A 57,671-nucleotide genomic window follows, 5' to 3' on the forward strand; every position below is an offset into this window, starting at 1 on the left:
AGCCAGGCGGCTAATAACGCCAGACCAAAAAACCACAGGAAAGAGGCACTGATCGTCCCGAGCGCAAACCAGCGTTTTGGTTCTACATCAAGCTGTCCGCCCAGGCTGCCTAATACCACAAAGGTATCCAGGTAAACATGTGGATTCAGCCAGGTCACCGCCAGCATGGTGGCGATAATTTTCCATCTGCCTTGCTTCATGACTTCAGCACTGACCAGCTCAATATTGCTGCTCATCGCCGTTTTAAAAGCACCAAAGCCATACCACAGCAAGAAGGCCACACCGCCCCAGGTCACCAGCGCCAGCAACCACGGTGACTGCATCAATAACGCGCTACCACCAAAAATCCCGGCACAAATCAGGACCAAATCGCTTATCGCGCAGAGCAAAGCAATCATAATGTGGTACTGACGACGAATGCCCTGATTCATCACAAAAGCATTTTGCGGGCCAAGCGGCAGAATCATAGCAGCACCAAGTGCAAGACCTTGAAAATAATAAGAAAACACGTTGAATATTCCGAACTGATTATCTGATAAAGAGACTATAGCGCGGGATTGTTATTAGATAAAATTTATAATGCTAATAGCATATAAATAATTTTAATAAAAAAATAAATAATTCTATTCGGTAACTGATTTTAGGATAAAGATCTCATCATTCCCCCATAACATAAACGGCGTTATGGCTCTCTTTCCTGCTAGCGTTGTAAAGGACTAACACTATGCAAGCCTATGATCTCACTCTTCTCCCCTACCCTATCTACGAAAATATACCGCGCCAACAAGGTTGGTGCTTTGGCCTACCGCCAGGCATAACGCCCGAACAGTGGCCGCTGGATCCAAATAATGGTTTCCCATTGAATCATGGATTTACCCTGCTGTTGCCGGAAGATTATCGGATTTATGGGCCAGAGATTGTCGCGTTATCTTTCTTTGCTGTTGCGCCCGAGCACAACGATGGCGGAACACCATGTACAGAAGAAATATTGGATGTGTTTGAGAATTTTGAATCCTGCCCCCCACCTGAAGATCCAGATCTTTATGTTTTCTGGCAGGCAGAAAAGCAACGACATCCACGGCTATTTCGGATGGAAGATATATTAGGCTGTTCTTATGCGGTGATTTTACTCACCCAGCACGAGTTCAACGGCCCATTTTGTGAGCCGCCTGAACTTATACCTAACCACTATCGCGACCAGCAAGATACGCCAGAATGGCTGACTATTGGCAGTGCGTTTAGTTATTTTCAGGCTAACGTCAGGCCAAAAGATACGCCTGAAAGCAATTTTGTATACCGTAAAATGGGCACCATTCCTGAGCAGTCGCTGGCTTTCAATCTGGCGATTTCATGCGAGCCGCGCGCTTTTGATCCTAATGCGGGAATTAGCCCCACAGAAAGAAATAATACGGAATATCAGTCCATTCGATATTTTTCTAAAGATGCAGAGGGAAAAAGTAAATGTGAAACTCACCAGTGGCATAGTGCACATCTGCCCAATCATCTCGGTGGTTCAATGGCGCTCGTGCAGTCTATACCAAACGGAATGTCGCCTTATTATATTGAGTTTGAAGAGTATTTCGGTGGGTATAATTTCGGTGCAGGTAATGCCTGGCTGGACTTTAAAAATATGAAATTTGATTTTAGTTGTTAAAAAACGAGGGCTTATCACCTTGATAAGCCCTCATTACATAATTAACTATTGCTCTCTTTCACCCGCTTGAAGTTCACATCCATTTGCGGATACGGGAAGCTGATGCCAGCAGCATCAAATTCACGTTTAATACGTTCCAGCACATCCCAGTACACGTTTTGCAGATCGCCACTGTTGCTCCAGGCACGAACGATGAAATTAATCGACGATGCGCCCAGTTCGTTCAGGCGTACTGTAATTTCACGATCTTTTAAAATACGATCTTCGGACTGAATAATATCGGTCAGGATCTGCTTAACCTGATCGATATCAGAATCATACGCTACGCCAATAATAAATTCGTTACGGCGCGCCGGCTCACGAGAGAAGTTAATAATATTACCGGCAATAATTTTACCGTTCGGAATAACAATCATTTTACCGTCTGCGGTACGCATGGTGGTGGAGAAAATCTGCACACTCTGAACAGTACCGGCAACGCCGCCGAGGTCAACATATTCTCCTGCACGGAACGGGCGGAACATAACCAGCAAAACGCCAGCAGCCAGGTTAGATAGTGACCCCTGCAAGGCCAGACCTACAGCTAAACCTGCGGCACCGAGTACGGCAATGACCGATGCGGTTTGTACGCCCACGCGGCCCAGTGCTGCAATTAACGTAAAGGCGATAATTGCGTAACGGATTAATGCAGAAAGAAAATCAGCAACGGTGGCATCGATTTTACGGGAGATCATCAGGCGATTCACCGCGTTGGAAATCATCCGCGCGATAATCAAACCAACGATGATGATCGCGAGTGCCGCCACGATGTTTACAGCATAACTCAGCAACAGCGCCTGGTTGTTTACCAACCAGGATCCTGCGCCGTTTATGCTATCGACAACTTTCAAATCTTCCATTCAATATTCCTTTTCAACTGACTTAAATTGGAGAAACATACTCCGCCGCCTCACGACGGGCAGTCTGACAAGGGTAAACAATAAAGCATAATTTTGCCAAATAGATCACAGATTTCTTAAGTACATCACCTTGCTTTTGGCGAAAAAAAGGCCCGCAGAGCGGGCCTCAGACAGATGACAACGTGCGCTTTGTCATGCCGGATGCGGCGTGAACGCCTTATCCGACCTACAAAAACCTGCAAATTCAATATATTGCAGGACACTTGTAGGCCTGATAAGCGTAGCGCATCAGGCAATTTTGCTTTTGGCGAAAAAAAGACCCGCAGAGCGGGCCTCAGACAGATGACAAAGAGCGCTTTGTCATGCCGGATGCGGCGTGAACGCCTTATCCGACCTACAAAAACCTGCAAATTCAATATATTGCAGGATACGTGTGGGCCTGATAAGCGTAGCGCATCAGGCAATTTTGCTTTTGGCGAAAAAAAGACCCGCAGAGCGGGCCTTGAGATAAGCAGAGAGGAATATCTTACAGAACGTCGATCGCGTTCAGTTCCTGGAATGCTTTTTCCAGACGAGCGATCATCGAAGTCTGACCGGCACGCAGCCATACGCGCGGATCGTAGTATTTCTTGTTCGGCTGATCTTCGCCTTTAGGGTTGCCCAGCTGGCCCTGCAGGTAAGCTTCGTTCGCTTTGTAGTAGTTCAGTACACCTTCCCAGGTCGCCCATTGGGTGTCGGTATCGATGTTCATTTTAACTACACCGTAGCTTACGGAGTCTTTGATTTCCTGAGCAGTAGAACCGGAACCGCCGTGGAATACGAAGTTCAGGCTGTTGTGCGGCAGGTTGTGTTTCTTAGAAACATATTCCTGAGAGTCGCGCAGGATGGTCGGAGTCAGAACAACGTTACCCGGCTTGTAAACACCGTGTACGTTACCGAAGGAAGCTGCGATGGTGAAGCGCGGGCTGATTTTGCTCAGCTCGGTGTATGCGTAATCAACGTCTTCCGGCTGGGTGTACAGTGCAGAAGCGTCCATGTGGCTGTTGTCCACGCCGTCTTCTTCACCACCGGTGCAACCCAGTTCGATTTCCAGAGTCATGCCGATTTTGGACATGCGCTCCAGGTATTTAGAGCAGATTTCGATGTTCTCTTGCAGAGATTCTTCAGACAGGTCGATCATGTGAGAAGAGAACAGCGGCTTACCGGTAGCAGCGAAGTGTTTTTCACCCGCGTCCAGCAGACCGTCGATCCACGGCAGCAGTTTCTTCGCGCAGTGGTCGGTATGCAGGATAACCGGAACACCATAGTGTTCAGCCATCTGATGAACGTGATGCGCACCAGAGATCGCACCCAGGATAGCAGCGCCCTGCGGAACGTCAGATTTCACGCCTTTACCAGCGATAAAGGAAGCACCACCGTTGGAGAACTGAACGATAACCGGCGCTTTAACTTTAGCAGCGGTTTCCAGTACGGCGTTGATGGAGTCAGTACCGACGCAGTTTACTGCTGGCAGTGCGAAGTTGTTTTCTTTTGCTACCTGGAAAACTTTCTGTACGTCATCACCAGTGATTACGCCAGGTTTTACGAAATCAAAAATCTTAGACATGTCTCTTGTCCTGTATCGTCGGGCCTTATACTCGCCATACCTCAAGTTGCTGTGCTGCAACTCGAATTATTTAGAGTATGAAAAAGTGCGTGCTTTAAAAGCGCGCTGCAACAAGGGCAGGTTTCCCTGCCCTGTGATTTTTTACTTCTTAGCGCGCTCTTCGAGCATCGCTACTGCAGGCAGTACTTTACCTTCCACGAATTCGAGGAATGCGCCGCCGCCAGTGGAGATGTAGGAGATTTTGTCAGCAATGCCGAACAGGTCGATTGCTGCCAGAGTGTCGCCGCCGCCAGCGATGGAGAACGCTTCGCTGTCTGCGATAGCGTTAGCCACGATTTCAGTACCTTTGCGGAAGTTCGGGAATTCGAACACGCCAACCGGACCGTTCCACAGAATGGTTTTCGCATTCTTCAGGATTTCAGCCAGTTCCTGAGCGGAAGCATCACCGATATCCAGGATCTGCTCGTCAGCTTTCACATCGTTAACAGATTTCAGAGTAGCCGGAGCGGTTTCAGAGAACTCAGTCGCTACGCGAACATCGGACGGAACCGGGATGTTGCAGGTGGTCAGCAGACGTTTTGCTTCGTCAACCAGGTCAGCTTCGTACAGAGATTTACCCACATCGTGGCCTTGTGCCGCGATAAAGGTGTTAGCGATACCACCACCAACAATCAGCTGGTCAGCGATTTTAGACAGGGAGTCCAGAACGGTCAGTTTGGTAGATACTTTAGAACCACCAACGATAGCCACCATCGGGCGAGCAGGTTCTTTCAGTGCTTTACCCAGCGCGTCCAGTTCAGCTGCCAGCAGCGGGCCTGCGCACGCAACGTCAGCGAATTTACCGATACCGTGAGTAGAAGCCTGCGCGCGGTGAGCAGTACCGAATGCGTCCATTACGAACACGTCACACAGTGCAGCGTATTTTTTGGACAGGGTTTCGTCGTCTTTCTTCTCACCTTTGTTGAAGCGAACGTTTTCCAGAACAACCAGTTCACCTTCAGCAACGTCAACGCCGTCGAGGTAATCTTTAACCAGACGAACCGGGTTAGCCAGTTTGTCTTTCAGGTAGTTAACAACCGGCAGCAGAGAGAATTCTTCGTTGTACTCGCCTTCGGTAGGACGACCCAGGTGGGAAGTTACCATCACTTTCGCGCCTTGTTTCAGGGCCAGTTCGATGGTCGGCAGAGAAGCACGGATACGCGCGTCGCTGGTTACTTTCCCGTCTTTTACTGGTACGTTCAGATCCGCACGGATAAATACACGTTTCCCAGCAAGATCCAGATCGGTCATCTTAATTACAGACATGGTGAATCCTCTCGTTGATTCTAAAAGTTTTGCAGACGCTGCTTGCGTCTTACCTGAAAGCAACAGTAGCCATAGCTAACGTCGTGTCGAGCATTCGGTTAGCAAAGCCCCATTCGTTATCGCACCAGACCAACGTTTTGATCAGGTGTGCGCCACTGACCCGGGTTTGGGTGCCATCGACAATGGCACTGTGCGGATCGTGGTTAAAATCTACAGAGACCAACGGTAATTCCGTATAGTCAACTATACCATGAAATGCATCTTGTGCTGCTTTTTGCAGCAACAGGTTGACTTCATTGGCTTTTACAGGTTTCTTCACCGTCACGCTTAAATCGATTGCCGTCACATTTATGGTTGGCACACGTACCGCAATCGCTTCAAAGCGATCGTTAAATTGCGGAAAAAATCGTGTGATACCGGCGGCCAGTTTGGTATCGACCGGAATGATCGACTGGCTGGCTGCCCGGGTGCGGCGCAGGTCAGGATGGTATGCATCAATAACCTGTTGATCGTGCATGGCGGAGTGAATTGTAGTCACAGTGCCGGACTCAATACCGTACGCATCATCCAACAATTTGATGACAGGAATTATGCAATTCGTGGTACAGGAAGCGTTAGAAACGATGCGGTGTTCCGCACGAAGTTGATCCTGATTGACGCCGTAAACAACGGTCGCGTCGAGATCGTTACTGCCAGGATGTGAAAAGAGCACTTTTTTGGCCCCGGCGGCAATGTGCGCTTCGCCATGCTCGCGGGTGCCATATACGCCGGTGCAGTCGAGAACCACATCAACGCCTAGTTCACGCCAGGGAAGCGATTGCAGTGAACGTTCATGCAATACGCGGATGACATCATCACCAACAAAAAGTTGATCACGTTCCTCACGGACTTCCCATGCAAAACGGCCATGACTGGTGTCATATTTCAACAAATGCGCCATGCCCGCAGCATCCGCCAGTTCGTTGATTGCCACCACGGTAATTTCCGCCCGGCGTCCTGATTCATACAAAGCACGAACCACATTACGCCCGATGCGACCGAAGCCATTTATCGCTACGCGTACGGTCATAGATCTCCTGCAAGGCTTTCCCTGAGCAAATTTGCCAGACAGAGTAATCCAGCAAATCGTTCGGGGAAACCTTACCTGTCGCAAACTGCGACTGATTGGTTAATTGTCGAACATTTAATCGACTGAAACGCTTCAGCTAGGATAAGCGAAACATGGAATAAAAGGAATGATTGTCCAGTCAAAGAAGACAATTATCTGACTTGCGTCACGTTTTCCGGCCTGATGCGTTGGAATTTATTCCACTTTGCAGAATCACGAATAAGCGTAGCAAAATCTTTTCGTTGTGCCGTCATAAACCCTGACTTATATCAGAATATGACTGATGCAGCGTCGATATTCACCCGTAGCCGTCATCATTAAGGTCAAATTTGCAGGCAGACTCTCTTCAAGCACCCGGCGAACATTCGGACCGTCGGTACGTTCATAAAAGGCTTCTGCGTCTGCCAGCGATAACCCCCCCGCCAGCTTGCGCCCCACCAGCCGTTCACGCAATGCAGCTGCGGGCGCGTTGATAAAGATCGAAAAATCACAAAATTGCGCAAGCTGGCGCCACTTCTCATCATCCAGCAACAACCAGTTTCCTTCGACGATGATTATTGGTGCGGTAACGTGCAACGCATCTTCTACCGGATCATGTTTTTGTCGATCGTACTGCGGCCACGTACAATCCCCTTCCACGACCTGGCACAGATTTTCCGCCAGTTTCGCAACGTCGAATGTCTCTGGTGCACCTTTGAAGGGGCGTAATTGATGCGCATCCAGCCAGCTATTGTAATGGTGAAAACCATCCATCGGGAACGTCTGGATAGTGGGTAATTCAGGGTCTTGTTGCGCGAGATATTCCCAGAAGGTAGTTAATGTAGATTTACCCGTCCCCGGCGGAGCGCAAAGAAAAACCACCGTACGTCGCTGCGGATTTACCGCCTGTAAGGCCGCCAGCATACGCAGTAGCGGTTTATGTACATTCTCAATTTCATCATCAGAGTACTGCGCCTGTACCTTTAGTCCATTCACCGTCAGTTCGATTTTCACGGCGTTAATTCCTTTAAAGTTGTCGTTACTGCCAGCGTCAGCGCCGTTTTGACCATCCCGCTAAAACGCGCCTCTGACCAGACGGCGAAATCGGCGAACTTCATCGCTTTTAACGCATCGTAGAGCGTCGCATTGCGGGTTATGCTATTGACGTTGCTGATAAAATCCCAGGTTATATCATCGGTAAATCCGGGCGTTTCATCCTGTTCGTTCAGGTAATGCCAGAACTGGGAAAAGTGCGTGATATCGGCATACAGCCATTTATCCATTTTCCCCAGCGCATAAATCAAACGCAGCGCAACATCAATATCGTCAAGCGGGCCGCTTTGGGCGAGTAACGGCTTCACTGCATATTCGACGATCTCTTCATCGTTATCGACAAACAGCGACGGCAGAAACTGGCGTATCCCCAGGAGCAAAATAGAATGCGCAGTTTTCATAAATGACAATAAATTGTCCTGTGCGTCCAGTTGCTCAAGCACATCATCTTCTGTCAGCGTAGCCATTCGTCTTCCGATAGATCACCATCAATGCAGGGAGTCTATTATATTACACGTTTGGTCCGCGCCGCCGATCAGTAATGTCTGCGTCCGCACCCCATTCGCCGTCTGTTGGATACCGTTCACCAGCTCGCCGCTCGTCACGCCCGTAGCGCTAAAGAGGATATCGTTCCCCCTCACCAGTTCGTCGAGTGAGTACACACGGTTGACTTCAACACCCATCTCCTTACAACGCTTACGCTCCTGTTCTGCGATTTGCCGATTTTCGGTGTAGTCACCTTTGGCCTGGCAAAAATCGATTAATTCCGCCTGCATATCCCCACCCAACGCTTTAACAGCACAGGCAGAAATAACGCCTTCCGGTGCGCCACCGATGGTGTACATCACATCGTAAGGATTATCCTGCCAGCAGGTCAGCACGCTGGCGGCGACATCGCCATCCGGCAGGGCAAAAACCTTCACGCCCAGCTGTGTTGCTTCCTCAATTGCGGCTCTCAGGCGCGGTTTATCCAGCGTAACCATGCGCAGCTTGTCCAGCGGTTTGCCTAACGCTTTCGCCACGTTGCGCAGGTTGTCCGCCAGGGGCAAAGACAGATCAATCACCCCGGCAGCCAGTCGATTAACAACCAGCTTTTTCATATACATATCGGGCGCATGTAACAGGCTATCTCGAGGGGCGAAAGCCATGACCGCCAGCGCATTGCTCTGCCCCATCGCCACCATCCGCGTGCCTTCAATGGGATCAACCGCGATATCGACTTCTGGCCCATCGCCTTTGCCCACCTCTTCGCCAATCCACAGCATCGGCGCATGGTCAATTTCTCCCTCGTCGATAACCACTCGCCCACGAAAAGCGACGTCGTTCAACGCCTGGCGCATCGCGGTGACCGCCAGGCCATCAATTTTATTTTTGTCGCCACAGCCGGTTTGCGGCCAGGCAGCCAACGCTGCCTGTTCCGTAACGCGAAATAATGGCCACGCCAGGGACATCATTGCGCGGCCTCCCCAATATCAACGCCAAATTGCGCCAGCAGATATTTCTCGGCCTGTTCATTCCAGATGCCGTGCGTTTCCTCAACCAGCCGCGCCAGCTCTTTAAACAGCGGATCGGTTTTGCCTTTTTCGGCAAAATCGGCAATGGCAGTGAGCGGCATGGTCACGCCGTTATAAATGAGTTTTTTGCCGCCGGGGATATCCGGCAGATTGAGCACGGTTTCTGGCACCGCATCCAGGCCACCGATATGGGTCACCATAAACGACGGCTGCAACTGCCCCGTGGCGCTAAGGGCAATCGCCTCTTTCATGTCGTCCGTTGAACCACCGGATGTACCGACGACGTGAGTGCTGTTGTAATGGACGTTGTAGAAATTAAACGGCACTTTGAAGTTTTTATCCGTCGGACCGGCAAAGAAGTTCAGGCAGCCATCTTCCGCCAGTAATTCATCCGCCATTTCAACAACAGCAGGCACCGCCGCATAAACAAAAATGTCATCGAACCCGGCATCATCCGTCAGCGCCCGTAGCATCTGGACAGGATCGCTCATCCCTTTGGTATTCACATACACCAGCTCAATGCCTTTACTGGCCGCCAGCTCCACTGGCAGCAACTTCTGCACCTGCGCCAGACGTTTGTCGTCGATATCGACCACCACCACCCGCGACGGTTGTATGCCGCCGTTAATGGCATAATCGATAGCGCCAATTCCCATCGGACCTGCACACGCCAGCAGTGCAATATTGCCGCCAGGTTTGACGCCCATGCGATGCTCATAAACATATTGCGTGGTGTGATAATTGGCATGATAAGCGCCAATAATGCAGCACATAGGCTCTGCCAGCGACGCCGCAGCAAAATAAGAGCCGTGATACGGTAATACGCAGCCCAAATTAATGGCTACCTCTGGAATAATCATATAGGTGGCGTTACCGCCAAAATATTCGTAGCTGTAGCCCGCTGAATATCCGCTTGGTAACCCCATCGCCGGTTGCAATACAAAACGCTGACCTTTTTTATATTTGTCGGTGAGATTTTTACCCACTTCGACAATAACCCCGGCACATTCATGCCCGGTAATGACCGGATGATTTTCTAAATCGTCGGGTACGCGTTTATGTTCACTACCGAGTAACGCCGCTTTCCAGGTCGATAAACAGACGCTGTCAGAAATTACACTCACCAAAAATTCATTATCGGTAATTTCTGGCAATTCAAATTCGCGCAGACGGACATCCCGCTTGCCATAAATAGCAGCAACTTTGGTTTTCATTTTTACCTCTGCAATCAGTTTTTATGTTCGGCGGTTAATTGATTAAATAAAGTGTCGAGTTTTGGATCGCCAATATAGTTATTAATCAATATCAGCGTTTTATCCGTCACACGTTTCACGCGCCCTTCCAGACTGGCATGAGTAACGACGATATCCGCATCCGCAGGCACGTTTTCTATGGCGTAATGTTTTACTTCAATTGCCAGCCCTGCTTTTTCCAGGCGTTTACGGAAGGTGGTTGCGCCCATCGCGCTGGAGCCCATCCCTGCATCGCAAACAAAGGCAATACGCTTAACACGGCTTAACGAGAATGCGCCTTCCTGCTTCATTGCTTTAACCGCATTGGCTGACTCGGTAAATTCATCTTCGCTCTCAGTCTCCACTGTTTTTTCCATCTTCAGTATCAGGGAAGTGATGACAAAGGACACCAGCGTGCCTACCGTAACTCCGGCAATTGTCGCCAGGAACGAGCCTTTCGGCGTCAGCGCCAGGTAAGCAAAGATAGAACCTGGGCTTGGGCCTGCAACCAGACCACCGTCCAGCAAATTAAACATCCAGGTGCCAGACATACCGCCCGCAATCATGGCGATAATGGTCAACGGCTTCATCAGCACATACGGGAAATACAGTTCGTGGATCCCACCGAGGAAGTGAATAATCATCGCACCAGGTGCAGAGCGCTTACTCATCCCTTTACCAAACAGAGTGAATGCCAGCAGCAGCCCTAAGCCAGGCCCAGGGTTGGATGCCACCATAAAGAAGATGGATTTGCCATTAACTGATGCCTGTTGCATCCCCAGCGGATAATAGACGCCCTGATCTATCGCGTTATTGAGGAAAAGCACTTTCGCCGGTTCATTGATGACTGACAGCAAAGGCAGATAGCCTGCATGTACCAGTGCTTCAATACACTCTTTGACGAAAGTATTGGCAATTAACACCGCCGGGCCGATGACTTCAAAACCCAGCAAACAGAGAATCATCCCAGCGATACCTAATGAGAAGTTATTGATAACCATCTCAAAACCAGCAGGTATGCGTTTTTCCAGTGCCTTATCGACATATTTTATGACCAGCCCACCTAAGGGTCCCATGATCATCGAGCCAAGGAACATCGGAATTTCAGCACCGACAATAACGCCAATCGTCCCTATTCCGCCCATGACCGCACCGCGTTTACCGCCAACCAGATGACCACCGGTAGAACCAATCATCACGGGCAATAAATAGGTAATCATGGGGCCGACAATTTTGGCGAAGTGTTCGTTAGGCATCCAACCCGTAGGAATAAATAATGCAGTAATAAAACCCCAGGCTATAAAAGCGCCAATATTGGGGATGACCATTGCAGTCAAAAAGCCCCCAAAAGCCTGGACCTTTGCACGAGCAGACTTGTTTTCCATAATATTATCCTGTAGAGGAGAGAGTAATTATCCGCGGTTGATTATGTCCGCTAATTGTTTTTCTGATGTTGCTGTTAAGAGTTGTTCGAGTATTTCTTCTTCGCACAGTAATTCACTTAACGCCTGAATAGCGCCAATGTGCGAATCAGCATCGGCAGCCGAAAGCCCGATGAGTAATTTAATCGGTTCGTCATTCCCCGGGAAATACACTGGTCGTTCGAGTAATGTCAGTGACATCCCGGTTTTAAGCGCCCCACATTCCGGTCGCGCATGAGGCATCGCCACGCCTGGTGCGAGAATATAATAAGGACCATTGCTAATGGTGGAATCTTTAATAGCCTGAATGTAATTCTCGCTGATATAGTTTTTATCCAGCAATGATGCCATCGAGAAATCGATAGCTTCCTGCCAGTCTTTTGCTGAATGTATAACTGAGATTGATGACTCTGGAAAATAATCAATAAGCCGCATAAATCATCCTTATTTTATTTTTACGGTACCGTCCGGCGGTAAAAATAAAATACTCGTGCGGTTTAATGAAAGCAATTGGGTACGCGAGAAGAAAAACCCCATAAACCAAAATAATAAAACCTTAAATAACAACAATATGAAATTGATATTTTTAAAGTCAACTTTGTATTTGTTATGTTTGTCACAAAATCAATATTTTGTTTGTTATTGTATTTGTGATGCATATCTCTATTTGTTTATTGAATGTTCGAAAACATACTTTTCTAATGCAATGTTTTTTCGCTATACCCCTTTATAGATTCTGAATTCTCACCTGTCGGCTGTTTTCTCCTCCCCTCATGTGACATATTCCCACACTTTACTCAAGGAAGATTGTCATGAAAGCACCTGTTTCAATAACCTCATTCCGCCCACAAAAATCTATTGCTATCGCCATTGGCGTGCTTGCCGTGGTTGTGCTGCCATTTCTCTCGTATTACACCGTTAATGAAGGTGAACGCGGCATTTTGCTGCGCTACGGAAAAATCGTAAAAGTTGCCGAGCCGGGTCTGGGTTTTAAGATCCCTTTTATGGAAAGCGTGGAGAAAATTTCCACGCGTAATCAGGCTGTGGTCTATCAGGGATTACAGGCCTACAGCCGCGACCAGCAACCGGCACAAATGACAGTATCAGTCAGCTTCCACATAAAACCTTCAGAAGCAGGCGCGGTTTATACCACCTACAACACCATTGAAGCATTAAAAGATCGTCTGATTGTCCGTCAGTTGCCAACTCAACTGGAGAACGTTTTCGGCCAATATACCGCCATCAGCGCCGTACAGGATCGTACAAAACTGGTTCAGGATCTGCAAAATGCCATGCGCAAAGCCGTTGTTGGGCCAGTGGTAATTGACGGGGTCCAGATTGAAAACATCGATTTTTCTGACGCTTATGAAAAGTCGATTGAAGACCGAATGAAAGCAGAAGTCGCCATTGCCACGCGTAAGCAAAATCTGGAAACAGAGAAAATCCAGGCGCAAATTGCGGTAACTCAGGCCCAGGCAGAAGCAGACAGTAAACTGGCGGCAGCCAAAGCAGAAGCAGAGACTATTCGCGTAAGAGGCGCGGCCGAAGCTGAAACTATTCGTTTAAAAAGTGCGGCTGAAGCAGAAGCTATCCGCCTGCGCGGGGAAGCCCTGCGAGATAATCCCGGACTTGTTGCCCTCACCACTGCTGAGCGCTGGGACGGTAAGCTGCCCGATACCATGATTCCAGGTAGCACAGTTCCGTTTATCTCTACTAAGTAAAAAAAGGGCCGCTTTCGCGGCCCTTGAGAATGATGGCAAAGGCAAAACTGCCTGATGCGCTACGCTTATCAGGCCTACATACTTCCTGCAATATATTGAATTTGCACGATCTTGTAGGTCGGATAAGGCGTTCACGCCGCATCCGACATGAACAACGCGCACTTTGCCAATAATCTGAAGGGCCGCTTTCGCGGCCCTTCTCACAAAGCATCTTACCGATTACAGCAACGCTTTTGCTTTCGCAACAACGTTGTCAACGGTGAAGCCGAACTCTTCAAACAGCAGTTCAGCCGGAGCAGATTCACCGAAGGTGGTCATACCGACGATAGCGCCATTCAGGCCAACATACTTGTACCAGTAGTCAGCAATGCCTGCTTCTACTGCAACACGAGCAGTAACCGCTTTCGGCAGTACAGATTCACGGTAAGCCGCATCCTGTTTGTCGAATGCATCAGTAGACGGCATGGAAACCACGCGCGCTTTCACGCCTTCGGCAGTCAGTTTTTCGTAGGCAGCAACCGCCAGTTCAACTTCAGAACCGGTGGCGATGAAGATCAGTTCCGGCTGACCGGCACAGTCTTTCAGCACATAACCACCGCGCGCGATGTTTGCCAGCTGCTCTTCAGTACGTTCCTGCTGCGCCAGGTTCTGACGGGAGAGGATAAGCGCAGTCGGGCCGTCCTGACGCTCAACGCCGTATTTCCACGCGACCGCGGATTCAACCTGGTCACACGGACGCCATGTAGACATGTTCGGGGTCACGCGCAGAGAAGCGACCTGCTCTACCGGCTGGTGAGTCGGGCCATCTTCGCCCAGACCGATGGAGTCGTGGGTGTAAACCATCACCTGGCGCTGTTTCATCAGCGCAGCCATACGTACGGCATTACGTGCGTATTCCACGAACATCAGGAAGGTGGAGGTGTACGGCAGGAAACCACCGTGCAGGGAGATACCGTTAGCAATCGCGGTCATACCGAACTCGCGAACACCGTAGTGGATGTAGTTACCCGCAGCATCTTCGTTGATTGCTTTAGAACCAGACCACAGGGTCAGGTTAGACGGTGCCAGGTCAGCGGAGCCGCCGAGGAATTCCGGCAACAGCGGACCGAACGCTTCGATAGCATTCTGAGACGCTTTACGGCTGGCGATTTTCGCCGGATTAGCCTGCAGTTTAGCGATGAATTCTTTCGCTTTGGCGTCGAAGTCAGACGGCATCTCGCCTTTCATACGACGGGTAAATTCAGCGGCTTCCTGCGGATAAGCTTTGGCGTAAGCAGCGAATTTCTCATTCCATGCGGATTCTTTCGCCTGGCCTGCTTCTTTCGCATCCCACTGAGCATAGATTTCAGACGGGATTTCGAACGGCGCATATTTCCAGCCCAGTTGTTCGCGGGTCAGGGCAATTTCAGCGTCGCCCAGCGGCGCACCGTGGGAGTCGTGCGTACCGGCTTTGTTCGGGGAACCGAAACCGATGATGGTTTTGCACATCAGCAGGGACGGTTTGTCGGTCACTGCGCGCGCTTCTTCTACTGCGCGTTTGATGGATGCCGCGTCATGACCGTCGATGTCGCGAATAACGTGCCAGCCGTAGGCTTCGAAACGCATTGCGGTGTCGTCGGTGAACCAGCCTTCAACGTGACCATCGATAGAAATACCGTTGTCATCGTAGAACGCAATCAGTTTACCCAGCTTCAGCGTACCCGCCAGAGAGCAAACTTCGTGGGAGATGCCTTCCATCATGCAGCCGTCACCCATGAAGGCGTAGGTGTAGTGGTCGACAATGTCGTGACCCGGACGGTTAAACTGCGCCGCCAGCGTTTTTTCTGCAATCGCCATACCGACTGCGTTGGCAATACCCTGACCCAGCGGACCGGTGGTGGTTTCCACACCAGCGGTGTAACCCACTTCCGGGTGACCCGGAGTTTTGGAGTGCAGCTGACGGAAGTTTTTCAGTTCTTCCATCGGCAGATCGTAACCGGTGAGGTGCAGCAAGCTGTAGATCAGCATGGAGCCGTGGCCGTTGGACAGCACGAAGCGGTCACGGTCAGCCCAGGACGGATTCTGCGGGTTGTGTTTCAGGAAATCACGCCACAGGACTTCGGCAATGTCAGCCATACCCATCGGGGCGCCCGGGTGACCGGATTTGGCTTTCTGTACTGCGTCCATGCTCAGCGCACGAATAGCATTGGCAAGCTCTTTACGTGAGGACATTTTGACTCCAGATCGGATGATGAAGGGCACGCCCTTAACGACTTGACGACAGCGCGTTTTGGGCTACGCCGGAAAATTTGCCAACAATTTACCGCAAGCCGCGCGTCATGTACATGGAACATCCTTTTGCCGTTTCAGAAATCTCTGGATCATGCTCGCATGTTGCGCAATCTGCTCGCCCGTCCGCTGCGCTTTTTCTTATACTTAGGACGAGCGTCGATTCACCTGCAAACGGCGCATTTTTAGAATAATCCTGACCTTGTGCGGAAGAGAAAACATGAAAATTCGCGCCTTATTGGTAGCAATGAGCATGGCAACGGTACTGACTGGTTGCCAGAATATGGACTCCAGTGGACTGCTCTCATCAGGAGCGGAAGCTTTTCAGGCTTACAGTTTGAGCGATGCGCAGGTAAAAGCCCTGAGCGATCAGGCGTGCCAGGAGATGGACAGCAAGGCGACGATTGCGCCAGACGGTAGCGAATACGCTAAACGTCTGACCACTATTGCTAATGCGCTGGGAAATAACATCAACGGCCAGCCGGTAAATTACAAAGTGTATATGGCGAAGGATGTGAATGCCTTTGCGATGGCAAACGGCTGTATCCGCGTCTATAGCGGGCTGATGGATATGATGACCGATAACGAAGTTGAAGCGGTGATCGGCCATGAAATGGGCCATGTGGCGTTAGGCCATGTGAAGAAAGGGATGCAGGTAGCGCTTGGTACAAATGCCGTGCGAGTAGCTGCGGCCTCTGCGGGCGGGATTGTCGGCAGTTTATCGCAATCACAACTCGGTGACTTGGGCGAAAAATTAGTCAATTCGCAATTCTCCCAGCGCCAGGAAGCAGAGGCGGATGATTATTCCTACGATTTGCTGCGTCAACGCGGCATCAGCCCGGCAGGCCTTGCCACCAGCTTTGAAAAACTGGCGAAACTGGAAGAAGGCCGCCAAAGCTCAATGTTTGACGACCATCCGGCATCCGCCGAACGCGCCCAGCATATTCGCGATCGTATGAGCGCAGATGGAGTTAAGTAAAGCCTGGTGGTGCCGAACGTAGGTCGGATAAGGCGTTCACGCCGCATCCGACATTAATGGCACATTTGCTACCTCGTGCGCATTGCCGGATGCGATGCTGGCGCATCTTATCCGGCCTACGGGCGCCGAACCCAGGTCGGATAAGGCGTTCACGCCGCATCCGACATTAATGGCACATTTGTTACCCCGTGCGCATTACCGGATAAGATGCTGGCGCATCTTATCCGGCCTACGGGTGCCGAACGTAGGTCAGATAAGGCGTTCACGCCGCATCTGACATTAATGGCACATTTGCTACCCCGTGCGCATTGCCGGATGCGATGCCTGGCGCATCTTATCCGGCCTACGGGTGCCGAACGTAGGTCAGATAAAGCGTTTACGCCGCATCTGACATTAATGGCACATTTGCTACCCCGTGCGCTTACTCGCCCTTTTTCGCCGCCTGAATATACAGCATCTCCAGCGCCAGCGTCGCCGCAGCCAGAGCGGTGATTTCAGACTGATCGTATGCCGGAGCCACTTCCACTACGTCCATCCCAACGATGTTGAGATCTTTCAGGCCGCGTACCAGTTTAATGGCGCGATCGGAGGTCAGGCCGCCAATTACCGGCGTACCGGTTCCCGGCGCGAAAGCAGGATCCAGGCAGTCGATATCAAAGGTCAGGTAAACCGGCATATCACCCACAATCTGTTTCACCTGGGCGATAACGTCATCCACGCTGCGATCGTTCACCTGGCAGGCGTCCAGCACGGTAAAGCCGTTGTCTTTATCAAACTCGGTACGAATACCAATCTGCACGGAATGATTCGGGTCGATCAGACCTTCTTTCGGCGCAGTATAGAACATGGTGCCGTGGTCAAATTCACAACCATTCGCGTAGGTATCGGTGTGGGCATCAAAGTGTACCAGCGCCATTTTGCCGAAATGCTTCGCATGAGCACGCAGCAGCGGCAGCGTAACAAAGTGGTCACCACCAAAGGAGAGCATACGCTTACCAGCAGCCAGCAGTTTCTCGGCGTGCGCCTGCAGCTTCTCGCTCATCTCACGGGCATCGCCAAAGGCATATACCAGATCACCGCAGTCCACCACGTTCAGACGCTCACGCATGTCGAAATTCCACGGGAAGCGGTTGTGTTCCCAGGCCAGATTTGTCGAAACCTGACGGATAGCTGCCGGACCGTGGCGCCCCCCCGCACGACCAGAAGTGGCCATATCAAACGGCACGCCAGTAATCACCCAGTCAGCATCGCTGTCATACGGCTGGAAGTTCATCGGCAGGCGTAAAAAACCAAAGGCGTTGGAAACCAGTGAGTTATCGTATTGATGACCTAAGGTGCTCATGGATGGACTCCTATTACAAAGTCGATATAAAAAAACCCTTCCGCGTCGTTAGGCCCGACGAGGAAGGGTTGGATTTGCGAAACACAAGTTTGTGCTAATTATCGCCTTAAATGGGCGAGGCATCAAGCGAGGTTGCTATTTCCGACACGGCGGCGGCGCATAGCCATTGTTATCTGCCGGAAACGCTTGTCCAGAGCACGGCGGCAGCGCGTTTTGCGCCGGGCCTTGTAATTCAAAGGCGGCAAAGCCGATTACACCGGTATTACGCACATCGCCTTGCGCCGAATTGGCTGCGTAGGAATCAGCAACGTTGGCGAACTGAAAAGCCGCTTCGGTATGTTTATCTTTGCGGAATCCTTTAATCGCTAACGAATCTCCGGCATTCACAATATAACCGTTGTTATTCAGCGAACCTTGTTTACCGTTCAGAACATCCAGGCCATCAACCGTAGCAACGATCTCGTAGTTGATGTTACGACTGTAATTGCGGACATATAATTGATAATTCATTCCTACTCTGGCATGGACAATATAGCGTGGTTCATTATTTGATGAATCATAAACCCGCGTAATAGGTAGTGAATTAAAATTAGCATCGCGAATAGCATATTCCAGTTCGTTAATACGAATGCTATAAACGCGGTCGTAGCCGGAAGGAACATTAGCTGAATAACTAATAACGATCATCTCCGCCGGATCGCGCCAGGCTCGCTCAGCAGATACGCCCTGAACCGTTGAGTGCACATCCCCACCCCAGGCGGTGCCGACATTGCCAGATGCACTGCTATTATACTGCGCGTTACTGGAACAACCTGCCAACAACACGACTAATGCGACCAGTGCGCCACGTACTTTCCATTTTTTCATAACCGTTCCCTCTTCATTTAATTAATGCAGCGATTGTAGGGAGATTATTTAAGAATAAAAGCAGCCAATTTATTTTTAAGAATATATAAAAATAAAGCGGACCGATTCGCCAAAACAAATCGCCCCGCCAGTGGAATAATCTTAATTATTCATCTTCAGGATAGGTATAACCGTACAAACCTGCCTCGAATTCTTCCTGGAACTGTTGTTGCAGTTCAGCGCAGCCATCCGGGAAAAAGCTTCTCCAGCGCAAAAGTAGGGCACGGGCTGTCGATATCCAAAGTCAGATAGCTCGGCATATCACCAACAATCTATTTCACCTGGACGATAATATCATCCACACAGTGATCGTTCACCTGGCAGACATCCAGTACGGTAAAGTTGTCGTCTCCATCGCACTCAATACGAATAGTTCAAGTCGTTCAGATCTTCTTACAATGCGGCAGTGGCCAAACTCACAACTATAGGTATCGATATGGGCATCAAAGTGTGCCTGCGCTATTTTGCTGACAACCAAAGTAGTTTGTAGACAGTGAGCTACCATATTGATGACCTAATGTGCTCATAGATGGGCTGTTTTTACAAAGTCGATATAAAAGCCTTCTTCGTCAGGCCCGACGAAGAAGGGTTGGATTTGGTAGAAGTGAATTAAGAAGAATTATCGCTGGTAGTCTGCACAAATCAGGTCAATCAGAGCAAAGGCAATAGCCGTTACACTTCCTATGTTTGACTATGTTTGAGGTCTCACTAAAAATAAATTTACGGCTATGGTCGGGCCGCTGTACCGTCAGGAGTACGCGCTAATGTCCAGCCAGGAATACCGCCATTAATTGGCCATGCTTTTGCTTTATTTTCATCCATTTCAATACCCAGTCCTGGTTTATCACTCACATATGCAAAACCGTCCTTAACCTGGATGCAGCCTGTAAAAACATCTTGCAGCGCCTCATTGACTGGCGTGTATTCCTGAATACCAAAATTACTCGAACTTACAGACAAATGCATGTTAGCGGCTACCCCCACAGGAGAAATGTCTCCTGGTCCATGCCATGCTGTTCTAACTCCAAACATTTCACTCAAAATCGCCAGTTTTCTTGCTGGTGTGATCCCGCCAATTGAACTGACATGGCAGCGAATAAAGTCAATCTGTTGATTAATAATTAATGGTTTATATTCATTAATATTCGTGAATAACTCCCCCATAGCAATAGGAGTTGACGATTGTTGACGAAGTACTTTCAACCACTCCAGGTTTTCCGGGGCCACAGGATCTTCAAGATAAAAAAGTGAGTAAGGTTCAAGTGATTTTGCTAATTGGATTGCGTTAATGGGGCTTATGCGTTCATGAACGTCGTGGATAAATTCAATGCCAAAACCAAACTTATTACGCAAATGATCGAACAAACGAGGAACGCTTCTGGCATACGCTTCCGGATCAAAATAGATGCCAGCAGTTTTGTTGGCTGGCGAGCGTTTCGGTTGAATGTTTTTTGCTCTGGCTAATTTACTGGCAATAAGTTTCAGATCATCGGTTCCAGCCCCACCATACATCCCCATCTGACAGCGAACGTACTGATACCCCTCTGCTATAGCGCTGTGGATATTATCTTCAACTTCAATCTCATCAGCCCCGTCAGTATGGCGGTATAATGGCACGCCATCACGGCATTTCCCCCCCAGCAATTCATAAACAGGGAGTCCGGCGACTTTTCCCTTTAGATCCCACAAAGCCATATCGATCCCTGACAAGGCATTATTCATAATTGGGCCACTACGCCAGTAACCGCTTACACATGCTGATTGCCAGATATCTTCTATACGGGCAGGATTTTTCCCAATCAAGAAAGGCTTCATATACTCATTTACAGCCTTTTCCACTGCCACTATCCGCTGAGTAAACGTAGCGCATCCAAGCCCATATAAGCCAGGTTCATTCGTTTCAATTTTTACAACGGCCAGATCGATCCCACCGGGTGCAGTAAGGATCGTTCTGACATCTGTTATTTTCAGATTCTGCATATTCATTTCCACTGTAGTTAGCCGATTCGCGCAACCTGTCAGTTGTCCTACATGTGGTATGGAGCAGTATGAGCTGGATTATTTTCTCAGGCAACTATTTTTTTTCATTAAGCGTCTGGATAACTTTGAGATTGCTCGCCATATGCGTATCAAGAATTTCGGCGGCAGCTTTTGGATCGCGGTTTTTTATTGCCAGATAAATATTCAAGTGTGCATCAATGCTTTCAATAGTGATGCCAAGGGTCCGATTCAACTCTTCAAGATATTGATAATATATGTCTTTTATTGCATGCATGGCTGCAGTAAAAACCGTGTTCTTTGCCGCATTAACAATACCAAGATGGAATTCGTAGTCTGCTTTACTGTACTTTTTATAGTCGTTTTTATTGATTAACATTTGTCCAAGCAGACGTTCGAGAATCGCGATATCTTCATCATCTGCGTGCTGTGCAGCAAGTTCAATGCATTTAAATTCCACGGTTTGCCTGAAAACCAGCATATCACGAAACGCAGCTTCACTAAGATGCATAGCAGGCTTCGCCAGCAAATCATCAATACCATATTTATCTATATTATCAGTTACATATGTCCCTTTACCCTGGTACGTAATCACAGCCCCCATATCACGCAATTTTTGAACTGCACTTCGAACGCTAACTCTGCTTACGCCAAATTGAGCAGCGAGTTGGGCTTCTGAAGGAAGTTTGTAACCCGCTTTCCAGCGACCATCTTGCAGATAGCCTTTCATAGCCTCAAACAAAACAGACACAACATTATGATTTTTAACGGCTTTATTTGAATTCATCTTTCTACAGACTTTATAAAATAAAAATGAGTATAACATGTCCTACAAGTTCAATTTTCTGTTTTTTGTGATTATCAACACATTTTGAAAGCGCTTTTATTGAACAAGTTTTTTAATACTGTATCGTTTTTTACGCAACTTGTCAGACGTCCTACCTTTCAAAAAACTTTCCATGATAAGGGAAACAAAATGCATCATTTATTTGATCTGACAGGTAAAACAGCTCTGATTACAGGCTCCGCCCGCGGTCTGGGATTCGCATATGCAGAAGGATTAGCCAGCGCTGGTGCGCATGTCATTCTAAATGACCTGAATGACGCCGTGTTGCAAGAAGCTGTTGAACAACTCCAGAGCAGAGGCTTGTCTGCACAAGGAATTGCATTCAACGTGGCAGATGAAAAGGCTGTGGAACAAGCATTTCAACAAATAGATGAACAAGATATCGCTATCGATATTCTTATTAATAACGCTGGTATCCAGTACCGTCAGTCGATTGTGGATCTTGCTTTAGCTGACTGGCAAAAAGTTATTGATGTAAATCTCACCAGTGTTTTTCTGGTTTCAAAGGCAGCAGCCTCTCGCATGATAGCTCGCAATACAGGTGGCAAAATTATCAATATTGCCTCTTTAACAAGTGAAGCAGCTCGCCCAACCGTTTCACCTTATACCGCGGCAAAAGGCGGGGTGAAAATGCTTACCCGCTCTATGGCTGCTGAATGGGCAAAATTTAATATTCAGGCAAATGCTATTGGTCCTGGCTATATATTAACGGATATGAATACTGCGCTTATTAATAACGCAGAATTTGATAAATGGGTTAAAAATAGTAATCCAGCAGAACGATGGGGAAAACCAGAGGAGCTAGTAGGAACTGCCATATTCCTGTCCTCTACAGCTTCTGACTATATCAATGGACAAGTTATTTATGTCGATGGTGGTTGGTTGGCAGTATTATAACAATTTATAAGCCAGATTATTAACACCATAAATAACAAGACAAATACAAATCATATTATTTTATTTAATAAAGGATATTTATATGAAAGCAAAGGAATTTACTTCTGCCGTTCAAAGTCTAAGCCTGGGGATATTATTAGTAAGTTGTAGCTTTTTTTCAACAACCCTTAATGCAGAAGTCAAAGCAGTAAAGCTAGGTCATTCATTTTCAGATGCACATCCAAGAGCCATTGCTATGAAAAAATTTGCGGCAGATGTTGAAAATGCAACTGATGGTGAAATTAAGATTACTGTTTACGGAAATGCTGTTCTCGGATCTGAACAGCAAATGTTGCAAGCAACACGAAGTAATGTTCAGCAACTCTATATGGGCGCCGTTTCTCCGCTTGCAGGTTTTCAGAAACAATTTCAAATATTCGACTTCCCATTTTTATTTTCCTCTAATGACGAAGCTGCAAAAATACTTGATAGTGAATTTGGCGATAAATTATTAACAGATCTTGATAGCATTAACCTGAAAGGATTGACATGGGCAGGTGGCGCTTTTCGTAATGTGGCAAATATAAAACGAGAAGTCACCACGCTTGAAGGTTTTAAAGGCTTAAAAATTCGTGTAATGCCAACACAGGTTGCTATAGACAGTTTTAAAAGTTTAGGTATAAATCCTTCACCTATGGCTTATTCAGAGGTATTTACAGCACTTGAAACTGGCGCTCTTGATGGTCATGAACACCCTTCTGTCGATATCTTACAGAATAAAATGTATGAAGTTGAAAAATATATGACACTGACAGGGCATGTTTATACACCTGTTGCGTTGATCGTGTCTAAAAAGTGGTTTGATTCGCTGACTGAGAAACAAAGAGAAGTGATCCAGAAAGTTGCCAACAACAATAAAACGTTTCAACGCCAGCAAGAAATTGAACAGGAAAAAGGCGCCATTGACGAACTCAGGAAAAATGGCATGGTAGTTTCCTCCTTACAAGAAGGAGAATTGTCAAAAATCCAGCAAGCCGTTCAACCTGTTATAGAAAAACATAAAAAAACCGTCGGTGAAGATACCATCAAGCATTTTTATGATGTAAAGAAAAAACTCGCTGAATAATACTATCAAGATAGCGGGTAATACTATATCCCCGCTATTCTCAATAAAGGTTCCCATAATGAAAATTTATGAAAAAGCCACAAGGTTTTTCATAGGTAGCCTTGAAGCCATCATGGTGATATGTATCAGCATTATGTTTCTTCTTGTGCTTATCAATGTATTGATGCGTTTTATCTTTAACAGTGGAATAGACATAGCTGAAGAGTTACCTCGATTTTTATTCGTATGGATGATATTTATTGGTGCTGTGGTAGCAATCAAAGATCAGAGCCATATTCGCGTAGACCTTTTCATTAAAAAAATGCCATTATTGGGTCAACAGATTTGCCAATTAGCTTCACAGGTACTTATGTTGGTATGTAGTATAACGCTAATTTACGGTACCTGGATTGAATCTGATATTCTGTCAACGACATATTCACCGGTTTTAGATGTTAATATGTTGCTTATTTTCGGAATTTCATGGCTGACCGGCATTTGTATTTTTATCAGTGCATTGATAAACATCATATCTGTTTTTACAAAAAATTCTCTCTTCCGGGCTAAAACGCTTTCTTCCATATCTTCCAGGGAGGGTAAGTAATGGCATTATTAATATTTGCGGGTTCACTTCTGTTATCGATGTTCATCGGTTTACCTATCGCCTTCTCACTAATTATTTGCGCTCTTTCATTAATGTATTTTTTGGATATGACAGATATCCAAATTATTACTCAAAATATGTGGAATGGAGCTAATAACTTCCCGTTACTGGCAGTACCTTTTTTCATGCTGGCGGGAGAGTTTATGAATGCCGGAGGTATGACCAAACGGATTATTGGTATTGCCATGACCTGGGTTGGTCATGTGCGAGGAGGAATGGGATACGTCGCCGTTTTTGCCGCCATTATTATGGCTTCGCTCTCCGGTTCTGCTGCAGCTGATACTGCTGCATTGGCGGCGATTCTCTTACCGATGATGCGTGAAGCTGGGTATAAATTAAATCGGACTGGCGGTTTAATCGGAGCCGGAGGAATAATCGCGCCAGTAATTCCACCATCAGTAGCAATGATTTTGTATGGTGTTACAGGCCAAATTTCCATTACCAAATTGTTTCTTGCGGGTATCGTACCTGGCATAATTATGGGAATGGGATTACTCCTGACCTGGCGACTACTGGCTAAATCAGAAAATGTACAAACAAGTCCGAAGAGCACATTACGAGACAGGCTGAAAAAGACTCGTGAAGGGTTTTGGGCGTTGTTGCTACCTGTTATTATCGTGGGTGGATTAAGGATTGGTATATTTACCCCAACAGAAGCGGCAGTGATAGCAGCTGCTTATTCATTATTTGTCGGCGTATTTATTTATCGTGGCATTAACTTAGGATCGCTTTATGGATTAATGCTCAATGCCGCTAAGACAACAGCTGTTATTATGTTCCTGGTTGCTGCTGCATCGGTTTCTGCATGGCTTATAGCAGCAGCAGATATTCCAGCACAATTAACGGAACTGCTGGCGCCGGTTATGCATAGCCAAACTTTGTTAATATTAACATTAATGTTGCTGATATTTATCATCGGTACAGCAATGGATTTAACACCCACTATTTTAGTTATGACACCTGTACTTGTACCTTTGATTAAACAGGCAGGAATAGACCCGGTATATTTCGGTGTTCTTTTTGTAATAAATACGTCCATTGGTTTGATAACACCACCAGTAGGCACAGTATTAAATGTAATTTGTGGTATTGGAAAGATAAGTATGGATGAACTGGTCAAAGGTATATGGCCGTTCTTACTCACATGCGTGGCAATCCTTATTTTACTGGTGCTCTTCCCGCAATTAGTGCTCTTTCCATTAGCCCTTATGACCTGAGAAAAGGTTGGGTGTTGTATAAAAACACCCAACCATCGGTTTAATTATTCATCTTCAAGATAGGTATAACCGTATAAACCTGCCTCGAACTCTTCCAGGAACTGTTGTTGCAGTTCAGCATCAAGATCGGTTTTCTTCACTTGATCACGGAACTGAGTTAACAGCGTTTTCGGATCGAGCTGTACATATTGCAGCATGTCCGCCACGGTATCGCCTTCGTCAGACAGTTCCACTTCTACGCTGCCGTCAGGGAAGACGAACACGTCAACCGCTTCGGTATCACCGAACAGGTTGTGCATGTTGCCGAGGATCTCCTGATATGCGCCGACCATAAAGAAACCGAGCATCGGTGGATTCTCCGGATCGTACTCCGGCATTGGCATTGTCGTGGCAATACCGTCACCATCAATATAGTGGTCGATAGCACCGTCAGAGTCACAGGTAATATCCAGCAGCACAGCGCGGCGTTCCGGCACTTGATCCAGCCCTTCCAGCGGCAGAACCGGGAACAACTGGTCGATCCCCCATGCGTCCGGCATCGACTGGAACAGCGAGAAGTTGACGTACATTTTGTCCGCCATACGTTCCTGCAATTCATCGATAATCGGACGATGAGCACGGTTTTGCGGGTCCAGTTGCTTCTGCACTTCATGGCACATGCTCAAATAAAGCTGCTCAGCCCATGCGCGTTCTTGCAGGCTAAAGGTGCCAGAAGAGTAGCCGATATGAATATCGTGCAGATCCATCTGGCTGTCGTGCAACCATTCACGCAGAGAACGGCGAGTTCCCGGTTCGTGCATCTCCTGCCAGGTTTCCCACATGCTTTGCAGTGCGCGCGGCGCATCTTCTGCGGGCGCGGTCGGCACCGTGTATTCGTTACGTTCCACGCCGATGATATTAGACACCAGCACGGTGTGATGCGCAGTCACCGCACGACCCGATTCGGTGATTACCGTCGGATGCGGCAGACCATTTTCTTCACACGCATCACCAATCGCCCAGATGATGTTGTTGGCGTATTCATTGAGGCCGTAGTTTACGGAGCAGTCAGACTGCGAACGGGTACCTTCATAGTCCACGCCCAGACCGCCGCCGACGTCGAAGCACTGAATATTGACGCCCAGCTTGTGCAGTTCCACATAGAAACGTGCGGATTCACGAACGCCCGTGGCGATATCGCGAATATTCGCCATCTGCGAACCAAGGTGGAAGTGCAGCAATTGCAGGCTGTCGAGACGCCCGGCTTCACGCAGCGTTTCAACCAATTGCAGTACCTGAGTCGCTGCCAGGCCGAACTTCGATTTTTCCCCGCCGGAAGATTGCCATTTACCCGAGCCCTGTGAGGCCAGACGTGCACGCACGCCCAGACGAGGAACGACATTCAGACGTTCTGCTTCATCCAGCACAATGGCGATTTCTGACATCTTCTCAATGACCAGATAGACCTTGTGGCCCATCTTCTCGCCAATTAATGCCAGGCGGATATATTCGCGGTCTTTATAACCGTTGCAGACGATGACGCTGCGGGTCATGCCAGCATGCGCCAGAACGGCCATCAACTCTGCTTTCGAGCCTGCTTCCAGTCCCAACGGTTCGCCAGAATGAATCAGGGACTCAATCACGCGGCGATGCTGGTTAACTTTGATCGGATAAACGAGGAAGTAGTCACCGTTATAACCGTAGGATTCACGCGCACGTTTAAACGCGGCGTTTATGGAACGCAAACGGTGCTGCAGGATCTGCGGGAAACAGAACAGTGCAGGCAGACGCTGGCCCTGTGCTTCGCGGGTTTTCACCAACTGCGCGAGATCGACGCGAGCTTCCGGTACGTCCGGGTCCGGGCACACGCTGATGTGGCCCAGCTCGTTAACGTCGTAGTAGTTATTGCCCCACCAGGCAATATTGTAAGTACGCAGCATCTTGCTGGCTTCCTGGGAGCTCATTGCAACCTCCTGCATGGAGCGTAGTACACCGTGTTCGCCCGCTGACGAAGGCAAACTCATAGACATGTCGTCAGACATAGCGAACCTCAAATTATTTTATTAAGTGTAAAACAGTTAACCACTATCGCAGCCTGAAACTGCGATAACAACCCATAAGCACATGGATTTTCCAGCAGTGTATGCTGACGCTCCGACTGCGCAATCGGTTTCTTTTTCATAAAATTATTAAGCACATAACCGAACGTAAGTGTGACAGTTCGGCGAAACCACGAGAAAACTCTTGTTTTTACAAGAGCGCCCTTGTTCAGTCCTCAGTAACTGTAACCAGCTCTTGAATCCTGAGAAGCGCCGAGATGGGTATAACATCGGCAGGTATGCAAAGCAGAGATGCAGAGTGCGGGGAACGAATCTTCACCAGAACGGTGAGACAGGTTAAGCAGCAGACAACGGTTCATTATTTCGTATCACCTCCACGGTCGCCCGTTAAGACGAACCCACAAGCCAAAACTCTGATTTCAACCCGGCTGGAAGTGGCAACACGAAAGAAACGTCGTGTGCTTTTTATTTAAGCCGCGCGTCGCGTTTTATACCCCACAATGGCAGAAAATTGCAAAAGATAAATACAAAGAATGCCAGCATTGTCAGGAAAAATTTCCAGCCACGTTTTTAACAGAATGAGACACGATTCAAAAAAAAGTGGAAATCGGGTGAAGGATTGACCTAAAATAGCCATCCAGATGTTAATCCATCCATACTGATTAACACTCAGACTGCCAGTGTTTTTAACCTGTCGAGTCGTGGTAGGATCCGCTACCACAGAAAATCCACACAACAGTTTGAGCTAACCAAATTCTCTTTAGGTGATATTAAATATGGCAAAACACCTTTTTACGTCCGAGTCCGTCTCTGAAGGGCATCCTGACAAAATTGCTGACCAAATCTCTGATGCCGTTTTAGACGCGATCCTCGAACAGGATCCGAAAGCACGCGTTGCTTGCGAAACCTACGTAAAAACCGGCATGGTTTTAGTTGGCGGTGAAATCACCACCAGCGCCTGGGTAGACATCGAAGAGATTACCCGTAACACCGTTCGCGAAATTGGCTATGTGCATTCCGACATGGGCTTTGACGCTAACTCCTGTGCGGTCCTGAGCGCCATCGGCAAACAATCTCCTGACATCAACCAGGGCGTTGACCGTGCCGATCCGCTGGAACAGGGCGCGGGCGACCAGGGTCTGATGTTTGGCTACGCAACCAACGAAACCGACGTGCTGATGCCAGCACCTATCACCTATGCACACCGTCTGGTACAGCGTCAGGCTGAAGTGCGTAAAAACGGCACTCTGCCGTGGCTGCGCCCGGACGCGAAAAGCCAGGTGACTTTCCAGTATGACGACGGCAAAATCGTTGGCATCGATGCTGTTGTGCTTTCCACTCAGCACTCTGAAGATATCGACCAGAAATCGCTGCAAGAAGCGGTAATGGAAGAGATCATCAAGCCGATTCTGCCGGCTGAATGGCTGACTTCCGCAACCAAATTCTTCATCAACCCGACCGGACGTTTTGTTATCGGCGGCCCGATGGGTGACTGCGGTCTGACTGGTCGTAAAATTATCGTAGATACCTACGGCGGCATGGCACGTCACGGTGGCGGCGCGTTCTCTGGTAAAGATCCGTCAAAAGTGGACCGTTCTGCAGCGTACGCAGCACGTTATGTCGCGAAAAACATCGTTGCTGCTGGCCTGGCCGATCGTTGTGAAATTCAGGTTTCCTACGCAATCGGCGTGGCTGAACCGACATCCATCATGGTAGAAACTTTCGGTACTGAGAAAGTGCCTTCTGAACAACTGACTCTGCTGGTACGTGAGTTCTTCGACCTGCGTCCATACGGTCTGATTCAGATGCTGGATCTGCTGCACCCGATCTACAAAGAAACCGCAGCATACGGTCACTTTGGTCGCGAACATTTCCCGTGGGAAAAAACCGACAAAGCGCAACTGCTGCGTGAAGCTGCCGGTCTGAAGTAATCTTTCTTCACCTGCTTTCAAAGGCCAGCCTCGCGCTGGCCTTTTCTTTTACCTCACCGCGGTGGATAGGCGTTCACGCCGCATCCGGCAAAAAGCCGCCCGCGCAATGACATCATTCTTCCTGAACACGTTTTACCCGCAAATCATCATCACGATTGAAACCGATTACACCAGCAACACAGAGCAAATGTTCACAATATTTTCATCGTATGATTCATTTTTTATAATCGTTACATTTCTTTTCAGTTAAGTCTTAAATGCAGATAACTGTGTTTAACCTATGATTATATAACTCAATTATTTTCATACACTTAAATTATAATCATAATGAATGTTAGTGTAAGCGATTACACTGATGTGATTTGCTTCACATCTTTTTACGTCGTACTCACCTATCTTAATTCACAATAAAAAATAACCATATTGGAGGGCATCATGCCTGACGCTAAAAAACAGGGGCGGTCAAACAAGGCAATGACGTTTTTCGTCTGCTTCCTTGCCGCTCTGGCGGGATTACTCTTTGGCCTGGATATCGGTGTAATTGCTGGCGCACTGCCGTTTATTGCAGATGAATTCCAGATTACTTCGCACACGCAAGAATGGGTCGTAAGCTCCATGATGTTCGGTGCGGCAGTCGGTGCGGTGGGCAGCGGCTGGCTCTCCTTTAAACTCGGGCGCAAAAAGAGCCTGATGATCGGCGCAATCCTGTTTGTTGCCGGTTCACTGTTCTCTGCTGCTGCACCGAACGTTGAAGTGCTGATTCTTTCCCGCGTGCTGCTGGGACTGGCGGTAGGTGTGGCCTCCTATACCGCGCCGCTGTACCTCTCTGAAATTGCGCCAGAGAAAATTCGCGGCAGTATGATCTCGATGTATCAGTTGATGATCACTATCGGGATCCTCGGTGCTTATCTTTCTGATACCGCCTTCAGCTACACCGGCGCATGGCGCTGGATGCTGGGTGTGATTATCATCCCGGCAATTCTGCTACTGATTGGCGTCTTCTTCCTGCCAGACAGCCCACGTTGGTTTGCCGCTAAACGCCGCTTTGTTGATGCCGAACGCGTGCTACTGCGCCTGCGCGACACCAGCGCGGAAGCGAAACGTGAACTGGATGAAATCCGTGAAAGTTTGCAGGTTAAACAGAGCGGTTGGGCGCTGTTTAAAGAGAACAGTAACTTCCGTCGCGCGGTGTTCCTGGGTGTACTGTTGCAGGTGATGCAGCAATTCACCGGGATGAACGTCATCATGTATTACGCGCCAAAAATCTTCGAACTGGCGGGATATACCAACACGACGGAACAAATGTGGGGGACCGTGATTGTCGGCCTGACCAACGTACTTGCCACCTTTATCGCAATCGGTCTTGTTGACCGTTGGGGACGTAAACCAACGTTGACGCTGGGCTTCATGGTGATGGCTGTGGGCATGGGCGTACTGGGTACAATGATGCACATCGGTATTCACTCACCGTCGGCGCAGTATTTCGCCATCGCCATGCTGCTGATGTTTATTGTCGGTTTTGCCATGAGCGCGGGTCCGTTGATTTGGGTACTGTGTTCTGAAATCCAGCCGCTGAAAGGCCGCGACTTCGGTATCACCTGCTCCACCGCCACCAACTGGATTGCCAACATGATTGTCGGCGCAACCTTCCTGACTATGCTCAACACGCTGGGCAACGCCAATACCTTCTGGGTTTACGCAGGTCTGAACGTGCTGTTTATCCTGCTGACACTGTGGCTGGTGCCGGAAACCAAACACGTTTCGCTGGAACACATTGAACGTAATCTGATGAAAGGTCGTAAACTGCGCGAAATCGGCGCTCACGATTAATCTCCTCAGGCTTCCTCCCGTCGCGGAGGAAGCCACCTCTTGCAGTCATCTTTTCTTCGCTCTATCCTCTGCCGCTATGAAAACATCCCGTCTCCCTATCGCCATCCAACAGGCTATTATGCGTCGCCTGCGGGAAAAACTCGCCCAGGCCAACCTGAAGCTGGGGCGTAACTATCCGGAGCCAAAACTCTCTTATACCCAGCGTGGCACATCCGCCGGAACGGCCTGGCTGGAAAGCTATGAAATTCGCCTCAATCCGGTGTTGCTGATGGAAAACAGCGAGGCTTTTATAGAAGAAGTGGTGCCACACGAACTGGCGCATTTGCTGGTATGGAAACACTTTGGTCGCGTAGCGCCACATGGCAAAGAGTGGAAGTGGATGATGGAAAGCGTGCTGGGCGTTCCCGCCCGCCGTACGCATCAGTTTGAACTGCAATCCGTGCGCCGTAACACTTTCCCCTACCGTTGCAAATGCCAGGAGCATCAGCTTACCGTACGTCGTCATAACCGCGTGGTACGAGGCGAAGCCGTCTATCGCTGTGTTCACTGCGGCGAACAACTGGTTGCTCAATAACCAGCAGAACTATCAGGAATTTTACTGATCTGGCTGATTGCATACCAAAACAACTTTCGCTACGTTGCTCGCTCGTTTTAACACGGAGTAAGTGATGTACCGTAATTTGTCTGTGGCTGCGGTGGTACTGAGCGCAGCATTATCCGGCACGGCGTTAGCCGAAGGCATCAATAGTTTTTCCCAGGCGAAAACAGCAGCGGTAAAAGTCTACGCTGATGTGCCGGGAACATTTTACTGCGGATGTAAAATCAACTGGCAGGGTAAAAAAGGCATCGTGGATCTGGAGTCGTGCGGGTATCAGGTGCGCAAAAATGAAAACCGCGCCAGCCGCGTAGAGTGGGAACATGTTGTTCCCGCCTGGCAGTTCGGCCACCAGCGTCAGTGCTGGCAGGAAGGCGGTCGTAAAAACTGCGCTAAAGATCCGGTTTATCGCCAAATGGAAAGCGATATGCATAACCTGCAGCCCGCGATAGGTGAAGTGAACGGCGATCGCGGCAACTTTATGTACAGCCAGTGGAATGGCGGCGAGGGCCAGTATGGGCAGTGCGCCATGAAGATTGATTTCAAAGAAAAAGTTGCTGAACCGCCAGCTCATGCCCGTGGTTCCATTGCGAGGATTTACTTCTACATGCGTGACCAGTACAACCTGACACTCTCACGCCAGCAAACGCAGCTGTTTAACGCCTGGAACAAAATGTATCCGGTCACCGACTGGGAGTGTGAGCGTGACGAACGCATCGCGAAGGTGCAAGGCAATCACAACCCGTATGTGCAACGCGCTTGCCAGGCGCGAAAGAGCTAACCTACACTAGCGAAATTCTTTTTGTTAACCCTGCCCCACGCGCGCAACCGCGTGGGGAGACGACGCGGATATTTAACCATGCGTATCCCCCGCATTTATCATCCTGAACCACTCACCAGCAATTCGCAGATCGCGCTTTGTGAAGATGCCGCTAACCATATCGGGCGCGTCCTGCGTATGGGGCCAGGTCAGGCATTACAGTTATTTGACGGCAGCAACCAGGTCTTTGACGCAGAAATCACCAGCGCCAGCAAAAAAAGCGTGGAAGTTAAAGTGCTGGAAGGCCAGGTAGACGATCGTGAATCTCCCTTGCATATTCACCTCGGTCAGGTGATGTCGCGCGGAGAAAAAATGGAATTCACTATCCAGAAATCGATAGAACTTGGCGTAAGCCTCATTACGCCACTTTTTTCTGAACGCTGCGGCGTTAAACTGGATAGTGAACGTCTGAACAAGAAGCTCCAGCAGTGGCAGAAAATTGCAATTGCCGCCTGCGAGCAGTGTGGTCGTAATCGGGTACCAGAAATCCGTCCGGCGATGGATCTGGAAGCCTGGTGTGCAGAGCAAGATGAAGGCTTGAAACTCAATCTTCACCCGCGCGCCAGTAACAGCATCAACACGCTGCCGTTACCAGTCGAACGCGTCCGCCTGCTGATTGGCCCGGAAGGCGGTTTGTCGGCAGATGAAATTGCCATGACTGCCCGCTATCAATTTACTGATATCCTGTTGGGACCTCGCGTTCTGCGTACTGAGACAACTGCGCTCACCGCCATTACCGCGCTACAAGTGCGTTTTGGCGATCTGGGCTAACGGAGAAGAATAATGATCAAGCTCGGCATCGTGATGGACCCCATCGCAAGCATCAACATCAAGAAAGATTCCAGTTTCGCTATGTTGCTGGAAGCACAGCGTCGTGGTTACGAACTTCACTATATGGAGATGGCCGATCTCTATTTGATCAATGGTGAGGCTCGCGCTCGTACCCGTACTTTGAGCGTCGAACAGAACTACGATAAATGGTACGAGTTCACGGGTGAGCAGGATCTGCAACTGGCCGATCTCGACGTGATTCTGATGCGTAAAGATCCGCCGTTTGATACCGAGTTTATCTACGCGACCTATATTCTGGAACGCGCCGAAGAGAAAGGAACACTGATTGTTAACAAGCCGCAGAGCCTGCGCGACTGTAACGAGAAACTGTTTACCGCATGGTTCTCTGACTTAACGCCAGAAACGCTGGTCACGCGCAATAAAGCGCAGTTGAAAGCGTTCTGGGAAAAACACAGCGACATCATTCTTAAGCCGCTGGACGGTATGGGTGGCGCGTCGATTTTCCGCGTGAAAGAAGGCGATCCGAACCTTGGTGTGATTGCCGAAACCTTGACTGAGCACGGCACTCGCTACTGCATGGCACAAAATTATCTGCCAGCGATTAAAGATGGTGACAAGCGCGTGCTGGTGGTGGATGGCGAACCAGTACCGTACTGTCTGGCGCGTATTCCACAGGGAGGCGAAACCCGTGGCAATCTGGCTGCCGGTGGTCGTGGCGAACCTCGTCCGCTAACGGAAAGCGACTGGAAAATCGCCCGTCAGGTAGGACCGACGCTGAAAGAAAAAGGGCTGATTTTTGTTGGTCTGGATATTATCGGTGACCGCCTGACTGAAATTAATGTCACCAGTCCAACCTGTATTCGTGAGATTGAAGCAGAGTTTCCGGTGTCTATCACCGGAATGTTAATGGATGCTATTGAAGCACGATTACAGCAGCAGTAACCCTGTTTAGCGAGAGGGATCTCGTTGAGACTATGAGTGACAGCGCCATACTTTCCACGCATACTGGGCGCTGTTGCTTTTTTGAACCAGGAAACAGAACCTCTGACAATGAATTTACAGCATCACTTTCTTATTGCCATGCCTGCTCTCCAGGATCCGATTTTCCGTCGTTCCGTGGTCTACATTTGCGAACATAATACCAATGGAGCAATGGGGATCATCATTAACAAGCCACTGGAAAATCTCAAAATTGAAGGGATTCTGGAAAAGCTGAAGATCACGCCGGAGCCGCGTGATGAATCTGTCCGTCTGGACAAACCGGTTATGCTTGGCGGTCCGCTGGCTGAAGATCGCGGGTTTATTTTGCATACCCCTCCATCCAATTTTGCGTCCAGCATTCGCATTTCAGATAACACGGTGATGACCACTTCCCGCGATGTGCTGGAAACACTCGGCACCGATAAACAACCTGCTGACGTGATGGTAGCCCTTGGTTACTCCTCCTGGGATAAAGGCCAACTGGAACAAGAAATTCTCGATAACGCGTGGTTAACCGCCCCGGCAGATCTGAATATTCTGTTCAAAACACCGATAGCCGACCGCTGGCGCGATGCGGCAAGGCTGATTGGTGTTGATATTCTCACCATGCCTGGTGTGGCAGGGCATGCCTGATGAGCGGAACATTACTCGCCTTCGACTTCGGCACCAAAAGCATTGGCGTAGCGGTCGGCCAACGCATTACTGGCACCGCTCGCCCGCTGCCCGCAATTAAAGCACAGGACGGTACGCCGGACTGGAACCTTATCGAGCGTTTACTGAAAGAGTGGCAACCAGACGAAATCATCGTCGGTTTGCCGCTGAATATGGACGGCACCGAGCAACCATTGACTGCCAGAGCGCGTAAATTTGCCAACCGTATTCATGGCCGTTTCGGTGTTGAAGTAAAGCTCCATGACGAGCGTCTTAGCACCGTGGAAGCGCGTTCCGGTCTGTTTGAACAGGGCGGCTATCGGGCGCTCAACAAAGGCAAAGTCGACTCTGCCTCTGCGGTTATTATTCTCGAAAGTTATTTCGAGCAAGGATATTAAGGCGATTTAAAAGCCTGGCGGATAGTCGTTACCGTCATCCCGCCATCTTGCCGGATGCGGCGTGAACGCCTTATCCAGCCCACATGTGGCAGCGGTCGTAGGTCTGATAAGACGCATCAGCGTCGCATCAGACGTTCATTGCCGGACGCGGCGTGAATGACTACGTTTGTAGGCCCGATAAGCTTGCGCATCGGGCATGTTTACAATTCGTATCAGGCACAGCAACGTCATAAACGCCCTTCCCCCACCCGCTGTTGATAACTCTGCTGAAACGTTATCATCCCCACCTGCTGCCCGGTTTGAATAACATGCGGTAACTGGTGGGTTTTCCCTTCGCGAATCAAATTCCCCACCGCAGGTGTGTTAATCAGTAATTCAAACAGCGCCACGCGTCCTTCCTGTTTATCCACTTCCAGCTTTTGTGACAACACCGCCCGTAAACTACCTGCCAGTTGATTACGCACGGGATCTTTTTCCTGCGCCGGAAACGAATCCACCAGTCGCTCAACTGCCTGCGCTGCGCCGTGAGTGTGTAATGTCGCCAGCACCAGGTGCCCGGTTTCTGCCGCCGTTAGCGCCAGACGGATTGTCTCGCTGTCACGCAGCTCTCCGAGCAAAATCACATCAGGATCCTCCCGCAATGCGGCCCGCAATCCCGATGCAAACGTCATACAGTGCAAACCAATTTCCCGCTGCTGGATCAAACATCGCTGGCTGGCATAGAGATATTCCACAGGATCTTCCAGCGTCAGAATATGCGCATCGGCATGTTGATTGAGATAGCCAACCATTGCCGCCAGCGTGGTGGATTTACCACTCCCCGTCGCCCCCGTCACCAGAATCAGTCCATTCTCGCTCTTGAGTAATTCCGGCAATACCGGTGGTGCGCCAAGCTGTTCGAGCTGCGGGCAGTGCGAAGGTAACAGCCGTAACGCCAGAGATATGCCTTGCCGCTGCGCGAACGCACTGCCGCGCAATCGCTGGTTTTCCGCCAGCGACACGGCAAAATCCAGCTGACCATTCTCCAGCAATATTGCCCGCTGATCGTCATCCAGCCACTCCCGCAGTAGCTCTTCGACGTCCGGCGCATCAAACGGCGCAGCTTCCATTCTGCCGCGAATGCGCCATCGTGCGGGCCAGGCGCTGCACAGGTGTAGATCAGAGACGTTATGCTTTACACTAAGGGCCACAATTTCTTCCATATTCATACTAAGATCCTCGGAAAATGAACGATATTGCGCATAACCTGGCACAGGTCCGGGACAAAATCTCAGCGGCTGCAACGCGTTGCGGCCGTTCTCCAGAAGAAATTACGCTGCTTGCAGTCAGTAAAACAAAACCTGCGAGCGCCATCGCAGAAGCCATTGATGCCGGGCAGCGTCAATTTGGTGAAAACTACGTTCAGGAAGGGGTAGATAAAATTCGCCACTTTCAGGAGCTGGGCGTAACAGGATTAGAATGGCATTTTATTGGCCCGTTGCAGTCTAATAAAAGCCGCCTGGTGGCAGAGCATTTCGACTGGTGTCATACCATCGACCGTTTGCGTATCGCCACACGCCTGAACGACCAGCGACCGGCAGAACTTTCCCCTCTTAACGTACTGATTCAAATTAATATTAGTGATGAAAACAGCAAGTCAGGGATTCAACTGGCGGAACTGGACGAGCTGGCAGCGGCGGTCGCTGAACTACCGCGTTTACGTCTACGCGGGCTGATGGCAATCCCGGCGCCTGAGTCAGAATATGTAAGGCAGTTTGAAGTTGCACGCCAAATGGCTGTAGCATTTGCCGGACTGAAAACGCGCTACCCGCATATCGACACGCTCTCTCTGGGAATGTCGGACGATATGGAAGCCGCCATTGCGGCAGGTAGCACGATGGTTCGTATCGGCACTGCCATCTTTGGTGCACGTGATTACTCTAAAAAATAAGGAATCTTAAGAACGCCATGAATACGTTGACTTTCCTGCTTTCAACGGTCATTGAGCTGTATACCATGGTGCTGTTATTACGCATCTGGATGCAGTGGGCTCATTGTGATTTTTATAACCCTTTCTCACAGTTTGTGGTGAAGGTGACACAACCGATTATCGGGCCACTGCGCCGCGTTATTCCGGCAATGGGGCCAATTGATAGCGCCTCGCTGCTGGTTGCCTATATTCTCAGTTTCATCAAAGCCATCGTGCTGTTTAAAGTGGTGACCTTCCTGCCGATCATCTGGATTGCCGGTTTATTGATTCTGCTGAAAACCATCGGCCTGCTGATTTTCTGGGTCCTGCTGGTGATGGCGATTATGAGCTGGGTAAGCCAGGGTCGTAGCCCAATTGAATATGTGCTGATTCAACTTGCCGATCCACTGCTGCGTCCGATTCGCCGCCTGCTACCGGCAATGGGTGGGATTGATTTTTCGCCGATGATCCTCGTTCTGCTACTGTATGTCATTAATATGGGTGTCGCAGAAGTGCTGCAGGCGACCGGAAACATGCTGCTGCCGGGGCTGTGGATGGCGTTATGAGTGCCGTAACAGTTAATGATGACGGTCTGGTTTTACGGCTCTATATTCAGCCGAAAGCCAGCCGTGATTCTATTGTCGGTTTACATGGCGACGAGGTAAAAGTCGCCATTACCGCGCCGCCAGTTGACGGTCAGGCCAACAGCCATCTGGTGAAGTTTCTCGGTAAGCAATTCCGGGTTGCCAAAAGCCAGGTGGTGATTGAGAAAGGCGAACTTGGCCGCCACAAACAAATTAAAATCATTAATCCGCAACAAATCCCGCCAGAAATCGCGGCGTTAATTAATTAGGTATCCTATGCAAAAAGTTGTCCTCGCAACCGGCAATGCCGGTAAAGTGCGTGAGCTGGCGTCGCTGCTTAGCGACTTCGGTCTTGATATCGTGGCCCAAACAGACCTCGGCGTAGATTCCGCTGAAGAAACCGGCCTGACATTTATCGAAAACGCGATTCTGAAAGCGCGCCATGCGGCAAAAGTGACCGGTTTACCGGCAATTGCCGACGACTCCGGTCTGGCGGTAGATGCGCTGGGTGGCGCGCCGGGTATTTACTCCGCGCGTTATTCCGGTGAAGACGCGACCGATCAAAAGAATCTGCAAAAACTGCTGGAAACACTGAAAGACGTACCGGACGACCAACGTCAGGCGCGTTTCCACTGCGTGCTGGTATATCTGCGTCACGCGGAAGATCCCACTCCGCTGGTGTGCCACGGCAGCTGGCCGGGCGTGATTACTCGTGAACCAGCGGGTACTGGCGGCTTTGGTTATGATCCAATTTTCTTCGTACCTTCCGAAGGGAAAACCGCTGCCGAACTGACCCGCGAAGAAAAGAGCGCCATTTCTCACCGTGGTCGGGCGTTGAAACTGCTGCTGGACGCTTTACGTAATGGTTAAATTACCGCCGCTGAGTCTCTACATTCACATCCCGTGGTGCGTGCAGAAATGCCCGTACTGCGATTTCAACTCTCACGCGTTGAAAGGGGAAGTGCCGCACGACGATTACGTTCAGCATCTGCTTTGCGATCTGGACAATGATGTGGCTTACGCACAGGACCGTGAAGTAAAGACAATCTTTATTGGCGGCGGTACGCCGAGCCTGCTTTCCGGCCCGGCGATGCAAACGCTGCTGGACGGCGTGCGTGCGCGTTTGCCGCTGGCAGCGGATGCAGAAATTACTATGGAAGCGAACCCTGGTACGGTTGAAGCCGATCGCTTTGTTGATTATCAGCGTGCTGGTGTGAACCGCATCTCTATTGGCGTACAGAGTTTTAGCGAAGAAAAGCTGAAACGACTTGGACGCATTCATGGCCCGCAAGAAGCGAAACGTGCAGCAAAACTGGCAAGCGGACTGGGGCTGCGTAGCTTTAACCTCGATTTGATGCACGGGCTGCCGGATCAATCACTGGAAGAGGCGCTAGGCGATCTGCGCCAGGCCATTGAACTGAATCCGCCGCATCTTTCCTGGTATCAACTGACCATCGAACCCAATACGCTGTTTGGCTCGCGCCCTCCCGTACTGCCGGACGATGATGCGTTATGGGATATTTTCGAACAGGGGCATCAGTTGTTAACCGCGGCAGGTTATCAGCAATATGAAACTTCCGCTTACGCCAAGCCCGGTTATCAGTGCCAGCACAATCTCAACTACTGGCGATTTGGCGACTACATCGGTATTGGCTGCGGCGCGCACGGCAAAGTGACCTTCCCGGATGGGCGCATTCTGCGTACCACCAAAACGCGGCATCCGCGCGGTTTTATGCAGGGGCGGTATCTGGAAAGCCAGCGTGATGTCGAAGCCGCAGATAAGCCGTTTGAGTTCTTTATGAATCGCTTCCGTCTGCTGGAGGCCGCGCCGCGCGTGGAGTTTAGCCAGTATACTGGCCTTTCAGAAGAGGTTATTCGCCCTCAGTTAGACGAGGCTATCGCTCAGGGCTATCTCACAGAATGTGCGGATTACTGGCAGATAACGGAACATGGGAAGTTGTTTTTAAATTCGCTGCTGGAGCTTTTTCTGGCTGAGTAAATTTGTATTGCCGGATGCGGCGTGTACGCAACATCCGGCTACAACTCATGCGTCATCGCAACAATTACTTAATCACCCCATTGCGCCGCAATTGTTCGGTATCTTTTTTCCAGCGTTCATTAGCCTGGTTGATATCGTCAATTTTCATCAAAATCGCGACTTTTTTACTGTTTATTTCTGAAATTTTCATCGTTAACGGATATTGCCCTTTTTCGAGCGTTATCCAGTCATCCTGCAATTTACGGCTAAGTTTTTGTGATTGCAGAAAAGTCTGTCGCCGTTGTTCGTTGATATCGAAATCTCGTTTCTGCTGAATCGGCACTTCATAACACTCTTCACTCTGTTTATGACATGCCGCAATCGCCGGTTGATAAACCTCTTTGTCATATTTAACCGCGAACGCCTCGCTATCATTCTGTTTATTAAACTCATCACGCTGTTGGTGAATTTTTTTAAAGGCATCTTCGCGGGTCATTTGCTTGCCGTTTGCATCTTTTCCCCAATAGGCATCTGCTGCTTTCTGCGCCGCCACCATTTGCTTATCAAGCTCTTTTGCATCCTTTTCCAGCGCAGGAATCGAGTTCTTCTGGGTATTCAACGCTGATTCAAGCTGACTAAAGCGATAATTGAAATCTTCGCTATTTACAATCAGATATTTATTATTCGTTTTAATATCGTCGACCACCCGCCCACTATCGCTGGCTGCCGCCTGAAAAGAGTAAAAGTTCACCGTCCAGCCAGACGCGGGTGTTCCTTTACTGGTTAACATCGCCGAGAATTTTACTGGTTTATCTTTCGTCCAGGTCTGTTCGAGCAGTTCGTAATCTGCCAACTGACCGACCCAGGTATAGAGATCGTCATTGGAAGAGACATCGCCTTCCGCTGACCAGGTGGCCTGATTACCCTTGGCATCAAGATTTTTTAAGGTGATGGCATCAAGCTTGAGAATGCCGTGATACTGCTTTTTGAATTGATCTTTTAAGATATTTTCAGTTGGCGGTTCGCCATCGGCCCAGCTGTAACCTGACGTCAACACGAACAATGCCGTGCCTACAATCCATTGCTTTTTCACCGGAACACCCTCTCGCGGAATAATTTATTTCAGTGATTATCATCAGGGTAATAATAATTGGCAATGGACGTGAGTCTGAAGTGAATAAGCCCCGGCGCGATACCGGGGCGAAGTGATTAGTACTGATTGAAAATCTGCTGGATTTGCTGCGGATCTTTGGTTTGCGTCAGAGCCAGTTGCAGCAGAACGCGCGCTTTTTGCGGGTTCAGCGTGCCGGAGGCAACGAAACCATATTTCGCATCATCCACTTCGGCATCCTGAGTGGTAGCGCCCGTCGGTACGCGGGAAGAACGCACTACCGCAGTGCCGTTTTTCGCGGCGGTTGCCAGAGTGTCAAACACGGATTTATACAGGTTGCCGTTACCCACACCAGCGCTCACGATGCCATCATAGCCCGCATCTACCAGGGCTTTAGCCGGAAGATCGGATGCGTTAGCGTAGTTATAAACAATGCCGACTTTCGGCAGTTCATTCAGCTTAGAGACATCGAACGGCGTGTCGCTGGTGTGCTTACGTGCCGGGGTACGCTGATAGTCAATCTTACCGTTATGAATGTATCCCAGCGGACCGTAGTTAACAGACTTAAAGGTCGCTACGTCGGTGGTGTTGGTTTTGGTGACATCGCGACCGTCCAGTACGGTGTCGTTCATCACTACCAGCACGCCACGATTGGCGGAGGCTTTATCAGCGGCGGTCACTACCGCGTTATACAGGTTGAATGGACCGTCTGCGCTCATGGAGGTGGATGGGCGCATTGCGCCGACCATCACCACCGGTTTGTCGCATTTCACCGTCAGGTCGAGGAAGTAAGCAGTCTCTTCCATCGTGTCGGTACCGTGGGTAATAACGAAGCCGTCAGTTTTATCGCAGTCAGTGTTAATTTTTTTCGCCAGTGTCAGCCAGACATTATCGTTCATGTCCTGGGAGCCGATATTAACGACCTGCTCGCCTTTAACGTTCGCAATGTCCTTCAGCTGCGGCACCGCATTGACCAGATTTTCTACGCCAACTTTACCCGCTGTGTAGTTAGATTTGGTTGCGGAGTCACCACCACCGGCAATCGTCCCGCCAGTCGCTAAAATGGTGATATTGGGTAATGCCAATGCTGCACCACTAAAACCCATAACCAGTGCGGCAAGTGCCGTCTTTTTGAAAAACTCCATTTCATTCCTCCAGTTACGTGAACGCTACGTATTATCCCTTAGCTTTGTATAGGAAATTTGACGTTAAACAATTTACTTTGTGAATAGATTTTGGAGATCTATAAAGTTAGAGGCAGGTAACAAAATGAAGAATTAAACGGCATAAAAAATCATTATGCCGTCTTAAACTAGAGGATTATTTCAAATTTCCGACCAGGGCTTTACGGCTGTCTTCCAGAGTCACAACACGGCTACAAACATCTTTGCCAAATTGCTGGAAATCTTTTTCCTGTTTTTTCCACTCGGTCTGGATTGAGGATTGCAGTCCCCCCAGGCTTCCCAGCACATTCTGTAACGGGTTGCCGCCGCTTTTCAGCACCGCTTTCGCGCCCATTTCGTTAATGCTGTCCTGCAAAATTCCGCCCATCGCCTGATTCACTAACTGCTGACCTTCGGCGCGAACCTGATCAATGGCTTTATAGTGAAACGTCAGGCCATCGCTGCGCGTTTCGATAATGCGGTTCATCTGCTCTTTCAGCTGCGCATCAAGTTTGGTCAGACGGCTGCGCATTTTGCTGCTTTCGCCCATCTCCTGAACGATAATTTTATCCAGCGCAACGCGTGCTTTCTCTACGCGGCTTTTCGCACCTTCATCAATCCACGGCAGCGTGCTGCGCAGTTCGGCCTGATAATCCTTCGCCTGCTCGCGCTGGGCGGCGTTCAGTGAATATTGCTTGCCGTTGTACATCACATTGCCGTCTGGCGTGATCACCAGATTGCCGTTTTCGCCCTTCACCTGCACGGTTTGCGGGCTGACAATCACATCGTCACGCGGCGTGACGCTGCACTGGTAGTCGGCGTGAGCGGTCATTGCCGTCACTGAAAGTGCTGCCGCCAGCAGCATTTTGCGCATCATAGTCTTCCCTCAAGAACAAATCAGGCCAGCATTTGCTGGCCCCAGATTGATAACAAAGTACACGTTGTCCATGCCGGATGCGGCGTAAATGCTTTATCCGGCCTACTCGATCGTGCATCTTTGTAGGCCTGATAAGCGTAGCGCATCAGGCAGTTTTGCATTTGTCATCGCCCGTATGCTTTATTAGTCCCACCAAACGTCGAAAAGTTCGCTGGTGCGTACCTCATCCAGTTTGCGCTCTTCCAGCCACTTACGCACAATCGCCTGATGTTCTTCGGTGCATTTGCCGATTTCCTGCATGCAGATCAGACCTTCCCAGGCCAGATAACCGCTGCCGTCAAAGGCCAGTTTGTTCGGTTCGATAACCTCGTTAATAAAGTCATCAACGGTTTTATCAATCTGCTCTTCCGATGTACCTTCCGGGAATCGCCATGCCACCGAAAATCCTAATTCCTGGAATTCGTCGATGTGCATTTTTTTACGCAGACGACGGCTACGGTTCTTTGCCATTATTTCACCCTCTCGAACATTAAGTCCCATACTCCGTGACCAAGACGATGACCACGTTGTTCAAATTTCGTCACCGGACGTGATGCCGGACGCGGTACGTAATCATTGCTCTCTGACAGGTTTTTATAACCGTCAATAGAAGACATCACTTCGAGCATATGTTCCGCATAAGGTTCCCAGTCGGTCGCCATATGGAATACGCCACCCAGCTGCAGTTTGCTTTTTACCAGTTCGGCAAACGGTACCTGAACGATACGGCGTTTATTATGGCGCGCTTTGTGCCACGGATCAGGGAAAAAGAGTTGCACCATGCGCAATGAATTGTCAGGAATCATTTTATGCAGCACTTCGACCGCGTCGTGACACATCACGCGCAGGTTGCTTAAGCCCTCTTCATGCGCGGAAGCCAGGCAAGCCCCAACGCCCGGTGAATGCACTTCAATGCCGAGGAAGTCCTGCTCAGGGCGATCTTTAGCCATTGCCACCAGCGACGCCCCCATGCCAAAACCAATCTCAAGCGTCACCGGCGCTTCACGGCCAAACAGCGTCGGGAAATCCAGCATATCTTCGCTGAACTCAACGCCCATCACCGGCCAGTAGTTTTCCAGCGCATGTTCCTGGCCTTTGGTCAGTCGCCCCTGGCGGCGCACAAAACTACGGATACGGCGCAGTGGGCGGCCGTTTTCATCAAATTCCGGTGAGATGACGTCGTTTTTCATAAAGATTTAGTCGCTTGTGAAAGTGTTCTGAAAACGGGCATTATCCAAAGTTAGTTGCCGGATGCAAGCATGATAAGGCCGTGGCTGCGGAAAGTTCCGGTTTACACCCCGCCGCGGCTGTGCTGCAATCTTGCCCCCAACAACAGTGAATTCGGTGACCATGCAAGCGTCGCAATTTTCAGCCCAGGTTCTGGACTGGTACGATAAATACGGGCGGAAAACGCTGCCCTGGCAAATTGACAAGACGCCCTACAAAGTATGGCTCTCAGAAGTGATGTTGCAACAAACTCAGGTTGCGACCGTAATCCCCTATTTTGAACGCTTTATGGCGCGCTTCCCGACGGTGACCGATCTCGCCAACGCGCCGCTCGACGAAGTTCTCCACTTGTGGACCGGGCTTGGCTATTACGCCCGCGCGCGCAATCTGCATAAAGCGGCACAACAAGTTGCCACCTTACACGGCGGTAATTTCCCGGAAACCTTTGAAGAAGTCGCGGCGTTACCGGGCGTCGGGCGTTCCACTGCTGGCGCGATTCTCTCACTTTCTCTGGGTAAGCACTTTCCGATTCTCGACGGTAACGTCAAACGCGTGCTGGCGCGCTGCTATGCTGTAAGCGGCTGGCCTGGGAAAAAAGAGGTCGAGAATAAATTATGGAGTTTGAGCGAGCAGGTGACGCCCGCGGTTGGCGTGGAGCGGTTTAATCAGGCGATGATGGATTTAGGTGCGATGATTTGTACGCGTTCGAAGCCGAAATGCTCGCTCTGCCCGCTGCAAAACGGTTGTATTGCCGCCGCCAATAATAGCTGGTCGCTTTATCCGGGCAAAAAGCCGAAACAGACGCTGCCGGAGCGCACCGGCTACTTTCTGCTGTTACAGCACGAAGATGAAGTATTGCTGGCGCAGCGTCCGCCGAGCGGATTGTGGGGCGGTTTATACTGTTTCCCACAGTTTGCCGACGAAGAAAGTTTGCGGCAATGGCTGGCACAACGGCAGATTGCTGCCGATAACCTGACGCAACTGACCGCGTTTCGGCATACCTTCAGCCATTTCCACTTAGATATTGTGCCTATGTGGCTTCCCGTGTCGTCATTCACCGACTGCATGGATGAAGGCAATGCGCTCTGGTATAACTTAGCGCAACCGCCGTCAGTTGGCCTGGCGGCTCCCGTGGAGCGTTTGTTACAGCAGTTACGCACTGGCGCGCCGGTTTAGCGCGTGAGTCGATAAAGAGGATGATTTATGAGCAGAACGATTTTTTGTACTTTCCTGCAGCGTGAAGCAGAAGGTCAGGATTTTCAGCTGTACCCCGGCGAACTGGGAAAACGCATCTATAACGAGATCTCCAAAGAAGCCTGGGCGCAGTGGCAGCACAAACAAACCATGCTGATTAATGAAAAGAAACTCAACATGATGAATGCCGAGCACCGCAAGCTGCTGGAGCAGGAGATGGTTAACTTCCTGTTCGAAGGTAAAGAGGTGCATATCGAGGGCTATACGCCGGAAGATAAAAAATAAAAACAGTGCCGGAGCACGCCTCCGGCAACTTGCATAAAAACAAACACAACACGCACCCGGAATGATGAAAAAATATCTCGCGCTGGCTTTGATTGCGCCGTTGCTCATCTCCTGTTCGACGACCAAAAAAGGCGATACCTATAATGAAGCCTGGGTCAAAGATACCAACGGTTTTGATATTCTGATGGGGCAATTTGCCCACAATATTGAGAACATTTGGGGATTCAAAGAGGTGGTGATCGCCGGTCCTAAGGACTACGTGAAATACACCGATCAATATCAGACCCGCAGCCACATCAACTTTGATGACGGCACGATTACTATCGAAACCATCGCCGGGACAGAACCTGCCGCGCATTTGCGCCGGGCAATAATCAAAACATTATTGATGGGCGACGATCCGAGTTCGGTCGATCTCTATTCCGACGTTGATGATATTACGATTTCGAAAGAACCTTTCCTTTACGGTCAGGTGGTGGATAACACCGGGCAGCCGATTCGCTGGGAAGGCCGTGCGAGTAACTTCGCGGATTATCTGCTGAAAAACCGCCTCAAAAGCCGCAGCAACGGGCTGCGTATCATCTACAGCGTGACCATTAACATGGTGCCGAACCACCTTGATAAACGTGCGCACAAATATCTCGGCATGGTCCGCCAGGCATCACGGAAATATGGCGTTGATGAGTCGCTGATTCTGGCGATTATGCAGACCGAATCTTCCTTTAACCCGTATGCGGTCAGCCGTTCCGATGCGCTGGGATTAATGCAGGTGGTACAACATACTGCCGGGAAAGATGTGTTCCGCTCACAGGGGAAATCCGGCACGCCAAGCCGCAGTTTCTTGTTTGATCCTGCCAGCAATATTGATACCGGCACCGCGTATCTGGCGATGCTGAATAATGTTTATCTCGGCGGAATTGATAACCCAACGTCGCGGCGTTATGCCGTCATCACCGCCTATAACGGTGGTGCAGGCAGCGTATTACGCGTCTTCTCGAACGATAAAATTCAGGCTGCCGCTATTATAAATACTATGACGCCGGGCGATGTTTATCAGACGCTGACAACCCGCCATCCGTCTGCGGAATCTCGTCGCTATCTTTATAAAGTGAACATGGCGCAGAAATCTTACCGCCGCCGATAATTTCATCTTTGCCTCTGACAATACTCCGAGACAAAGTGTTATACGCATCACAATTTTGCCTTGCAAATTGAGTTTATTTGCAATTATTTGCTACGGATAACAAAAAAACAGTCAGTGAAGTTGATAGAATCGCATCATCTTGCACGGTCAAATGTGCTTTTTAAAACACTCATCCGCATCACGATGTGAGGAAATTAACATGAATCTTAAGCTGCAGCTGAAAATCCTCTCTTTTCTGCAGTTCTGTCTGTGGGGAAGTTGGCTGACGACCCTCGGCTCATATATGTTCGTTACCCTGAAGTTCGACGGTGCTTCCATTGGCGCTGTTTATAGCTCGCTGGGTATCGCTGCGGTCTTTATGCCCGCTTTGCTGGGGATTGTGGCCGACAAATGGTTAAGTGCGAAATGGGTGTATGCTATTTGTCACACCATCGGCGCAATCACCCTCTTCATGGCGGCACAAGTTACCACTCCGGAGGCGATGTTCCTCGTGATATTGATTAACTCGTTTGCTTATATGCCAACGCTTGGGTTAATCAACACCATCTCCTACTATCGCCTGCAAAATGCAGGAATGGATATCGTGACTGATTTCCCGCCAATCCGTATCTGGGGTACTATCGGCTTTATCATGGCGATGTGGGTTGTGAGCCTGTCTGGCTTTGAATTGAGCCACATGCAGCTATATATTGGCGCAGCACTCTCCGCCGTTCTGGTGCTGTTCACCTTTACGCTGCCGTATATTCCGGTTGCTAAACAGCAAGCTAATCAGAGCTGGACGACGCTGCTCGGCCTCGATGCATTCGCGCTGTTTAAAAACAAGCGTATGGCGATTTTCTTCATCTTCTCGATGCTGCTGGGCGCGGAACTGCAGATTACCAACATGTTCGGTAATACCTTCCTGCACAGCTTCGACAAAGATCCGATGTTTGCCAGCAGCTTCATCGTGCAGCATGCGTCAATCATCATGTCGATTTCGCAAATCTCTGAAACCCTGTTCATTCTGACCATCCCGTTCTTCTTAAGCCGCTACGGTATTAAGAACGTAATGATGATCAGTATCGTGGCATGGATCCTGCGTTTTGCACTGTTTGCTTACGGCGACCCGACTCCGTTCGGCACCGTACTGCTGGTTCTGTCGATGATTGTTTACGGCTGTGCGTTCGACTTCTTCAACATCTCTGGTTCGGTGTTTGTCGAAAAAGAAGTTAGCCCGGCGATTCGCGCCAGTGCGCAAGGGATGTTCCTGATGATGACCAACGGCTTCGGCTGTATCCTCGGTGGCATCGTGAGCGGTAAAGTGGTTGAGATGTACACCCAAAACGGCATTACCGACTGGCAGACCGTATGGCTGATTTTCGCAGGTTACTCCGTGATTCTGGCCTTCGCATTCATGGCGATGTTTAAATACAAACACGTTCGTGTCCCTGCCGGTACACAAACTGTTAACCACTAATTACGCAAAGAAAAACGGGGCGCCAGAAGGTGCCCCGTTTTTTATTCTTACTTCAACACATAACCGTATAACCGTTTCATTCCATCCGCATCGGTTTCGCTATAGACACCTTGTAGCTCCGGCGAAAATCCCGGCAGCAAATTCACGCCTTCTTCCAGCGCAAGGAAATAACGCTGGACCGCTCCGCCCCACATTTCTCCTGGCACCACGCAAAGCACGCCAGGTGGATACGGCAGCGCGCCTTCCGCCGCAATTCGCCCTTCGGCATCACGAATGCGCACCAACTCCACTTCACCACGAATATAAGCGCTATGCGCGTCCTGGGGATTCATCACCACTGGCGGGAAGCTCTGCTGGCGGAACATCGCTTTTTGCAGGTCTTTGACGTCGAAACTGACATACAGATCGTGCATCTCCTGACACAACTGGCGCAGGGTATAGTCGCGATAGCGCACCGGGTATTTGTTATAAACGCTCGGCAAGACTTCAGACAGCGGCGAGTCATCTTCAATATGCTGTTCAAACTGCACCAGCATCGCCACCAGCTGTGCCAGCTTCTCGTGGCTTTCAGCCGGAGTTAATAAGAACAGAATGGAGTTGAGATCGCACTTCTCCGGCACAATGCCGTTCTCACGCAGATAGTGCGCCAGAATCGTCGCTGGAACGCCAAAATCGCTATATTCGCCGGTTTCGGCATCGATACCCGGCGTAGTGAGTAACAGCTTGCAGGGATCAACAAAATATTGGTCCGCGGCATATCCTTCAAAGCCGTGCCACTTCGCCCCCGGCTCAAAACTGAAAAAACGGCGGTCGCTGGCTAACACTGACGTCGGATAATCCTGCCACAATTTGCCATCAATAACAGGTGGAATAAACGGGCGGAACAGCTTACAGCGCGCAAGAATCGCTTTCCGCGCTTCAATCCCTATCTCAACACACTCAGCCCACAGCCGACGCCCACTCTCCCCTTCATGAATTTTGGCGTTAACGTCCAGCGCAGCAAACAGCGGGTAAAACGGGCTGGTTGAAGCATGGAGCATAAAAGCATTATTCAGCCGTTTATGCGGGCAAAACCGCGCCTGCCCGCGAATATGGTTATCTTTTTTATGAATCTGCGATGTCTGCGAGAATCCCGCCTGCTGTTTGTGCACCGACTGGGTAACAAAGATCCCAGGATCGCTTTCGTTAAGCTCTAACAGCAACGGTGAGCAATCCGCCATCATCGGGATAAACTGTTCGTACCCGACCCACGCGGAATCAAACAGAATGTAATCACACAGATGCCCAATGGTATCGATCACCTGGCGGGCGTTGTAGATAGTGCCGTCATAGGTTCCCAGCTGAATAATCGCCAGGCGGAACGGGCGCGGCAGTTCGGCTTTTTCTGGCGCAACGTCGCAAATTTGCTGGCGCAGATACTCTTCATTAAAACAGTGCGCATCAATCCCGCCGATAAACCCGAATGGGTTGCGTGAGGCTTCCAGATACACCGGCGTCGCCCCCGCCTGAATCAGCGCACCGTGATGATTCGACTTATGGTTGTTACGGTCGAAGAGCACCAGATCACCACGCGTTAACAGTGCATTCGTCACAACCTTATTCGCCGCCGATGTGCCGTTCAGCACAAAATAGGTTTTATCGGCATGAAAGACTTTGGCAGCGAATTTCTGCGCATCCTTTGCGGAACCTTCATGAATAAGCAAATCGCCCAGTTTTACGTCAGCGTTACACATATCGGCGCGAAAGACGTTCTCGCCAAAGAAATCGTAAAAATGGCGTCCGGCAGGATGCTTTTTAAAGAACGCACCATGTTGATGCCCAGGACAAGCAAAGGTGCTATTGCCCATCTCAACGTACTGGGTCAGCGTGTCATAAAATGGCGGCAGCAAATTCTCTTCATACTGACAGGCTGCGGATTCCAGCTCCAGCCACTGCTGCTCATTGCCGTTGATGATAGCCGTAACGCCCGCGGGCAATTCAACCGCATCTTCAGAATACAAAAACACCGGCAGATGAAAACCGGTGCGCTTAAGTAACGCAAGAATGCCGCTACGACTATCCGCAGCGGTAATGACGACTGCCGCGACGTCCGTAAAATCAGTATCTTCCAGCGCCACCACGCGGCGATGGGTAGAAAGTCGGGAAACCAGTTCACCACTGGCGGCAATACTCATTGATTTCATAAGCGCAAAACCCGTTTCGGGGAAGTAAAAATACCGGGCAAGGTGGAACCCCCTGCCCCATGAGATGTGGGTCAAACTGGTCACCAGCTCCGACCGCCAGACATCAGTAAAAGCAGAAACGCTCTGATTTTACTGTTGCCCTGCAGTGAGCATACGTTAACGTCACCGCATAAAAAGCAGCGTCACAGAACAGGAGACATTTCGCGCGAAACGGCGATAAGCGAAAGAATGTAAGGAGGCGGCGTGCATCAGGCAAGCTCCGTACAGGAAGGAGAAAATTCGCGCAATCATGGCACTTTTCGCTAACGCGTGCAAGCCAGGACTTTGCGACCAGACAAGCAATCGACGGGGCAAAAAGTTCATAATAAAAACATCAAACAACACAATTAACAGGAACTATTGTGGTCATCGGCCCTTTTATCAACGCAAGTGCAGTATTACTGGGTGGCGCCCTCGGCGCACTGCTTAGCCAACGCTTACCGGAACACATCCGCGTCTCTATGACGTCCATTTTTGGCCTGGCGTCGCTGGGAATTGGTATTTTACTGGTCGTGAAATGTGCCAACCTTCCGGCGATGGTTTTAGCTACGCTACTCGGGGCATTAATCGGCGAAATTTGTCTGCTGGAAAAAGGCGTCAACACTGCGGTCGCTAAAGCGCAGAATCTGTTTCGTCACTCGAGCAAGAAATCTGCGCATGAATCTTTTATTCAGAATTTTGTCGCAATTATTGTCCTGTTTTGTGCCAGCGGCACCGGGATCTTCGGCGCGATGAATGAAGGGATGACAGGCGATCCGAGTATTTTAATCGCCAAGTCATTTCTTGATTTCTTTACAGCGATGATCTTCGCCTGTTCACTTGGCATTGCGGTATCGGTGATTAGTATTCCATTGCTCATCATCCAGTTAACGCTGGCGTGGGCTGCTGCGCTGATATTACCGCTGACCACACCGTCGATGATGGCGGACTTCAGCGCCGTAGGTGGTTTATTGCTGCTGGCAACCGGCTTACGCATCTGCGGCATAAAAATGTTCCCGGTGGTCAATATGCTTCCAGCCCTCCTTCTGGCAATGCCGCTTTCCGCCGCCTGGACCACCTGGTTTGCCTGACATTACGAGCGATAACGGCAAACTGATGATAGATTGTGCAGTCTGCCGTAAATTGAAGAAATTTGATTGACGAGACGAGGCGAATCAGGTTTAATGCGCCCCGTTGCCCGGATAGCTCAGTCGGTAGAGCAGGGGATTGAAAATCCCCGTGTCCTTGGTTCGATTCCGAGTCCGGGCACCAAAATTTAGTTTCATGGCGTTCTTATAAGTCCTGAAACGTTAGAGAATCAGTAAGTTAAAGAAACCTGATGGTACTGAAAAGTTCCGTCAGGTTTTTTGACATCCAGAGTTTTTGGGGGCTTAATTGGGGGCCTGTTGGTTCGATAAACTCTGGAGCCCCCCGCGATGCCACTCACCGATACCGCCATCCGTAACGCCAAACCGCTCGATAAACCTTACAAGCTCAGTGACGCGCAGGGTCTTTACCTGCTGATTAAGCCCAACGGTTCTAAACTCTGGCAACTTAAGTACCGCTTTGGCGGCAAGGAGAAGAAGCTGGCGTTTGGCGCTTACCCAACCGTAACGCTAGCGAATGCACGCAAGCTGCGCGAAGAAGCTCGTGCCGTACTCAGCGCGGGCGACGATCCGGGGGTGAAAAAGCAGCAGGAAAAGCAGGCGAAGAAAAGCGGTAATACCTTTGAAGAAATCGCCCGTAAATGGGTGGCAGGCAATATCCGCTGGACTGAGGCGCACGCAGCCAAAGCTCTGCGCTCGCTTGAGCTGCACGTATTTCCGCTGATTGGCAAAATTCCCGTTGCCGACCTGAAAACCGCCGATCTGCTGATCCCGCTGCGGGTGGCGGAGAGAAAGGGCAATCTGGAGACCGCCGCGCGGATACAGCAGCGCACCACGGCGATCATGCGCTACGCGGTTCAGGAGAGCCTGATCGCCAGCAACCCGGCCAACGATCTTACCGGTGCCATCGCGCCACCGCCGAAGAATCACTACCCTGCCCTGCCGCTGGAAAAGATGCCGGAGTTGCTGGAGCGCTTCGAGAGCTATTCTGGCAGGCTGTTAACCCGTCTGGCGGTACAGCTTAACCTGCTGATCTTTATTCGCTCCAGCGAGTTGCGTTTTGCCCGCTGGACGGAGATCGATCTGGATGGCGCAATGTGGACTATCCCCGCCGGGCGTGAGCCGATTCCGGGTGTGCGTTATTCAGAGCGTGGCGCGAAGATGAAAACGCCGCATCTGGTGCCGCTGTCAAAACAGGCGGTGACAGTGCTGAAACAGCTAAAGCTGCTGTCCGGCAACAGTGAACTGCTGTTTCCCGGCGACCACGATCCGCGTAAGCCGATGAGCGAAAACACCATCAACAAGGCGCTGCGGGTGATGGGCTACGACACAAAGGTGGACGTGTGCGGTCACGGCTTCCGCACGATGGCCTGTAGCGCGCTGATTGAGTCCGGACGCTGGTCGAAAGATGCCGTGGAGCGGCAGATGAGCCATCAGGAGCGTAACAACGTGCGGGCGGCGTATATCCACAAGGCGGAGCACCTCGACGAACGCACGCAGATGATGCAGTGGTGGTCGGACTATCTCGACGCCTGTCGGCAGAAGTTTGTTGCGCCATACCGGTATGACAGGCTGGTACAGGTGGCCTGAATGAGTTAACGAGCCGCAACGGAAAGCAGATCTCAGCGGATCTGCTTTTTATTTGCACCAGTTCAACCGGATAATCACCGTTCTGCGCCAGTTCCGGCCCTTTCAGCCCTTTGGCCTTTTCCGGTCTGGCGCTGTTACCCTTAATATTCCTTTACCTTTCGCCTTTTGCTTTTCATGATTGCACCAGAACAGGAAATTATGCCTCGCCCCGCCGCCCGTACACCTGCGCCACATAACGCCCGCGCCCGTCACCGTGGCCCAAATCCATCGCCGTCATTGCCAGCGCCTCTTTTTCGCTGAATCCCTGTGCCAGATAATGGCGGATCGCGTCCTGCGCCCAGGCGTAGCGCAGTGAGTGAGGAGAATATGCGCCAGTCAACCCGACGTTGACGGCCTGTTTGTGCCAGTAGTTCATGGCCGATTTTAGATCGGGCCTGTCGATCAGCCTGCCGCCACGCAGTCCTGCGACAGTTAACGCATTCTCCAGTGCCTTGCGAACTGCGCCAGCATCCAGAATGACCGTTTCGCGGGGCCGACCGCCTTTGGTGCCATAGACCACGGTAAGCCGCGTTTCGCCACGTTCAATGGCCTGCTTCCACGTTCTCAGAGACTGCACACTTTGCACCGCCTCCTGCGAGCGTAATCCCATCAGTCGCGCCAGTTCCAGCGCCGCCGCCAGCCCTGTATCCTGAGCGCGGGCAGCTTCCAGTACCTTGCTGTAATATTCCGGCGTGATGGCCTGCCGCGTACCATTACGCGATGCGCCCGCCAGCCCTAACGATTTGTTGGTCAGTCGTGAATGTTCTGCTACCTGACTGCGCCCCGCCTGAAGCAGTACGGCCCGCAGCGCCGCCATTTCGTTTTGCAGTGTTCGCGGGCCTATCTCCTGCGCCAGCCTGTCATGAATGTAACTTTCGATATGACGAACCTTAACCTGTGCCACCCACTGGATCTGGATATTCAGCGAGCGTAAATGGCGGCTGAACCGCTGCACAATGTGAATGCGGTTATCCACCGTTTTAAAACTGCCGCCCGCTTTTTTCGCCAGCACCTTCATTTCACCGCCTAATTTGCCCATAGCTACCCCTTGCTGCTGTTAAAAAGCACAATCTGGCCCCGGCGTATGCTTTATGGCTGCGCCAGAACGATACCTTCACGCCGGGGTGGCAGGTTGTTGAGGTGTAGGGAGTTTCAGACTGTACGCGGTACAAGCTGCCTGCGTGAGCAGGACATTCTCCGGGGCATCATGCCCCCCTCGGTATCGATCTTTTTCTCCTCTTCTGAACCGACAGCGGCCTGAAAACGGCGTGTCAGTGTGGGGGATTGAGGGCGCAGGCCAGACTTTCCGTGGTCTGCGTCGGCGTGGTGGAACGGCGTCACTTTGCCGCTTTGCGCGACGAAAGTGACGCCTGGTTTAGCGTTGCGCTCCGAGAACGCAAATTCTGGTGCAGTTTTACGGCCACGCGGCAGCAAAGCCTTGCGGCAATGCAGGCCGCAGCCCGTAAAAGTTAAGGCCCTGGTGTGGCAGCAAGTACAAGGGTTACCGGATCGTTTCCGGCGTAGTGCAGCATTGACCAGAGATCTGGCGCAGGAAAAGGGGCTGAAATTCAGCAGGTGTAAGTGGAACTAGAAATCGGGTGATTTCTGGTCGAGTAGAATTGCAGCCGGTGAACTGGCGCAGTGAAAGAATGTATCGAGTGTGACTCCGAGCCTCCGCCGCGATGTTCTGCGGCCCGGTGTTTGCAGAGGTCTGCACCGGTCAAGGGATCAACCATCTCCTGACGAATCAGGCGCTTCTTTCAGGTCATGAAGCATTGGGAGCTGCCGAAGCAGCGGAGTGCAGGAGGAAGATTACACCCGATTTACGAGGATGAAAAGGGGAAACCTTTTTTCTGGAAATTGAGTTATTTGTGGATTTTTTCACGATTTTATGGATGGCAGTCTGCCGCACTTCGCTTGCCTTCTCCCGATCTTCTGACAGCAAAGCCGTCAGAAGATCGGGAGAGACGATTTAACAATTTTCAGGCTTACGGTAGCGAGAAGGCCAGATTTGCTCTGGCGCAACACCCAGCGCGTCGGCGATCAACCTCTCACCTTTGGGCCAGTGTCTTATCAGCGCATTTGCCAGCGTGGAGGACGCCAACCCTGCGTTGCGGGAAACGGCGGACAGCGACGTTCCGCGCTTTTTCAGCGCCGCGATAATATCGGCTGAATGCCAGTCCGGTTGCATCATGCAGCCACCTCGTCAATAAACTTCACACCGTCGGCGGTACGCAGCCAGCGCGGGGCTTTCATTTCCGCCGCGAAGTAGTTGATCAGGTCATAAAGCAGCCAGCTAAGGAATTTCTCCGTTTCTGAGGAAAATCCCTGCCCCGCCAGCGTCTGCGTCAGGGCAAGGCAGTAGTTGCAAAGCTCTGTGCATTCTGGCCCAAACTGAGGGGAATTAGCAGGAAGGGTATCAACGGTCAGGCTTTCAACAAGATAAGGAGGGACGGGTTCTAACAGCGTGGGCCGGAGCAGCTAAGTCTGCCACAGAGCGCCATTTTTAATGCCAGATCTTTACTTTCAATCAGGGTTTCAGCGAAGTTTTCGCAGTGGCTGGCAAGGACGGTGAAATCCGTGGCGGCGTTGAAGGGAACGGAAAGTAACGGGTGTGTCTGGATTGGGGTAGTAGCCATAGTGGCAGCCTCGTTGATTAGGTTTTGCAAACCTCACCAGACCGCTGCTAAACGGGGTGGTGAGACGTAACAGGGTTAGCAGACCGGCATCAACGGAACCGGCGAGCGCGAACGCTCCCCCGCTACGCCCCACCATAATATGGGCGTATGAAGGACACAAAAAAACCGCACTACGGAAAACGGCGGCTGTCCGCGTTGATAGTCAGGCTGCTAAACCCGGCACCTGAATTTGCAGGTGCTTCGATATGCTACAGCTAAGGAAAATCAACGGCAAGGAGATTTATCGGGATCGTTTTTCTATTTGCGAAGTAGTACGCAAAATTCATTACATAAACAAGACGAATGTATATATTCTCTATAAGGACGGTTAGAAAATCAATTTTCCCTTTAAATATAATATGTTAGGTTTTTTTGCAAGAACTGAGCAAATTTTGTTTTAGATAGCTACAAGATGCAGTACGATTGAGTCTGTTGCTTTACCACTTGAAATTTATAAATAAATACAGAGTGAATGCGGAGAAATGAGAATATGGAGTATTTTTTAGACACCCCAGTTAATATTGTAGGTAATAATAAACTTCGTTCCCCTCAAATTGAGGCATACATTAAGATTGTTGACTATTTTTCTTCAAATGATAATGGCGAAGCTTTAGTTGTACTACCAACAGGAACAGGTAAAAGTGGACTGGTGTCGATAGCTCCATTTGGCATTTGCAAAGGCCGAGTTTTAATAGTCACTCCAGGATTAGTTACTAAGCAAAGTATTATCAAAACACAGGAAGTGTTAAGCGATAATTTTTGGGTTAATTTTGATGTGATATTTAACCCCAGCGATCTTCCGTCGCTTTGTGAATATGAAAATGACATAACAGAAGAAAATTTATATAATAGTAACATCGTTATATCTAATATTCATAAGTTAACCTCATCAAGAAAAACTAGTCTAACAAACCGTGTACCTCCAGATTTTTTCGATATGGTGATCATAGATGAAGCTCACCATGCACCTGCACAAAGCTGGAAAGAGTTATTGGCATATTTCTCAAAGGCAAAAAAATTACACGTAACCGGAACGCCATTCCGGGGTGATAACCAAGAGTTACCCGGAGAACTAATTCACGAAACTCCACTTTCTGAAGTTATGCGTGATAGGTATGTAAAATGGCTTAGGAAAGAAACTGTAAATGCCAGCCAGCTATATTTCACAATGCCTCATGCTCCCGGCGAGAAATTTACCCGTGAACAGGTTCTCGCTCTAAAAGATAAAGAATGGATAGAAAAAAGTGTAGCATTATCAAAAGATTGTTCAATTGAAGTTATAAATCACAGTATTAGCAAGCTAGCAGAATTAAATGATGC

At 49.9% G+C, this 57,671-nt stretch carries 57 protein-coding genes, 1 tRNA gene and 1 pseudogene (2 of these 59 running past the window's edge); 28 read left to right on the plus strand and 31 right to left on the minus strand.

Translation table 11 applies throughout. The features are described from left to right. Positions 1-509 carry the 5' portion of an arginine exporter ArgO gene (gene argO, locus FEK46_RS00480; RefSeq protein WP_130207865.1) on the minus strand. 127 nt of this gene lie to the left of the window's left edge, so 509 of the gene's 636 nt are visible here — the first part of the coding sequence; it begins with the start codon at positions 507-509; its stop codon lies beyond the left edge, outside the window. A gap of 215 nt (positions 510-724) precedes the next feature. On the opposite strand from argO, the gene FEK46_RS00485 reads away from it, so the two are divergent. Continuing rightward, positions 725-1,654: a hypothetical protein gene (locus tag FEK46_RS00485; protein ID WP_135559241.1), complete on the plus strand. Its 930-nt coding sequence runs from the start codon at positions 725-727 to the stop codon at positions 1,652-1,654. 41 nt (positions 1,655-1,695) lie between these two features. On the opposite strand, the gene mscS is transcribed toward FEK46_RS00485, so the two are convergent. The 10 genes from mscS to cmtB all read right to left on the minus strand — a co-directional run bounded on the left by mscS (position 1,696) and on the right by cmtB (position 12,206). After that, the gene (gene mscS / locus FEK46_RS00490) at positions 1,696-2,553 is read right to left on the minus strand and encodes a small-conductance mechanosensitive channel MscS (RefSeq protein WP_135559240.1); all 858 of its coding nucleotides are present in this window, start codon (positions 2,551-2,553) and stop codon (positions 1,696-1,698) included. Between the two features lie 526 nt (positions 2,554-3,079). Beyond that, positions 3,080-4,159: a class II fructose-bisphosphate aldolase gene (gene fbaA, locus FEK46_RS00495; protein ID WP_000034372.1), complete on the minus strand. Its 1,080-nt coding sequence runs from the start codon at positions 4,157-4,159 to the stop codon at positions 3,080-3,082. 141 nt (positions 4,160-4,300) lie between these two features. Next, complete coding sequence (pgk, locus tag FEK46_RS00500) at positions 4,301-5,464, minus strand: phosphoglycerate kinase (protein WP_135407780.1); 1,164 nt, start codon at positions 5,462-5,464, stop codon at positions 4,301-4,303. Positions 5,465-5,513: 49 nt separating this feature from the next. Then, a complete protein-coding gene (epd, locus tag FEK46_RS00505; RefSeq protein ID WP_130207871.1) occupies positions 5,514-6,533 on the minus strand; it encodes an erythrose-4-phosphate dehydrogenase in 1,020 nt (339 codons plus the stop codon). A gap of 303 nt (positions 6,534-6,836) precedes the next feature. Further along, on the minus strand, positions 6,837-7,565 hold the full coding sequence (locus FEK46_RS00510) for a nucleoside/nucleotide kinase family protein (protein ID WP_135559239.1): 729 nt from the start codon (positions 7,563-7,565) through the stop codon (positions 6,837-6,839). Further along, a complete protein-coding gene (fumE, locus tag FEK46_RS00515) occupies positions 7,562-8,071 on the minus strand; it encodes a fumarase E (RefSeq protein WP_130207875.1) in 510 nt (169 codons plus the stop codon). Before fumE ends, FEK46_RS00510 begins: the two co-directional genes overlap by 4 nt. A gap of 21 nt (positions 8,072-8,092) precedes the next feature. After that, positions 8,093-9,058, minus strand: a complete 966-nt coding sequence (gene glpX, locus FEK46_RS00520; protein WP_135559238.1) for a class II fructose-bisphosphatase — start codon at positions 9,056-9,058, stop codon at positions 8,093-8,095. Then, positions 9,055-10,332: a zinc-binding dehydrogenase gene (locus FEK46_RS00525; protein ID WP_135559237.1), complete on the minus strand. Its 1,278-nt coding sequence runs from the start codon at positions 10,330-10,332 to the stop codon at positions 9,055-9,057. The genes glpX and FEK46_RS00525 overlap by 4 nt, the downstream gene beginning before the upstream one ends. 14 nt (positions 10,333-10,346) lie before the next feature. Next, positions 10,347-11,735, minus strand: coding sequence for a PTS mannitol transporter subunit IICB (cmtA, locus tag FEK46_RS00530; RefSeq protein WP_135559236.1), 1,389 nt, complete (start codon positions 11,733-11,735; stop codon positions 10,347-10,349). A 27-nt stretch (positions 11,736-11,762) separates the two neighbouring features. Continuing rightward, entirely contained in the window at positions 11,763-12,206 is a 444-nt protein-coding gene (gene cmtB, locus FEK46_RS00535; RefSeq protein ID WP_135407789.1) for a PTS mannitol transporter subunit IIA, read from the minus strand. Between the two features lie 377 nt (positions 12,207-12,583). On the opposite strand from cmtB, the gene FEK46_RS00545 reads away from it, so the two are divergent. After that, entirely contained in the window at positions 12,584-13,492 is a 909-nt protein-coding gene (locus tag FEK46_RS00545) for a prohibitin family protein (RefSeq protein WP_000646923.1), read from the plus strand. Positions 13,493-13,711: 219 nt separating this feature from the next. Here FEK46_RS00545 and tkt read toward each other — a convergent pair whose 3' ends face one another. Further along, complete coding sequence (gene tkt, locus FEK46_RS00550; protein ID WP_000098613.1) at positions 13,712-15,703, minus strand: transketolase; 1,992 nt, start codon at positions 15,701-15,703, stop codon at positions 13,712-13,714. A 277-nt stretch (positions 15,704-15,980) separates the two neighbouring features. On the opposite strand from tkt, the gene loiP reads away from it, so the two are divergent. Next, positions 15,981-16,739, plus strand: a complete 759-nt coding sequence (gene loiP / locus FEK46_RS00560) for a metalloprotease LoiP (protein WP_135410372.1) — start codon at positions 15,981-15,983, stop codon at positions 16,737-16,739. Between the two features lie 421 nt (positions 16,740-17,160). Here loiP and speB read toward each other — a convergent pair whose 3' ends face one another. From speB to FEK46_RS00585, 4 genes are all read right to left on the minus strand, one after another. Further along, positions 17,161-18,081 carry an agmatinase gene (gene speB, locus FEK46_RS00565; protein ID WP_000105566.1) on the minus strand — a complete coding sequence of 307 codons (921 nt, stop codon included), beginning with the start codon at positions 18,079-18,081 and terminating at the stop codon, positions 17,161-17,163. A gap of 135 nt (positions 18,082-18,216) precedes the next feature. Next, positions 18,217-18,948 carry a hypothetical protein gene (locus FEK46_RS00570; protein WP_135559235.1) on the minus strand — a complete coding sequence of 244 codons (732 nt, stop codon included), beginning with the start codon at positions 18,946-18,948 and terminating at the stop codon, positions 18,217-18,219. Between the two features lie 765 nt (positions 18,949-19,713). Further along, on the minus strand, positions 19,714-20,967 hold the full coding sequence (locus FEK46_RS00580; protein WP_130259419.1) for an enolase C-terminal domain-like protein: 1,254 nt from the start codon (positions 20,965-20,967) through the stop codon (positions 19,714-19,716). 94 nt (positions 20,968-21,061) lie between these two features. Next, complete coding sequence (locus FEK46_RS00585) at positions 21,062-21,772, minus strand: FadR/GntR family transcriptional regulator (protein ID WP_130259420.1); 711 nt, start codon at positions 21,770-21,772, stop codon at positions 21,062-21,064. Positions 21,773-21,961: 189 nt separating this feature from the next. Between FEK46_RS00585 and FEK46_RS00590 the strand changes: the two genes are divergently transcribed. The 4 genes from FEK46_RS00590 to FEK46_RS00605 all read left to right on the plus strand — a co-directional run bounded on the left by FEK46_RS00590 (position 21,962) and on the right by FEK46_RS00605 (position 25,694). Beyond that, on the plus strand, positions 21,962-22,729 hold the full coding sequence (locus tag FEK46_RS00590) for an SDR family oxidoreductase (RefSeq protein ID WP_130259421.1): 768 nt from the start codon (positions 21,962-21,964) through the stop codon (positions 22,727-22,729). 82 nt (positions 22,730-22,811) lie between these two features. Next, positions 22,812-23,834: a DctP family TRAP transporter solute-binding subunit gene (locus tag FEK46_RS00595; protein WP_130259422.1), complete on the plus strand. Its 1,023-nt coding sequence runs from the start codon at positions 22,812-22,814 to the stop codon at positions 23,832-23,834. A gap of 58 nt (positions 23,835-23,892) precedes the next feature. Beyond that, positions 23,893-24,417, plus strand: coding sequence for a TRAP transporter small permease (locus FEK46_RS00600; RefSeq protein WP_135490325.1), 525 nt, complete (start codon positions 23,893-23,895; stop codon positions 24,415-24,417). After that, complete coding sequence (locus FEK46_RS00605; protein WP_135410373.1) at positions 24,417-25,694, plus strand: TRAP transporter large permease subunit; 1,278 nt, start codon at positions 24,417-24,419, stop codon at positions 25,692-25,694. Before FEK46_RS00600 ends, FEK46_RS00605 begins: the two co-directional genes overlap by 1 nt. 44 nt (positions 25,695-25,738) lie before the next feature. On the opposite strand, the gene speA is transcribed toward FEK46_RS00605, so the two are convergent. The 4 genes from speA to FEK46_RS23900 form a co-directional block, all read right to left on the minus strand. Further along, positions 25,739-27,715, minus strand: a complete 1,977-nt coding sequence (gene speA, locus FEK46_RS00610) for a biosynthetic arginine decarboxylase (RefSeq protein WP_010347927.1) — start codon at positions 27,713-27,715, stop codon at positions 25,739-25,741. A gap of 8 nt (positions 27,716-27,723) precedes the next feature. After that, on the minus strand, positions 27,724-27,855 hold the full coding sequence (yqgB, locus tag FEK46_RS00615) for an acid stress response protein YqgB (protein ID WP_130218031.1): 132 nt from the start codon (positions 27,853-27,855) through the stop codon (positions 27,724-27,726). A 93-nt stretch (positions 27,856-27,948) separates the two neighbouring features. Next, positions 27,949-28,092 (minus strand): protein YqgG, encoded by a 144-nt coding sequence (gene yqgG / locus FEK46_RS23895; protein WP_001297404.1) that lies wholly within the window; start codon positions 28,090-28,092, stop codon positions 27,949-27,951. 110 nt (positions 28,093-28,202) lie between these two features. Beyond that, positions 28,203-28,454, minus strand: a complete 252-nt coding sequence (locus FEK46_RS23900) for a hypothetical protein (protein WP_130207893.1) — start codon at positions 28,452-28,454, stop codon at positions 28,203-28,205. Positions 28,455-28,509: 55 nt separating this feature from the next. Between FEK46_RS23900 and metK the strand changes: the two genes are divergently transcribed. The 8 genes from metK to ruvX all read left to right on the plus strand — a co-directional run bounded on the left by metK (position 28,510) and on the right by ruvX (position 35,731). Then, entirely contained in the window at positions 28,510-29,664 is a 1,155-nt protein-coding gene (gene metK / locus FEK46_RS00620; protein ID WP_130207895.1) for a methionine adenosyltransferase, read from the plus strand. Positions 29,665-30,099: 435 nt separating this feature from the next. Beyond that, a complete protein-coding gene (gene galP, locus FEK46_RS00625; protein ID WP_130207899.1) occupies positions 30,100-31,494 on the plus strand; it encodes a galactose/proton symporter in 1,395 nt (464 codons plus the stop codon). A 76-nt stretch (positions 31,495-31,570) separates the two neighbouring features. Next, the gene (locus FEK46_RS00630) at positions 31,571-32,068 is read left to right on the plus strand and encodes a SprT family zinc-dependent metalloprotease (protein ID WP_135559234.1); all 498 of its coding nucleotides are present in this window, start codon (positions 31,571-31,573) and stop codon (positions 32,066-32,068) included. Between the two features lie 94 nt (positions 32,069-32,162). Further along, positions 32,163-32,870, plus strand: coding sequence for a deoxyribonuclease I (gene endA / locus FEK46_RS00635; RefSeq protein WP_130207903.1), 708 nt, complete (start codon positions 32,163-32,165; stop codon positions 32,868-32,870). Between the two features lie 78 nt (positions 32,871-32,948). Further along, positions 32,949-33,680 carry a 16S rRNA (uracil(1498)-N(3))-methyltransferase gene (gene rsmE, locus FEK46_RS00640; protein ID WP_130207905.1) on the plus strand — a complete coding sequence of 244 codons (732 nt, stop codon included), beginning with the start codon at positions 32,949-32,951 and terminating at the stop codon, positions 33,678-33,680. A gap of 12 nt (positions 33,681-33,692) precedes the next feature. Next, positions 33,693-34,643 carry a glutathione synthase gene (gene gshB, locus FEK46_RS00645; protein WP_130207907.1) on the plus strand — a complete coding sequence of 317 codons (951 nt, stop codon included), beginning with the start codon at positions 33,693-33,695 and terminating at the stop codon, positions 34,641-34,643. Positions 34,644-34,751: 108 nt separating this feature from the next. Then, on the plus strand, positions 34,752-35,315 hold the full coding sequence (locus FEK46_RS00650) for a YqgE/AlgH family protein (protein ID WP_130207909.1): 564 nt from the start codon (positions 34,752-34,754) through the stop codon (positions 35,313-35,315). Then, a complete protein-coding gene (ruvX, locus tag FEK46_RS00655) occupies positions 35,315-35,731 on the plus strand; it encodes a Holliday junction resolvase RuvX (RefSeq protein WP_000017111.1) in 417 nt (138 codons plus the stop codon). Before FEK46_RS00650 ends, ruvX begins: the two co-directional genes overlap by 1 nt. A gap of 227 nt (positions 35,732-35,958) precedes the next feature. Here ruvX and FEK46_RS00660 read toward each other — a convergent pair whose 3' ends face one another. Continuing rightward, complete coding sequence (locus FEK46_RS00660) at positions 35,959-36,939, minus strand: type IV pilus twitching motility protein PilT (RefSeq protein ID WP_135559233.1); 981 nt, start codon at positions 36,937-36,939, stop codon at positions 35,959-35,961. Positions 36,940-36,956: 17 nt separating this feature from the next. Between FEK46_RS00660 and yggS the strand changes: the two genes are divergently transcribed. The 5 genes from yggS to hemW are packed head-to-tail and all read left to right on the plus strand — an operon-like array spanning position 36,957 to position 40,262. Beyond that, positions 36,957-37,661 (plus strand): pyridoxal phosphate homeostasis protein, encoded by a 705-nt coding sequence (gene yggS / locus FEK46_RS00665; protein ID WP_000997798.1) that lies wholly within the window; start codon positions 36,957-36,959, stop codon positions 37,659-37,661. Between the two features lie 17 nt (positions 37,662-37,678). Then, positions 37,679-38,245 (plus strand): osmotic shock tolerance protein YggT, encoded by a 567-nt coding sequence (gene yggT, locus FEK46_RS00670; protein ID WP_001094831.1) that lies wholly within the window; start codon positions 37,679-37,681, stop codon positions 38,243-38,245. After that, a complete protein-coding gene (yggU, locus tag FEK46_RS00675) occupies positions 38,242-38,532 on the plus strand; it encodes a DUF167 family protein YggU (protein ID WP_001277222.1) in 291 nt (96 codons plus the stop codon). Before yggT ends, yggU begins: the two co-directional genes overlap by 4 nt. Before the next feature lie 7 nt (positions 38,533-38,539). Then, positions 38,540-39,133 (plus strand): XTP/dITP diphosphatase, encoded by a 594-nt coding sequence (locus FEK46_RS00680; RefSeq protein ID WP_130207915.1) that lies wholly within the window; start codon positions 38,540-38,542, stop codon positions 39,131-39,133. Next, positions 39,126-40,262: a radical SAM family heme chaperone HemW gene (gene hemW / locus FEK46_RS00685; RefSeq protein ID WP_135559232.1), complete on the plus strand. Its 1,137-nt coding sequence runs from the start codon at positions 39,126-39,128 to the stop codon at positions 40,260-40,262. Before FEK46_RS00680 ends, hemW begins: the two co-directional genes overlap by 8 nt. A gap of 64 nt (positions 40,263-40,326) precedes the next feature. Here hemW and FEK46_RS00690 read toward each other — a convergent pair whose 3' ends face one another. The 5 genes from FEK46_RS00690 to trmB form a co-directional block, all read right to left on the minus strand. Continuing rightward, positions 40,327-41,334, minus strand: coding sequence for a DUF1202 family protein (locus tag FEK46_RS00690; RefSeq protein WP_135559231.1), 1,008 nt, complete (start codon positions 41,332-41,334; stop codon positions 40,327-40,329). A gap of 116 nt (positions 41,335-41,450) precedes the next feature. After that, on the minus strand, positions 41,451-42,497 hold the full coding sequence (gene ansB / locus FEK46_RS00695) for an L-asparaginase 2 (protein ID WP_000394125.1): 1,047 nt from the start codon (positions 42,495-42,497) through the stop codon (positions 41,451-41,453). Between the two features lie 175 nt (positions 42,498-42,672). Then, positions 42,673-43,392: a DUF2884 family protein gene (locus FEK46_RS00700; protein ID WP_000984799.1), complete on the minus strand. Its 720-nt coding sequence runs from the start codon at positions 43,390-43,392 to the stop codon at positions 42,673-42,675. Between the two features lie 183 nt (positions 43,393-43,575). Continuing rightward, on the minus strand, positions 43,576-43,902 hold the full coding sequence (locus tag FEK46_RS00705) for a YggL family protein (RefSeq protein WP_001107564.1): 327 nt from the start codon (positions 43,900-43,902) through the stop codon (positions 43,576-43,578). Next, on the minus strand, positions 43,902-44,621 hold the full coding sequence (trmB, locus tag FEK46_RS00710) for a tRNA (guanosine(46)-N7)-methyltransferase TrmB (RefSeq protein WP_021542238.1): 720 nt from the start codon (positions 44,619-44,621) through the stop codon (positions 43,902-43,904). Before trmB ends, FEK46_RS00705 begins: the two co-directional genes overlap by 1 nt. Positions 44,622-44,781: 160 nt before the next feature. On the opposite strand from trmB, the gene mutY reads away from it, so the two are divergent. From mutY to nupG, 4 genes are all read left to right on the plus strand, one after another. After that, the gene (gene mutY, locus FEK46_RS00715) at positions 44,782-45,834 is read left to right on the plus strand and encodes an A/G-specific adenine glycosylase (protein ID WP_135490330.1); all 1,053 of its coding nucleotides are present in this window, start codon (positions 44,782-44,784) and stop codon (positions 45,832-45,834) included. A gap of 27 nt (positions 45,835-45,861) precedes the next feature. Beyond that, entirely contained in the window at positions 45,862-46,137 is a 276-nt protein-coding gene (locus FEK46_RS00720) for an oxidative damage protection protein (protein ID WP_000091700.1), read from the plus strand. Positions 46,138-46,201: 64 nt separating this feature from the next. Then, positions 46,202-47,281, plus strand: coding sequence for a membrane-bound lytic murein transglycosylase MltC (mltC, locus tag FEK46_RS00725; RefSeq protein ID WP_130208053.1), 1,080 nt, complete (start codon positions 46,202-46,204; stop codon positions 47,279-47,281). Positions 47,282-47,480: 199 nt separating this feature from the next. Then, complete coding sequence (gene nupG / locus FEK46_RS00730; RefSeq protein ID WP_130207923.1) at positions 47,481-48,737, plus strand: nucleoside permease NupG; 1,257 nt, start codon at positions 47,481-47,483, stop codon at positions 48,735-48,737. Between the two features lie 47 nt (positions 48,738-48,784). Here the strand turns inward: nupG and speC are convergent, their stop codons facing one another. Beyond that, positions 48,785-50,920, minus strand: a complete 2,136-nt coding sequence (gene speC / locus FEK46_RS00735; protein WP_135559230.1) for an ornithine decarboxylase — start codon at positions 50,918-50,920, stop codon at positions 48,785-48,787. 401 nt (positions 50,921-51,321) lie between these two features. Here speC and FEK46_RS00740 point away from each other — a divergent pair, with 401 nt between their 5' ends. From FEK46_RS00740 to FEK46_RS00750, 3 genes are all read left to right on the plus strand, one after another. Next, on the plus strand, positions 51,322-52,029 hold the full coding sequence (locus tag FEK46_RS00740) for a DUF554 domain-containing protein (protein WP_130207927.1): 708 nt from the start codon (positions 51,322-51,324) through the stop codon (positions 52,027-52,029). Between the two features lie 105 nt (positions 52,030-52,134). Next, a tRNA-Phe gene (locus FEK46_RS00745) sits at positions 52,135-52,210 on the plus strand. Between the two features lie 164 nt (positions 52,211-52,374). Further along, entirely contained in the window at positions 52,375-53,634 is a 1,260-nt protein-coding gene (locus FEK46_RS00750) for an integrase arm-type DNA-binding domain-containing protein (protein ID WP_135559229.1), read from the plus strand. Positions 53,635-53,830: 196 nt separating this feature from the next. Here the strand turns inward: FEK46_RS00750 and FEK46_RS00755 are convergent, their stop codons facing one another. The 4 genes and pseudogenes from FEK46_RS00755 to FEK46_RS00775 all read right to left on the minus strand — a co-directional run bounded on the left by FEK46_RS00755 (position 53,831) and on the right by FEK46_RS00775 (position 56,312). Next, positions 53,831-54,712 carry an integrase domain-containing protein gene (locus tag FEK46_RS00755; RefSeq protein ID WP_135559228.1) on the minus strand — a complete coding sequence of 294 codons (882 nt, stop codon included), beginning with the start codon at positions 54,710-54,712 and terminating at the stop codon, positions 53,831-53,833. A 113-nt stretch (positions 54,713-54,825) separates the two neighbouring features. Next, positions 54,826-55,107, minus strand: coding sequence for a hypothetical protein (locus tag FEK46_RS00760; RefSeq protein WP_138194631.1), 282 nt, complete (start codon positions 55,105-55,107; stop codon positions 54,826-54,828). A gap of 538 nt (positions 55,108-55,645) precedes the next feature. Further along, complete coding sequence (locus tag FEK46_RS00770; protein ID WP_135559226.1) at positions 55,646-55,867, minus strand: helix-turn-helix transcriptional regulator; 222 nt, start codon at positions 55,865-55,867, stop codon at positions 55,646-55,648. Beyond that, positions 55,864-56,312, minus strand: a pseudogene (locus tag FEK46_RS00775) (hypothetical protein). The gene FEK46_RS00770 and the pseudogene FEK46_RS00775 overlap by 4 nt, the downstream one beginning before the upstream one ends. 529 nt (positions 56,313-56,841) lie before the next feature. Between FEK46_RS00775 and FEK46_RS23600 the strand changes: the two are divergent. Further along, positions 56,842-57,671 carry the 5' portion of a DEAD/DEAH box helicase family protein gene (locus tag FEK46_RS23600; protein ID WP_240731106.1) on the plus strand. It continues 250 nt past the right edge of the window, so the window shows 830 of its 1,080 coding nt (coding positions 1-830); its start codon is at positions 56,842-56,844; its stop codon lies off the right edge, out of view.

Source organism: Escherichia sp. E4736 (genome assembly GCF_005781225.1).
GTDB lineage: Bacteria > Pseudomonadota > Gammaproteobacteria > Enterobacterales > Enterobacteriaceae > Escherichia.

Excerpts from the sequence above, each read along its gene's own strand:
- yqgB (WP_130218031.1), bottom strand. The coding sequence starts at position 27,855 with ATGAAAAAGAAACCGATTGCGCAGTCGGAGCGTCAGCATACACTGCTG.
- gshB (WP_130207907.1), top strand. The coding sequence starts at position 33,693 with ATGATCAAGCTCGGCATCGTGATGGACCCCATCGCAAGCATCAACATC.
- FEK46_RS00525 (WP_135559237.1), bottom strand. The coding sequence starts at position 10,332 with ATGAAAACCAAAGTTGCTGCTATTTATGGCAAGCGGGATGTCCGTCTG.
- FEK46_RS00680 (WP_130207915.1), top strand. The coding sequence starts at position 38,540 with ATGCAAAAAGTTGTCCTCGCAACCGGCAATGCCGGTAAAGTGCGTGAG.
- mltC (WP_130208053.1), top strand. The coding sequence starts at position 46,202 with ATGAAAAAATATCTCGCGCTGGCTTTGATTGCGCCGTTGCTCATCTCC.
- FEK46_RS00545 (WP_000646923.1), top strand. The coding sequence starts at position 12,584 with ATGAAAGCACCTGTTTCAATAACCTCATTCCGCCCACAAAAATCTATT.
- FEK46_RS00630 (WP_135559234.1), top strand. The coding sequence starts at position 31,571 with ATGAAAACATCCCGTCTCCCTATCGCCATCCAACAGGCTATTATGCGT.
- FEK46_RS00605 (WP_135410373.1), top strand. The coding sequence starts at position 24,417 with ATGGCATTATTAATATTTGCGGGTTCACTTCTGTTATCGATGTTCATC.
- FEK46_RS00580 (WP_130259419.1), bottom strand. The coding sequence starts at position 20,967 with ATGCAGAATCTGAAAATAACAGATGTCAGAACGATCCTTACTGCACCC.
- speA (WP_010347927.1), bottom strand. The coding sequence starts at position 27,715 with ATGTCTGACGACATGTCTATGAGTTTGCCTTCGTCAGCGGGCGAACAC.
- FEK46_RS00600 (WP_135490325.1), top strand. The coding sequence starts at position 23,893 with ATGAAAATTTATGAAAAAGCCACAAGGTTTTTCATAGGTAGCCTTGAA.
- ruvX (WP_000017111.1), top strand. The coding sequence starts at position 35,315 with ATGAGCGGAACATTACTCGCCTTCGACTTCGGCACCAAAAGCATTGGC.
- fbaA (WP_000034372.1), bottom strand. The coding sequence starts at position 4,159 with ATGTCTAAGATTTTTGATTTCGTAAAACCTGGCGTAATCACTGGTGAT.
- glpX (WP_135559238.1), bottom strand. The coding sequence starts at position 9,058 with ATGATGTCCCTGGCGTGGCCATTATTTCGCGTTACGGAACAGGCAGCG.
- speB (WP_000105566.1), bottom strand. The coding sequence starts at position 18,081 with ATGAGCACCTTAGGTCATCAATACGATAACTCACTGGTTTCCAACGCC.
- pgk (WP_135407780.1), bottom strand. The coding sequence starts at position 5,464 with ATGTCTGTAATTAAGATGACCGATCTGGATCTTGCTGGGAAACGTGTA.
- FEK46_RS00485 (WP_135559241.1), top strand. The coding sequence starts at position 725 with ATGCAAGCCTATGATCTCACTCTTCTCCCCTACCCTATCTACGAAAAT.
- rsmE (WP_130207905.1), top strand. The coding sequence starts at position 32,949 with ATGCGTATCCCCCGCATTTATCATCCTGAACCACTCACCAGCAATTCG.
- hemW (WP_135559232.1), top strand. The coding sequence starts at position 39,126 with ATGGTTAAATTACCGCCGCTGAGTCTCTACATTCACATCCCGTGGTGC.
- FEK46_RS00570 (WP_135559235.1), bottom strand. The coding sequence starts at position 18,948 with ATGAAAAAATGGAAAGTACGTGGCGCACTGGTCGCATTAGTCGTGTTG.
- tkt (WP_000098613.1), bottom strand. The coding sequence starts at position 15,703 with ATGTCCTCACGTAAAGAGCTTGCCAATGCTATTCGTGCGCTGAGCATG.
- FEK46_RS00585 (WP_130259420.1), bottom strand. The coding sequence starts at position 21,772 with ATGAATTCAAATAAAGCCGTTAAAAATCATAATGTTGTGTCTGTTTTG.
- FEK46_RS00720 (WP_000091700.1), top strand. The coding sequence starts at position 45,862 with ATGAGCAGAACGATTTTTTGTACTTTCCTGCAGCGTGAAGCAGAAGGT.
- cmtA (WP_135559236.1), bottom strand. The coding sequence starts at position 11,735 with ATGGAAAACAAGTCTGCTCGTGCAAAGGTCCAGGCTTTTGGGGGCTTT.
- FEK46_RS00660 (WP_135559233.1), bottom strand. The coding sequence starts at position 36,939 with ATGAATATGGAAGAAATTGTGGCCCTTAGTGTAAAGCATAACGTCTCT.
- yggT (WP_001094831.1), top strand. The coding sequence starts at position 37,679 with ATGAATACGTTGACTTTCCTGCTTTCAACGGTCATTGAGCTGTATACC.
- FEK46_RS00595 (WP_130259422.1), top strand. The coding sequence starts at position 22,812 with ATGAAAGCAAAGGAATTTACTTCTGCCGTTCAAAGTCTAAGCCTGGGG.
- mutY (WP_135490330.1), top strand. The coding sequence starts at position 44,782 with ATGCAAGCGTCGCAATTTTCAGCCCAGGTTCTGGACTGGTACGATAAA.
- FEK46_RS00650 (WP_130207909.1), top strand. The coding sequence starts at position 34,752 with ATGAATTTACAGCATCACTTTCTTATTGCCATGCCTGCTCTCCAGGAT.
- trmB (WP_021542238.1), bottom strand. The coding sequence starts at position 44,621 with ATGAAAAACGACGTCATCTCACCGGAATTTGATGAAAACGGCCGCCCA.
- yggU (WP_001277222.1), top strand. The coding sequence starts at position 38,242 with ATGAGTGCCGTAACAGTTAATGATGACGGTCTGGTTTTACGGCTCTAT.
- nupG (WP_130207923.1), top strand. The coding sequence starts at position 47,481 with ATGAATCTTAAGCTGCAGCTGAAAATCCTCTCTTTTCTGCAGTTCTGT.
- galP (WP_130207899.1), top strand. The coding sequence starts at position 30,100 with ATGCCTGACGCTAAAAAACAGGGGCGGTCAAACAAGGCAATGACGTTT.
- FEK46_RS00750 (WP_135559229.1), top strand. The coding sequence starts at position 52,375 with ATGCCACTCACCGATACCGCCATCCGTAACGCCAAACCGCTCGATAAA.
- FEK46_RS00705 (WP_001107564.1), bottom strand. The coding sequence starts at position 43,902 with ATGGCAAAGAACCGTAGCCGTCGTCTGCGTAAAAAAATGCACATCGAC.
- speC (WP_135559230.1), bottom strand. The coding sequence starts at position 50,920 with ATGAAATCAATGAGTATTGCCGCCAGTGGTGAACTGGTTTCCCGACTT.
- fumE (WP_130207875.1), bottom strand. The coding sequence starts at position 8,071 with ATGGCTACGCTGACAGAAGATGATGTGCTTGAGCAACTGGACGCACAG.
- epd (WP_130207871.1), bottom strand. The coding sequence starts at position 6,533 with ATGACCGTACGCGTAGCGATAAATGGCTTCGGTCGCATCGGGCGTAAT.
- FEK46_RS00700 (WP_000984799.1), bottom strand. The coding sequence starts at position 43,392 with ATGATGCGCAAAATGCTGCTGGCGGCAGCACTTTCAGTGACGGCAATG.
- FEK46_RS00590 (WP_130259421.1), top strand. The coding sequence starts at position 21,962 with ATGCATCATTTATTTGATCTGACAGGTAAAACAGCTCTGATTACAGGC.
- metK (WP_130207895.1), top strand. The coding sequence starts at position 28,510 with ATGGCAAAACACCTTTTTACGTCCGAGTCCGTCTCTGAAGGGCATCCT.
- yqgG (WP_001297404.1), bottom strand. The coding sequence starts at position 28,092 with ATGAACCGTTGTCTGCTGCTTAACCTGTCTCACCGTTCTGGTGAAGAT.
- FEK46_RS00755 (WP_135559228.1), bottom strand. The coding sequence starts at position 54,712 with ATGGGCAAATTAGGCGGTGAAATGAAGGTGCTGGCGAAAAAAGCGGGC.
- loiP (WP_135410372.1), top strand. The coding sequence starts at position 15,981 with ATGAAAATTCGCGCCTTATTGGTAGCAATGAGCATGGCAACGGTACTG.
- cmtB (WP_135407789.1), bottom strand. The coding sequence starts at position 12,206 with ATGCGGCTTATTGATTATTTTCCAGAGTCATCAATCTCAGTTATACAT.
- yggS (WP_000997798.1), top strand. The coding sequence starts at position 36,957 with ATGAACGATATTGCGCATAACCTGGCACAGGTCCGGGACAAAATCTCA.
- FEK46_RS00770 (WP_135559226.1), bottom strand. The coding sequence starts at position 55,867 with ATGATGCAACCGGACTGGCATTCAGCCGATATTATCGCGGCGCTGAAA.
- endA (WP_130207903.1), top strand. The coding sequence starts at position 32,163 with ATGTACCGTAATTTGTCTGTGGCTGCGGTGGTACTGAGCGCAGCATTA.
- ansB (WP_000394125.1), bottom strand. The coding sequence starts at position 42,497 with ATGGAGTTTTTCAAAAAGACGGCACTTGCCGCACTGGTTATGGGTTTT.
- mscS (WP_135559240.1), bottom strand. The coding sequence starts at position 2,553 with ATGGAAGATTTGAAAGTTGTCGATAGCATAAACGGCGCAGGATCCTGG.